The sequence below is a fragment of the Moorena sp. SIO3H5 genome (assembly GCF_010692395.1).
Classification (GTDB): Bacteria; Cyanobacteriota; Cyanobacteriia; order Cyanobacteriales; family Coleofasciculaceae; genus Moorena.
In genome coordinates this window covers 1-41,760 of the sequence record NZ_JAAHHS010000023.1, presented here as the reverse complement: position 1 = coordinate 41,760, position 41,760 = coordinate 1, and the positions used below count along the sequence as shown (strand labels likewise).

The following is a 41,760-nucleotide window of genomic DNA, read 5'->3' as shown; positions in this document are numbered from 1 at the left end:
TCAACAATCCAGACTTCATATTTTCCATCTGGATATTTTAAATTACAAAGATTTTCCACCAAATTGCCGATGACAGCTTCCTCATTTTTTGCCGCCACCAACACGGATACATAGGGATAATCACCCTGGATCTGGGAAATTTTTTCCCTGGGTTTAGCAAAAACTATCACCAAGGCATGAATACCCATAATTGTAGTCAGCCCCAATACAAACAAGGAGCCCCAAGAAAGTAAATTCAAGGCAATAGTACCGCTCCAAACCATTGTGAGAACTAGAGCGGCCTTGCGTCTACGACCTTGAAACCGGGATGGTAGAGATAAAGTAGTTGTCTCCACCTCCGTCTCCAGATCCTCTGTTAAATCAACGTCTGACAACAGAGAATTGAGTGGGTCAAGCTCGTTGTAAGAATCGTTTTCGGGCCAGAAATTCGCTGGCATAGGTAACTTGATTCAACCACCAATATTTGTCCACACCCATAAAGAAGCTGGGAATCAAATAACACCAAACTGTGCAACCTTCACATACATCTAGCTTACCTTGGGATTGGCGGTATTCTTCCACCTTTTCTGATTCTTGGTATAGCTCATAGAGCTTGCCATTAATCGGCACCCCGGTTTGAGCAAAATGATAACAAGGTAACAGCTGATAGCTGATTATTTAGTACTTACTATAGATGCCAGGGCATGATTTTTTTTATCTGTTTCACAACTCCTAATTGTATTAAACCAAGGAAATTTAACTTGCTTCAATATATTAAATCTAATTCAAAGTGTTTGTCAACTTATAAACCTCATGTAAAACCTCATGTAAAACCTCATGTCAAACCTCATCTAAAACCTCATAAAACTCATGTAAAACCTCATAAAACTCATGTCAAACCTCATGTAAAACCTCATCTAAAACCTCATAAACCTCATGTAAAACCTCATAAACCTCATGTAAAACCTCATAAAACTCATGTAAAACCTCATAAACCTCATGTAAAACCTCATGTAAAACCTCATGTAAAATTCCTAGATTTTTGTTCAAACTCAATGTCGTATAGGTAGTAGAGCCAAACATGCAGGATATGACAGCCCTATATCAGTAAATGTTACAAAAGTATGTTATAACTTATACTGAAAACTAACCTATTTACTATATGAGCCCAAATCCGGTTGTCAAAACCCCTTTCTAAAAATCGACCAAATCTTTTTACGGCGGTTTCCCTTTTAGCTGTAACTTTTGAGACAAATTTCGAGGGGTTTACCCTGGCTGAGAATGGGTATGCTTGCCTGATCGCTTCGATGTAACTGCTCAAGTCTGTTTTTCCATGTACCGGAAGTGCCCCAGAATGCGTTCGCGTAGCGGCTCGTACCGAGCATCGCTTCCGGAGCGTAGCGTGACCATTCCCGTAGCGTGGCCTAAAGGCCCAGGTCAATCGCGTCCCAACAGAATTCCGTAACTTATATACTACTTATTGAAACATCGCTATTGTCATCGGATGGATCGGGAGCAGGTCAAATTTGGCGAACACATGAACTACTTGACAAAACAACAAAAATGCGAGATATGAGCAAGTATTAGTTGCAAAACAGATCAACTATTTACCATGATTAGCAAGCAATTACCCATGAGAGGGCTATAGAAAAAGTAAAAATACTCGGCTATTGTGAGATGCTCCCCCTATTACAGCAGAAGTCAGAAGTCAGAAGTCAGAAGTCAGAAGTCAAACTCTTGCGCTTACTTAGGTTTGAGACTTTTGTCATGTCCTAACTGCCCTGGCGACTGCTATACCTATTACCCATTACCCATTCCCCATTCCCCATTCCCCATTCCCCATTCCCCATTCCCCATTCCCCATTCCCCATTCCCCATTCCCCATTCTCTAAATTTAGTACTAATGTTGCTGCATAAGTGACATGCTCCCTCTTTCACCTTTGTCCAGTTCGTCAAACTCACGTTAAAATAATAAGAATTAAGGTAGCGAAATAGTATGATTTTGATTATTAACTAGTTAATCTAATTGGAGTTTTTCTTATGGCAATTGATCGGGCACCTGGCGTTTATGTAATCTCTCAAGATGAGGTTGGAATTGTCTATAAAAAGTTTGGTAGTCCTTTACCATCTAATCGTCAAATCGCTCTTAATGGAGAAATGGGTTGGCAGGTTGATACTCTTGGTCCTGGAAGACATTTCCACTCTCCTTTGAGCTATAAAGTTGTTAAACAAATGGCTATACATATTGATAAAGATGAAATTGGATTAGTAACCGCCAACGATGGTGCTTCTCTTGCCACAGGTAAAATTTTTGGGAAAGTTATCGAAGAATGTGATGACTTTCAAGATGGTCGTGCTTTTATCAAAAATGGTGGTCAACGGGGTAGGCAGTTAGGCATTTTAAGAAATGGTATTTATCGGATTAATACTCAACTTTTTTCTGTTGAAATCAGGAAAATTATTCATATTAATGACTATGAAATTGGCTTAGTAGAAGCGAAAGATGGCAAGCCACTTCCGATTGGAAAAACCTTTGGTGATGCTGTTGAATGCAACAATTTTGAAGACGCTCAAGCATTTATTGATAATGGGGGATATAGGGGACAACAGTTAAAGATTATTACTACTGGCAAATACGCAATTAATACAGAACTTTTCAAAATTAAGAGAGTTGAACTTATCAAAATTGGAGTTAATGAAGTAGGGTTAGTGGAAGCAAGGGATGGTCAGCCACTTCCACTTGGTCAGAACTTTGGTAAAGTTGTTGAATGTGACACTTTTCAGGACGCTGAAGCATTTATCAAAAACGGCGGTCAACAAGGGAACCAATTAGGAATTATTCCTCCTGGAACTCACTACATTAATACAGAGTTGTTTAAAGTTAATAATGTCCCAGTAATTAATATTCGCTCAGGGGAGATAGGGCTAGTTATTGCTCAAGATGGTGCTGAACTACCACCAGGACAAATACTAGGTAAAGCTGTAGATTGCGATAATTTTCAGAATGCTGAAGCCTTTGTCAACAACGGTGGTCAACAAGGTAAACAGCGCACAATTCTTACTGAAGGTTCCTATAGAATAAACACTGAAATATTTACAGTAGTTACTACTGACAATGCCAAGCAATATGGACTGAAACCAGAACAATTAAAAGTTTACAGAGTTGAATCAGGTAAAATTGGTATTGTTACTACTTTTGATGGTAAGCCCTTACCAAGAGGGGAGATTGCAGGACCAGTTATTGAGGGACATAATAAGTTTCAGGAGCCACAGGAGTTTATTGACAAAAGTGGCTATCGAGGTTTACAAGAAGAATTTATCGAAGAAGGTTTTTGGAGTTTAAATCCTTGGTTTGTGGAAGTTGAACAAGTTCCTTTAACTAATATTAAAACTGGAACAGTTGGAGTTTTAATCTCCAATGTTGGTAAGAATAGCCACGCCAATCAAGAGCAAAATACTTATGGTTCTCAGTTTAATATCGTTCCAATTGGGTATAAAGGGATTCAAAACATACCAATAGAAGCGGGAACACATCCTATCAATACAAGAGTTAAAAATATAGTAATAGTTCCTGCCCATGAAATAACTTTGGACTGGACGAATAGAGATAAACCAGCAACCAACTATGATTCTAATTTGAACACATTAAAGCTTCGCTCAAAAGATGGCTTTATTTTGAATCTTGAAGTCACCCAGGTTATTAATATTGCTCCCAACAATTCTCCTAAAATGATCTCTCGTGTGGGTTCACCAAATGCTCATAGTTTTCAGCAAGTTGAGGAAGAAGGAGGAGTTCTTAGCCCCTTGTCTAAGGGTGCGGTTAAATATAGCTCTATTAAAAACCTTGTGAATAGGGTCTTAGCATCGATGGTTGGTAATTACTTCCGTAATTCCGCTCAAGACTATAATGCTTTAGACTTCTTACAACAACGGGAGCAAATTCAGGAAAGAGCTACAGAATATATCAAAAGTGCTCTGAATACTTATGGTGTTGAAGGGGTTGGTACTTTTATAAACGAAATTGGCTTACCAGCTGAACTTCAACACCTAATACAGACTCCAACAATTAACGATAATTTAAATTCACTAGAAAAATTTTTGCTATGGTGTGCTGGTGCAGATCATCACATTTTGGCACAAAAAGAATGTTTGACAGAACGATATAAATATACAGCAATTGGTACCACGGTTCTGCTAACATCAACAACGGCTATTTTTTCCGGTGGTTATGCTCTTTTTACAGTATTTGGTTCTGTAGCAGCTTCTTGTCTAGGAGGAACGTTTTGGAGTTTTATAGTTTTTAACTTAGATCGTTTTTTAATTTTAAGCTCTAAGAGAAAAGAAACGGACTTAAATTTAAATTTGCCATTTATTGCAGCAACAAGTCTTCGATTGTTAATAGCATTATTGTTAAGCTTTGTGGTTGCTAAACCCCTTGAGTTGAGGCTCTTTGAAAAAGAAATTAACCAGAAAATAGAACAAGATAAAAATGAACTATCCAAAGAAGAACTTACCGAACCAATAAAAGACCTAGAGCAAGAAATTCAAGCCTTAAATATAGAAAAAAATAAGTACAAAAATGAATGGCAAAATGCAGAATATGCGGCTAATGCAGAAGCAGAAGGTACACAGGGAACAGGCCAACTTGGAAAAGGAATTGTTTATCAAGACAAACGAAACTATGCAGATGAGATCAAACAAAAATTTATTGAATTAGATAATAAAGTTAAGGAGAAAGAGGATAAAATAGATAAGCTTAAAGAACGTAATCTTATTTTGCAGTCACCAGAGAGTAACTTAGAACAACTGAATCAAGAAAAAATTGACAAAAAATCCTATGGCTTCTTAGCTCGTCTTGTTGCTTTAGAAGAGTTATCTAAAGACGATCCGAATATTCGTAATATTAATTGGCTAATAACTGCCTTATTCGTCACTATTGAAATCTCACCTATATTAGTTAAACTTTTGTCTGGTAAAGGTCCTTATGATTATTTACTTGAGCAGAAAGAAAGTCAGGAAGTTTATAATGAATATTTTCGCATTAAAAAAGAACAAAGACTTCAATTATCTGAAGGAGCATCAAAAAAATACATGAAAACAATTAAGGAGTTTGAAGAGTAAATTATAAAACCAAAATACAGCGGTTTGCAATTCACTGACAATATGTTGTTCAAGGATACTGAAAAAGTAGGCGTTGCTTAATAATGGAATGATTTTAAGAGTTTTTAGGTGCCCTTTCCCATGGGCGAGTAAATCCCCCTTGGGTCGCACCTGTAAAATGGGCATCTTGCCCTGGAACTGGCATCTTGCGTGGAACTGGCATCTTGCGTGGAACTGGCATCTTGCCAGTTTCATGCTTATTTTCGCGCGGGCATCTTGCGTGGAACTGGCATCTTGCCAGTTTCCTCCTTATTTCCGCGCGGGCAGGATGCCCACTCTACTCCTATTGATTAAACAAGTATTTTTACTCAGTAAAGTCTATTTTTTTGCGTTCCCGTAGCGGCTCCTACCGAGCATCGCGTAGCGTGACCATTCGCCTAGCGTGGCCTTTAGGCCAAGGTCAATCGCTTCCCAAAAAAATTACGTAATCTTAGTATACTACTTTCTGAAGCATCGCTATTGCCTATTGCCTATTGCCTATTGCCTATTGCCTATTGCCTATTGCCTTAAAACTATAAACAATGTCCCTCAAACCTTGCTGAAAATTGCCCTATAGTGCCCTATTCACAACTCCTACAAAAATTGATATAGTTACCCTTGTCAGCAACGTTTAATCAACAGGAGGATTAGAGCAATTCATGAAGTACGGTAAGTACTTTTTACACCTGGCAGCCTTTCTACTAGCACTAACTATTCTAGTGTTGCCTCTGCCAGCCCAAGCCCAAAGCGCTGCCACCATTAACGCTACCTATGAAAACAAGGATCTAAGCGGTCAGGATAAATCCGGTGAAGACTTTAGTGAGAATGTTTTTAGCAATGTCAATTTACAGTCAGCCAACTTGAGCAAGGCTAAGTTTATAGGTGCCAACATTACCAAAGTTGATTTCACGAATGCTAACCTACATGGAGCAGATTTTACCTTTGCATTCATTAATGGATCTACTTTCAAGGAAGCAGACTTAACCGATGCAGTGTTTGAAGAGGCAATGATATTGAAATCTAAATTTAAGGGTGCAGATATTACTGGCGCTGACTTCACCTTTGTAATTTTGGATTATAACCAAGACCAGGAGCTATGCAAAAAAGCTTCTGGTACTAATACTATAACTGGTGTTGATACTCGCGATTCTTTAGGATGTTAATGAAATTAATCTAAGTATTCAGCTGTCAGCCGTCAGCTGTCAGCCGTCAGCCGTCAGTGGTCAGCCGTTGGCCTTTGCCTGTTACCGTAGTTTGCGTGGCACAGGCTTCTAGCCTGTGATAAGTGCGCGCATAAGCTAATAGCTGAACGCGCACGCGTGCGCGTAGCGCTTAAGCTGAATACTTAAATTAATTCTCATCTAAATAAAAACGGTAAAACAAATAATCATCCCGGAAAGGATGATCATCTGCGACATGATGAATAATACCTCTATTAATTAGTATCTGTCCAACAGTTACTGCGTCTTCCCGAGTAGAATTACACCGTTTTACCAACCAATCTACGGCTTCTGAGCCAACAAAACAGCATCCATAGCTATTGAGACGATAGCGACGGTCTTTAATATCCAATCCTCCTGGTTGACGCATTTCCTCGACCAAGGTTTCAATGTCTAGTGTTACCATATCCTCTTGCAAAGGAGCCGTAGGGTAAGAATCTAGATCTACTTCATCCATCGGCTCTAGGAAACCTGAAACTAAAGCATCTTGGGTGGGCCGCTCAGACTGATATCCATTAGGAATATAGAGTTGGTTTTCTGGCGGTTTTGGCTGACGCTCCCCCAGCCAAGCCGTGAGCAATTTCTCTAACTGAGGCGATCGCACATGGAGGTCCCGTTGAGGAAATGGTATATGGATATCATGGCGACGCAGACTTTTCTCAATCCGGTAGTTCAAGTCACTTTTGATTTTAGGCTGCCGCTTGGGGTCTCCAGTCCAGACCAACAGCTCAAAGTTGAGGGAACTCTCACCAAATTCCTGAAACCAAACTTGGGGATAGGGCCTCAGTAACACTTCCGGGTGACTCTTGGCAGCTGCCAACAGTGCCTTCTTGACCTGCTCCACATCAGATCCGTAAGCCACTCCTACAGGAATCTTGAGCCGGGAAATCGGGTTACCGTGACTCCAGTTAATCACCTCAGTTTCTAAAAACCGGGCATTGGGCACAATTATTGTCACTTTATCCAAGGTGCAAATTTCTGTACTGCGGGAACCAATGCGCTGCACAGTTCCCACCAAATCGTTGACTTTAATAAAATCCCCCAGTTGAATCGGTCGCTCTAGGGTGATAATTAAGCCACTGATAAAGTTGTTAGCAATATTTTGCACACCGAAGCCAATTCCTACCCCTAAGACACTGGCAAAAATGGTTAGGGAACTCAAATCCAACCCAGAACTTTGCAGTATGATAATCATGCCCAAAAATGTCAGGACATACTGGGTCAGGATAGCAATAACCTCTTGCACCCCTGAATCAGCGCCACTTTTGCCCAAGACGTAACGCCTCAATAGCCTGGTGAGGGCACTAACCACAAACCATAGCACAACGGTTAATACCACCAACAGCAGCACTTGGATAGCAGAATACTTGCTTTCTCCTGCACCAATGACAGGAGACTTGAGGAAGTTTAACAGGTCATAACGCCAACTGCGAACTTGGGGAAATAGGTCACTAATGGTTAAGATCGCTGTAGTCCACAGGATAAGCTGTAAACCTAACAGGGCTGCCCCCAGAAATAATTTGGCTGGGTCATGCCAAGGGAAAAAAGGCGAAGCCGGATTCCCTAGCCAAGAGGTCAGTTTCCGCAAGGCAAATTGCCTGAAGAAGCGTAACAGCAAGTACAACAGCATTAACAACACCTGCACTATGGCTGTAAACCTTACTGCCTGACGACTATAATCTGGCATCCGCTGTCGTTTGCCCTGCCGGATTGCCCTTTCAATCAGCTTCTCCCATTTCTGGGCTTGCTCAAGAGGATCAGTATCAGGAATTTGATCGGCCTTGGTAATGGTGACCAGAATGCGCTCGGTAAACTTGGTACGAAGAATCCCCTCGTTTTGCCCGACATATTCAATGTCCACATACTTAGGTTTTTGTGGGGATTTCACCTCCCTTGCTAAGCGCTGATTGATCAGATTGGCTCGCTCAGTAGCGCTAAAGTTGCCAGCGTTGCCCACTTGAAATAATTCAATACCATCCACTACCACAGGAGCTTTCTTAGTGCCATTTGCCAAAGATTCCTGTGCTAAGGTAGAGCATGGTAATAGGGTGAGCAGTAGGGTAAGTACACCTAGCAAAACCAATCCCAAGGAACGCTGAAACCTAACCCTTGGGAAAGGGTTAATGGAAAATCGAACATTCAGAAGAGATTCCATAGGTTACGTTCCATTTAGGTTCTATTTTCGATAACATTAGAATCTCATGGTTAAGATTGAGCTAACTAGCTGTTGACGACTAACCGTTCTAGATGTGTAGAGGAATCGTTGTCCTCGTCTTGCATCTCCGGTTTTAACCCTTCCAGCAGACCGCTGACCACGACCCACGTGCCGACTCCCATTATTAAAAGTACCACTAAGCCAATCAACCAAACCATAGGTTTATTCTTGGGCAGAGAGTTGGAGACACTTTTCTCACCTAATAGACTCGTCTGGTCAAAGTTCTGTGCAGTGGCGTTCAGGTCATTTTCCCGTTTCAAGGTCGCTGTAATCTTGTAAGGACCAATCCGCAGGGTGTCCTTGCTTGAAAAAGGTTGAATACCAGAGCGAATCTGTCGCCCGTTAATAAATGTGCCGTTGGCGCTGCGGTCAGTAATATAGAGTTGGGTATTAGCCACTGTGATCAGGGCGTGATAGCGGGAAATTTCTTTGTCAAGAAGTACCAGATGAGACACAGATTGACCTGCTAACTGTTCTGGCAAATGGTCCTTTTCTCGACCAACAGCAATGGGCGGTCTCAGAACAGGTTTCTTTAACTCGCCGGTTTCTGGGTCTTCCCAGGTCAATTGAACATAAATAGGTTCAGCCAAGATTTCACTCCTGCTAACTAGAACATCGTGGATCAGTGCTGAGTAGGTCAGTGCTGAGTTTTGCTTAGCACATGAAAAATTTATTGTCAACCATGGCCAGCGGTGCTCAGGGGCTGACAACAAGAGTGAAAATTAGATAGGGTGTCGGGTGTGGGGTTTTGGGTAGGTCATGGGTAGGAGCCAGTTCCCCCTGAGGGGGTGACAACAAGGCGCTTATGCCATGGAGACCATGCTGTCAGCCTCTCGTTAAACTGAGATAAATTAATCTTGAAGCACTGATTTTAACTATGCCTGATTTTTTGCCCATTGCTTACTTTCAGAACAAGTTTGTCCCTTTTGCTGACGCCAAAATTTCCATTGCTACCCATGCCTTACACTACGGCACTGGAGCTTTTGGCGGATTACGCTCTCTCCCTGACCCGAAAAACCCACAGCAATGTTTACTGTTTCGGTTAGACCGCCATTGCCAACGGCTAAGTAATAGTGCCCGGTTATTAAACTACAATTTACCTGCTGATAAAATCAAGACTATTATCATTGATTTTATAAAACAAAATAAACCAACTACACCGTTTTATATCCGCCCTTTTGTCTACACGTCAGATTTAGGAATTTCCCCGAGACTCCATAAGATTGACAAAGACTTTTTTGTGTATGGATTAGAATTAGGTGATTTTTTATCTCCTAAGGGAGTTAACTGTCGGATTAGTTCATGGCATCGACAACAAGACCAAAGTTTACCCTTGAGAGGTAAAATTAGTGGGGCTTATATTACCTCTTCCTTGGCAAAAACAGAAGCAGTAGAGTCTGGCTTTGATGAAGCAATTTTGATGAATTCTGAGGGGAAAGTATCGGAAGCTTCTGGGATGAATATCTTTATAGTCAGAAATGGGCAGCTAATTACCCCTGGATTCGATCAGGATATCCTAGAAGGAATTACTCGGGATAGTATTCTGACCCTTGCTAAAGACATGGGCTTGCCAACTATACAACGACCAGTGGATAAATCAGAACTATTTATTGCGGATGAAGTATTTCTGAGTGGGACAGCGGCAAAGATCACCCCAGTTAAACGAATTGAAAACTATCATTTATCTCAAAACAGACCAATAACCGAAAAGCTAAAGGAAATGCTAGCAGCAATTACCGAAAATCGGGAACCGAAATACAAAGACTGGGTGTCTACGGTTAAAATTGATAGTTAAATTAAACTCCGGCTTATAGAACCCTGTAAACCTGTAGCGACTTCTGGGATAGCGAGTATAATCAAAGCTAAACCATGAACAATGAACTGCTAAATTCCGCAAAGCCCTTAGGCGGTCGCTACAAAATTATCAGCAAGCTGGGAGCAGGTGGCTTTGGTGAAACGTTTCTGGCACAGGACTTGCACTTGCCAGGAACTCCCCAATGTGTGATTAAACAGCTCAAACCTCAGGTGACGGATCCTGAGTGTTTGGAAATTTCCAAAGGCCTATTTGAGCGAGAAGCCCAAGTCCTCTACCAGCTGGGTACCCACGATCAGATCCCCCAGTTGCTGGCGCATTTTGAGGAAAATCACGAGTTTTATCTGGCCCAAGAATTTATTGATGGACAACCCCTCAACCAAGAAATCAGTCAGCCTTGGGAATCAAATCGAGTGATTGCTCTGTTGCAAGACATCCTACAAGTCCTAGTATTTGTCCATGAGCAACGTGTGATCCATCGTGATATCAAACCCCCAAACCTGATTCGCCGCCGCAAGGATAATAGAATAGTCATGATTGACTTTGGGGCAGTTAAGCAAGCTAGCACCCAGATTATCGATCCCGAAACGGGGCAAACCAAAACCATTGCGATTGGCAGTTATGGCTACACCCCCAAAGAACAGTTCGGTGGCAATCCCCGTTTTAGCAGCGATATCTATGCGGTGGGGATGGTAGGTATCCAGGCATTAACCGGAATTCATCCCAAGTTACTAAAAGAAAACTCCGAAACAGGGGAAATCAACTGGCGCAATCGCATCCAACTTAACACCCAAGTTAACTCAGAATTAGCGGATATCCTCGACTGTATGGTGCGCTATGATTTCCGTGACCGCTACCCGACGGCAGTAGAAGCGTTGGCAGCAGTTCAGAGGCTAACTGCTGCACCAACAATAGCTATGTCTGCTACAGTTCCGGAAGAGACTGTTTCTTTTTCAGCAACATCAGCACAAACCCAGGCCAGATCAGAGATCATCCGAAGATGGTTAATGAAGCCTTGGTTGATGATTACTGTCTTAGCAGGGATGGGTATCGGTATTTCTGTGATCGCTACTAAGACTTTTCTAGTTCCCAAACCTGTCACTCAAACTGACAACATTACTGATAACATTAGCGATACCGTTGCCGAAAGTTCGACCACCAGCTCTGAGTCAAAACCTGCAACCCCAGCCGTAGTTAGCAACACCCCTGAAAGTACTACTACCAGCTCAGTCCAAAAAACTATTCCCGAATCGGATACCGAATCAGCTGCGAAATCGCCATCCGACCCGGAAACACAACCAACTGCAATAGAATTAAACAGCCAAGGGGATAGCTTGCGGCAAGCAGAAAAATACCAGCAAGCACTGATGACTTACGAAAAAGCGATCGCAAGCAACTCAAATTTAGCAGAAGCTCATTGGGGTCGTTGTTATAGCCTCTATAATAGACACCATTACTGGCATTTATATAGATTTAATTTACCTATTGTATTATCGTAACAAAATTCTTTGGGCTTATGGTGAAATTAACACACCACTAGCAGAATTGAAAGCTGATCTAGTTTCAGTTAACACTAGTATTGCTGAGATCAGTATGTTATCTCAAAATACAGTAAAGTTACGAGAAATACTAAGCAATAACCTCACTCTATTGTCTCGTTATGCTACTAATTTAGGTATTCTCGATTCCCAAGCCCAAACCATTAAAACCAATATCGAACATTACCAACAACGATTGACTAAACTAAAACAGGTTGATCAACGGGGTGATTGGCACATTCTCGAAGAATTTAGGGATTTAGCAGCTAGCCAATATCTGCAACAAGTGGAGATGGAGCATGGCAGATTAAAGTCTGGTTTAACCTTACTAGAAAATATGATTCGGACAGTAGATGGCATGACCCAAACTTACCAAACCCAGAGTAATCGTAGCTTACACCAAAGCATTGCTCTGGCTGGCGTGGGAGTAGCAACCAGTAGCATTACTGCGACTGTCCTAGTTAAACAACAACCCCCTGAAAATAATACTATCTTTATGATGACACCAGCTTTTGCCTGGAGTATTCTCACTGGTGCGATCGCTACTCTGGTAATGTGGATAATTTTACGCTTATTTCGTCGTTGAGGGAACAGGGAACAGGGAACAGGGAACAGGGAACAGGGAACAGGGAACAGGGAGAGAGGGAAGTGTGGGGAGATGGGGAGATGGGGAGATGGGGAGATGGGGAGATGGGGAGAGCAATTGAAGGCTTTTTAAGCAGTGGATAGATCTAAACTTTCAATGCTGATTAGCTTAATAATTTTATAGGTAAATTATAAATATTAAAAATGCTATGTAACTTGTTGATTTAGAACTGATTAAAATTTAAAGGCATTGTAATTTACATGCTTAATCAAGCAATAAACGTTGAAAAAATAAGTAAGATAAATTGCTAAAACCTTCAAAAAAATAACCTAAATCATTCCCGATTCTCGATTCCCGATTCCCGATTCCCGATTCCCTACTCCCGATTCCCTGTTCCCTTCCCTATATGTACTTAAAAAAATCCCAAACTGTTTTATTATTGCTGCTGTGGATTACGATTGGGACTTTGCTGCGCTTTGCTGGTTTAGGGGTTTTACCTCCTTGGACTGATGAATGTGCGACAACAGTATTTAGCTTGGGTAACAGTTTTTACTCGTTACCTCTGAATCAGTTTATGGGAGTAGACACCCTATTAAGCCCACTACAACCGTCTCCTGATGCTGGCATTAGTAATGTTATTCATTATTTATTAACGGAAAGTACCCATCCCCCAGTTTATTTTGCTCTGACCCATCTGTGGCTAAAACTATTCCCATTAGAGGATGGTATAGTTTCGATTTGGGCAGTGCGATCGCTTTCTGCTTTATTGGGAGTAATCTCGATTCCTGCTATCTTTTGCCTAGGTCGGCTGGCCTTTCGCTCACTATTGGTAGGTCACATAGCAGCAGCAATGATGGCTGTTTCCCCTTTCGGGATTTTCCTAGCTCAACAGGCTCGTCATTATACTCTGGCTATTGTGCTAGTGATAGCATCTCTCGGTTGCTTGGTGAAAGCGGTAGAGTTAATCGACTGTGGTGAACGGTTGCCCAGTTGGCTAGGGTTAGGGTGGGTGGGAGTGAATAGTCTGGGCATTGCTACCCATTATTTCTTTATCCTGACTTTAGGTGCGGAAGCGATCGCATTATTGGGACAAGCTTGGCGAGAAACTCAGCAAGACCGACTAGCTTTGATCAAACCTTACTGGTGGGGAATTTATGGAGTAGCTATGGGTTCCTTAGCGGGATGTTTAGTGTGGATACCGGCCTTACAAACGATTCATGATAGTCCCCCTACCCAATGGATTTATAGCCAAAATGCGATCGCACGATGGATTGAACCCATAGGACGATTTTTACTATGGCTGTTCAGTATGGTGTTACTGCTACCTTCTTCTTTCTATGACCTATCCCTAGGAATTATTATTGTTTCCGGTATAGTTACCTTAATCCTAGTGGTTTGGATAGTATCCCATCTCCGCTATGGACTGAAATTACAGCAACTCGATCACCATAACCGTTCCGTTATCACAATCCTAAGGGAGTATGTCTTAGCAGCAATTGGGTTATGTTTAGTCTTGACCTGGGGTTTCGGTATAGATTTAAGCACAGCCCCCCGTTTTCACTTCGTCTACTTTCCAGGAGTGATCCTGTTGGTGGCAGCAAGCTTAGGTGGTTGTTGGAATCAGATTAGACTTGTTGCACAAGCAGGGAACAGGGAACAGGGAACAGGGAACAGGGAGCAGGGAGCAGGGAGCAGGAACCCACCCCTAACCCCTCCCAGGAGGGGAACACAGGAAAGTAGAAGAAAATCCTATGTACTTGATCGGGATGAAAACAGCTATAAGTCTTACTTTGGCAAAAGGATAGTGGTAGCGGTATGGTTGATTGGGCTGTTGGGTGGATTAGTGACAGTCTCGAATCTTGGTTATCTTCAAAACGAGCGCCCGGATCTACTAGTGTCTATTCTTAAGGAAGCAAGTGAAGCACCGCTTGCGATCGCAACGACCTACAAACACCATGGACAGACCGGGCGCATGATGGGATTAGCTTGGGGATTGAAAGGTCTGACTGTTGCTAATGGTTCTAATGATAATTCCAGGGATTTTCCCCAATTTTTCTTAGTAGGTCGTGACCGGAATAGTTCCAGTTACGAGGATGCTGTCCAACAATTACAACAACAATTAAATGAATTGCCACGACCACTAGATTTATGGTTAGTTAATTTCCGTACCAAAGTTGACCTAGAGTCTCAGCAATGTTTTCGAGAAAAGCGCTCTAAGTGGGCTGGTCAGTATAGTTATAAGCTTTATCGATGTGTTGGGGAAAGCTGAATATAGGGGTTTCAGTTAGGTGAGCTAGATTTTTAGGGAGCAGGGAGCAGGGAGCAGGGAGCAGTGAAGAGGGAAGTCATAAGACGGAAAACAATCCTGTGCACCTGATAGTTATGCAAACCGCCGTAAACACTATACTGTAAAAATCAATAAGTTTATAAATGTCATATATTAATAATTTTAAAGACTTAATAATTTGGCAAAAAGGCATGGATATAGCCGAAAAGTGTTATTTATTAACTAAATTTTTCCCTAAAGACGAATTATATGGTATGGTTCAACAAATTAGGAGAGCTGCGGTATCTATTCCGGCTAACATAGCAGAAGGATATGGGAGAAGGTCAACCGCTGAGTACATCAGATTTCTTAATATTGCCCAAGGCTCAATTAACGAATTAGAAACACATCTTATTTTATCTTCTAGAGTAGGCTTATCTAAGCAAACAGATATAGAAGTAATTGTTTCTTTACTTAAAGAAGAAAGTCGAATGATTATTGCTCTTATTAAAAAGCTAGAACAATGACTTCTGTTTCTCCTTCCCTGCTCCCTGCTCCCTGCTCCCTGCTCCCTAAAACCAAAAAAATTGTACTTTACTAGCTTAAAAACCGCTATACCATGGATAAAGATACTAAATTTGCTTTACTAGTGATTGCTATTCCCCTATGTGGATTAATTTATTGTGGCTCAGCAATAGCAGTGATGGTTTACAGCTCCTATGTCAGAGAACATCCCCTGACATTTGGTACTCTTTTCCTACTAATTCCATTTGCTACCGGAGCATTCATTTGGTTGAGAGCTTCCGCTAAAGCTTATCGAGTAAACGAAACAGGGAGAATTAAGAATTAAGAATTAAGAATTAAGAATTGAGAATTGAGAATTATACTGTCTGGATTCTACCGTCTGGATTCTACCGTCTGGATTCTACATTCTTAGTACTCAATTCAACATCCTAACCTTCAACCTTGGCCAAAAGGCCACGCTACGCGAACAACATCCTAAACTTCAACCTTAATAACCTTGGCCTTTGGCCACGCTACGCGAACAACCTTAAACTTCCCAAAAAAAATAGCCGCAGAAATAATTTCCACGGCTAGAGGTTTTAATGATGACTACAATTTTTCAACCAAACCTAAACACAATCCCATGTCATGAGACCTAATGTTTCGGTCAGGGGGGTTACCCCCCCTAAATTAGTTTAATCGATAATCAGGTATTTGGTCATTATGGTGATGAATTCTCCTGGGATGCCAGTGGGCTGAAGGGGGCTCCACTCGGAGATTTCCGCGTAACGCAGCGCATATAGGGTTTGCATTGTCTTTATTATGGCTTTACGTGATCCTGTCAGAATGTGCTTAACTGGGTATTTTTTTGGAGAAGGTTCCTGAGGAGTATTAGCGGGAGTAATCTCTTCAGGATTGTTGTTTTCGTTTGGGATAAACTCTTCAGTCATCGTTAAAACCTTTGTTTGAAGTTTATAATATAATCATAACGATTATATTTATTATTGTCAAGGGGTTTTAGAATTTATTTTCTGAGGGGGTATTGAAAGAAAATGTACAGAATTAAGAATTAAAAATTGAGAATTAAGAATTAAGAATTGGGAACAGTTGCGTAGGGTGTGTTAGGGGCGGAATTGCCCTAATTTTTTGCTCAAGCGCCAGCCTTGGTATAGTCCGCCACGTAACGCACCATAAGGTCAAACAGCCAAAGTAAAATTCACAAAAAAAATGTTAGCGTTCCCGTTTTTTTTAGGGAACAGGGAACAGGGAACAGGGAACAGGGAAAAGAGGGGAATTTTGGAATGGGTTCGCTTAGTCTGACCTACGTTCAATCGCGTAGCGTCTTTTTCAAATAATCGCGTTTTTTTTACGAGTAAATGGAAGAGGCAAGAGTAGTGAGGAGTTTTTGGTGTGACTATATTAGGGTTAATGATCTCGTGGAAAATGCTATCCTGAGCATATCTGTTGATCAAAACACTCTTTGAGATTCTTTGAAAACAATTTAATCGGTTATTTTATTTGAAAACAATTTAATTGCTTCTTATTTTTTATTAAAATTTAATCCGTTTTTAGAACTGTTTGTTAGACTTAGTATTGTATACCTTGGTTAGTAGACAGCAGCTTGATTCTATTGGCTTATGGCACTAGCAATACTTTCAGCAGCAGAGATCGCTACTCTGGCTTTCAAGAAGTTTCTGGAATCTGGAGCTGGGGAGTTAGCCAAACATTTCACCACAGCGGCAATCGCCAAGATGGAAGAACTCCGTAAAATGATCTGGGACAAGTTACGGGATAATTATAAAGCTGAAAATGCTCTGACGGCAGTTGAAAAAGGCTCTTCGAGTGATTTAGAACGAGTGGCTGATTACTTGAAAGTGATCATGAATGAACAACCAGAGTTTGCTAAAGAAATTCAGGCAATCGCTCAAGAAATTCATACTGGTAAGATACACGACAACAGCAGCAAGACTATGAATGTTAATGACAACGGTAAAGGTTTACAAAACAATATTGACAATATTGAGGGTGGTACTAATTATTTTGGTCAAGAGATACATATTCATCAAGGGTCTGATTAGCTGGAGTCGTCCGACCGGGAACGGACAAAGTTAAATCCCCCCAGTAACATTATTAATCGTGGCACTCCCTACTTTGTTGGTAGGGAAGATCAACTTGAGCAGCTCCGTCGGGAATTTCAAGAGACGGATCGATTAGTGATTTGTGCCATTGCTGGAATGGGTGGTGTGGGCAAAACTGAGTTAGCTCTACAATATGCACTTAGATATCAGGATAAGTATCCTGGTGGGTTGTGCTGGTTTCCAGTGCGCGGTGTAGATCTCGGGACTCAGATTGTCAGTTTTGCCCGTACTAAATTAGGATTAACCATTCCCGATAAACTAAAGTTAAACGAACAACAGGTAGAACACTGCTGGAGAAATTGGCCAGAAGGAACAGTATTGATTGTGCTCGATGATGTTCCTTCTTTCGGGAAGGACTATAAAGATAAAATTGAACCCTATTTGCCTCCAGCCCAATCCCGCTTCAAAGTACTGGTTACCAGTCGTCAGCGTCCAGGAGCTTCGTACCAACGAATTGACTTGGATGTACTTTCGCCAAAAGCAGCACCTGGTGCAGCATTGGAATTATTGCGATCGCTTGTTGGAAAAGAGCGCATTGATAACGAACTAAACGAAGCAGAAGCCCTATGTGAATGGTTGGGTTATTTACCTTTGGGCTTGGAGTTAGTAGGACGATATTTAGATCTACATCCGAGTTTAACCATTGCTAAAGTTCAGAAACGTTTAGAGAAAAAGAAATTAGCAGCAAAGGCATTACTTTCTCAAGAAGAACAAGGGCAAGTGACAGCCCAGTTGGGAGTCGCAGCAGCCTTTGACTTATCCTGGGAAGATTTGAAAGATTTTCCAGAAGCCCAGCAGTTGGGATGTCGTCTGAGTCTGTTTGCTCAAGCTCCTTTTGAGTGGTCACTGGTAGAGTCTTGTGTTATCGAAACGGACGATGAGGAGGAATGGGAAGAAGAACAAGAAGAATTAGAAGAATTACGCGATCGCTTTCTGGTCAATCGTAATCTCTTGAAACTGACCGAAAAACAAACCTATCAAGTCCATCAACTAATTCGAGAATTTTTCCAGACCAAACTCGATCAATTACCAGAGGCCGATAGCTACAAGCAAAGCTTTTGTCAGGCAATGGTGGCTGTAGCCCAGGAAATTCCTGAGACACCAACTCAAGATCAGATTGCAGTAGTTAATCTCAGCATCCCTCATTTAGCCGAAGCTGCCACAGTCCTAACTAACTGGCTCAGGGATGAAGATTTACCATCCCTCTTAACTGTCTTAGGAAAATTCTATGACGATCAAGGTATCTATGACCAGGCTGAACCTTGGTATGAGAAATGTTTAGAGATAACTAGAAGCCGCCTGGGTGAGGAACATACCGATGTAGCCCGAAGTTTCAATAACCTGGGTTTACTCTACTGGTTAATGGGGCGCTATGACCAGGCCAAACCCCTCTCTCAAAAGGCATTGGAGATCAGAAAGGAGCTGCTGGGTCAGAACCATCCCGATGTGGCCACCAGTCTTAACAATCTGGGTTTACTCTACAATTCAATGGGGCACTATGATGAGGCCGAACCCCTCTTACAACAGGCTTTGGAGATCAGAAAGCAGCTGGTGGGTCAGAACCATCCCGATGTGGCTACCAGTCTCAACAATCTGGGTTTACTCTACCAGTCAATGGGGCGCTATGATGAGGCCGAACCCCTCTTTCAACAGGCTTTGGAGATCAGAAAGCAGCGGCTGGGTCAATACCATCCCCGTGTGGCCACCAGTCTCAACAACCTGGGTGCACTCTACAAGTCAATGGGGCGCTATGACCAGACCGAATCCCTTTATCAACAGGCTTTGGAGATCAGAAAGCAGCGGCTGGGTCAACACCATCCCCATGTGGCCACCAGTCTCAACAACCTGGGTGCACTCTACTGGTCAATGGGGCGCTATCACCAGGCCGAACCCCTTTATCAACAGGCTTTGGAGCTGTTGAAGCAGCGGCTGGGTCAAGACCATCCCGATGTGGCCATCAGTCTCAACAACCTGGCAAATCTCTACTGGTCAATGGGACGCTACTATCAGGCAGAACCCCTCTATCAACAAGCTTTGGAGATGACAAAGCAGCTGCTGGGTCACAACCATCCCGATGTGGCCAGCAGTCTCCACAACCTGGCTCGACTCTACTATACTCAGGGACTTTACCATCAGGCAGAACCGCTCTATGTCCAGGCTTTGGAGATTGCAGAAAAGAAGTTAGGGTCAGATCATCCTCACACTGTAAAGTTTCGTAATAGTCTCCAAATTTTGCACGATATCCTTAATAATACCTAAGTTTTGAGGTATATTCGGAATAAATTGGGTGAGTTTGCGCGATTTTTTGATCACTGATCACCAGCGATTCAGTAATAACTGCTGATCAGTGATCAAAACGAATTGTAATTGACAGGATGCGATTGGCCGTAGGCCACGCTACGCGATCGCATTCTCAACCCAACAACGAAACAATAGCGCTATAATGGAAAATTACCCTATCTTATTCCCACACCCCACACCCCACACCCTACACCCCACACCTCCCACACTCTATTTCACGTAACTCAACAATATTATTCCGTCAATACTCAACATTTTTCAGTAAAGTGTAAGTATATGGACCCCAAAAGCAATTAGTGAAATTACTAAAACCATGAGTTTATCCCTAAAGCAGCTGACCGTTTATCTGACATTGCTGGGCTTGGGCGGAGGTGCAGGGGTTTTGGGTAGTCGCTATCTCATGGCAGAGCAAGAGGTAATCAGACGCCCACAAATCGTTCCAGCAGTATTACAACCATTCACGCCACAACGATCAAGTGTTACACCCCAGAGAAACCTCAATTTCATAGCTAAAGCGGTAGAAAAAGTAGGTCCGGCAGTGGTGAGAATCGATGCAGCCCGTCAGGTATCACGGGATATCCCACAACCGTTCCACAATCCCTTCTTTAGGCGCTTTTTTGGGGATGACCTGCCTATGCCAAAACAGCGCATCGAGCAAGGCACGGGCTCAGGATTTATCCTCAGCTCCGATGGACGCTTGATTACCAATGCCCACGTTGTAGAAGGCACAGAGGAAGTTAAAGTCACTCTAAAAGACGGTCGCAGCTTTGAGGGTCAAGTCGTGGGCAGTGACCCAGTTACCGATGTAGCCGTAGTCAAAATTGAAGCAACGGACTTGCCCACAGTCAACTTGGGTAAAGCAGAGAATTTGACCCCAGGAGAATGGGCGATCGCTATTGGTAATCCCCTCGGTTTAGATAATACTGTAACGGTCGGTATCATAAGTGCCTTAGGGCGCTCCAGTTCCCAAGTCGGGGTTCCTGAAAAACGGGTCAGCTTTATCCAAACGGATGCCGCCATTAACCCTGGTAATTCCGGTGGTCCGTTGTTGAATGCCACTGGTGAAGTCGTTGGGATTAACACCGCTATTCGAGCCAATGCCCAAGGCTTAGGGTTTGCTATCCCCGTGGAAACTGCGGAACGGATAGCTAATCAACTATTTTCTAAAGGTAAAGTTGAGCATCCTTACCTAGGCATTCAGATGGTGACCTTGACCCCAGAGTTGAGAGAAAAAATTAATCAAGACCAAGACTTTGACCTGAAAGTCAACCAAGATGATGGGGTTTTAATCGTCCGGGTGGTGCCAGGCTCCCCCGCCCAGAGAGCTGGTTTCAAAACAGGAGATATCATTAAAACCGTTGGTTCGAAACCAGTTAAAAATGCCACTGAGGTTCAGCAGGGTGTGGAAGCCTCAGAGGTGGGTGCCCAGTTAGAGGTGGAAGTGCTTCGTAACGGTAAGACCAAATTAATCAGCGTGCGACCAGGGGCGTTTCCCATGGATAATTAGCATTCCTCTGCTTGTAAAAAATCAATAAACTGTCGTGCTGTTCTACCAGAGAAACCATTGGCTCGGATCGCCCACTGTAAGGCACGAGGTCTGATTTCACTAGGCTCAAGGGGGATTTGGGCTAGGGTAGCTAGATGTTGGACAATATTCAAGTAGGTTTTCTGGTCAGCTTTCTCAAAGGTTAGGGTTAAGCCAAAGCGATCGCTAAACGAAAGTTTCTCGTGAACCGTATCCCAACCATGGATCTCTTCATTGCTAGGACGGGGACGGTCATCAAAGAATTCTCGAATCAAGTGTCGTCGATTAGAGGTGGCGTAAACCACAACATTGTCAGGTCGTGCTGTTAAATTCCCTTCCAAGATTACCTTTAAAGCTTTGTAGGAATCATTATCCTCTTCAAAGGATAAATCATCGATAAAGATAATAAATTTTTGAGGCTGGTCTCGCAATTGCTCCGTAATCACCGGTAAATCGATCATCTCTGATTTCGGGACTTCAATAATTCGCAATCCCTGCTCACCGTATTCATTTAACAACGCCTTGACCAAAGAAGACTTACCTGAACCGCGACTACCGTAAAGTAATATATTCAGGGCTCGGTAGCCTTTCAGCAGAAACTCTGTATTCTTGAGCAATTGCGTCCGCGCCAATTCATAGCCCACCAGCTCACTGAGTCTAATCGGATCGGGATTGGCAATACCAAACAACTGACCCGATTGCCAACGAAATCCTTGATAGTCAGCAAAAAGTCCAGTCCCAAACTCTTGATAGTATGCCGCGATCGCTTCCAAGCCATCAGCCCAATTGTCTAAATTGTTTAGTTTAGCTTGTAGATCAGCGTGCCATTGAGTACGTTTATCAATCTGGTCAGACCCAGACCTTGATTGACTTGACTCACAATTCCAAGGCACCAGTTCAACCGGTAAAACAGATGCTCTTTTGACCCACTTACAAAGTTGTTTACTGCTGCACTTATAGATATTTTGTAAAGCTTGTAAGTCATGACGAGCCGCGTCTACTAATGCTGGCGGTAATGTTTCTAATTCAGAACCTTGCACTTGCCTGGTAAAAGAATTATCAGCCCTAAGGATTTGCCTAAACAGATAATCGTGCCAACTTTGGTTTTGGCTAGCTAACCCTTGAAACCAGTCACCATAAGCCTTTAAACAACTGATGTTATCCACATCCCTGTTAAGTATAGCTTCTAATAGTTTCAAAAAAGCTAAACCTACCTCTTCACTCAAGACTGACTGATAAACTAGCAACGATGCAGCTTGGTAGCGGAGGTTTTGAATTGAATCAATGGTTTGTTTATCCACAATAGCGTTTTCAGTTGATTAGGGAATCGGGAATCGGGAATCGGGAATTGGGAATCGGGAGTAGGTAATCGGGAATATAGTATTTTGGTTTAGAGGGAACAGGGAACAGGGAATTTAGGAGAGGCAAGAGGCAAGAGGTAAAATTTTGTTTTAGTTTGATGTTTTGATGTTTAAAAAATGTCACCGATAAACTAATTAAAAAATTTACTTTTTTTGCTAAAAGTATTGATATCCTCTATTATTCATCCACTCTAATAACTGACGACTATTGCCTCTTGCCCTTTGCCTTTTGCCTAGACTTTAGCTACTAATTTAGAGTATAGCAATCCGTGTCGTAATTGTGATAATTTTTTTCCTATTCCCTATTCCCTATTCCCTATTCCCGATTCCCGATTCCCTATTCCCGATTCCCTACTCCCGATTCCCTACTCCCTAAAATCCAATAAGCAAAAGGTTGATGAGTAATCAAATTCTCATCAACCTTAATTAGACTTTAGAAAAAGATAGACTAAGCTTTAGGATTATCTGCCTTAGCTATTAGCCATGTACGTATTCAGCTACCAGCTATCAGCTATCAGCTATCAGCTTATGCGCTACGCGCACGCTACGCGAACAGCTTTTAGCTATCAGCTTTTAGCTCATGGGCTACGCCCACGCTACGGGAACAGCTAAAGACTAACGGCTGACCGCTGACCGCTGACCGCTGAATGCTTAGCCAAATCCCTACTTGGTTTCAGAAAATTCAGCGTCAATGACATCATCACCACTACCAGAGCTACCAGAAGGAGCAGCATCAGGACCTGGTGCGCCAGCATCGGTGGCCTCAGCAGCCCCCTCAGCTTGCTGATAGAGGTTAGCACTAACACTGTAGAGAGCTTGTTGTAACTCAGTGGTCAGAGTCTTGATTTTCTCATCATCCTCTTGCCCAATTGCCTCTCGCAGGTCTTTGATCAACCCTTCGATCTTCTCCTTATCAGCTGCTGGCAATTTATCATCGAGTTCTTTAATCTGTTTCTCGGCCTGGTAGGTAAGAGAATCAGCTTGGTTCTTACGGTCAATCTTCTCACGACGATCTTGGTCAGCCTCTGCATTAGCTTCAGCATCCTTCACCATCCGGTCTATTTCCTGATCAGATAGGGTGGATGCACCAGTAATGTTGATGGACTGTTCCTTACCAGTGCCCTTGTCCTTAGCGGTAACATTCAGGATACCGTTGGCATCAATGTCAAAAGTTACCTCAATCTGAGGTACGCCACGGGGTGCAGGGGGAATACCATCCAATCTGAAGGTTCCCAAGCTCTTGTTGTCAGAGGACATTTCCCGCTCACCCTGAAGAACATGGATTTCTACGTTGGTCTGACCATCCACAGCAGTAGAGAAGGTTTCTGACTTCTTGGTGGGGACAGTGGTGTTGCGGGGAATCAGTTTCGTCATCACGCCACCGAGAGTTTCCACACCCAAGGACAAGGGAGTGACATCCAACAATAGGATATCCTTGACTTCACCAGCTAATACACCACCTTGGATAGCAGCACCTACCGCTACCACTTCATCGGGGTTAACAGTTTGGTTAGGATCCTTGCCAAGTACCTTCTTGACCACCTGTTGCACTGCAGGGATCCGAGTAGAACCACCAACCAAAACCACCTCATCAATGGCACTCTTGTCGAGTTTGGCATCCTTGATGGCATTCTCTACCGGAATGCGACAACGGTCGATTAAGTCAGAGCAAATATCTTCAAACTGACCCCTAGTCAAGGTCATATCCAGGTGCTTAGGTCCTTCTTGGGTAGCCGTGATGAAAGGCAAGTTAATGTCAGCTTGCATAACGCTAGACAACTCAATCTTGGCTTTCTCGGCGGCTTCAGTCAGACGTTGTAGAGCTTGCTTGTCCTTGCGTAGGTCAATCCCTTCTGAGCTTTGGAACTCTTTGGCTAGGTGATCAACAATTTTCTTATCGAAGTCATCACCACCGAGGTGAGTGTCACCGGAGGTAGCTAACACTTCAAACACCCCGTCACCTACTTCTAGAATAGAGACGTCAAAGGTACCACCACCCAAGTCAAACACTAGGATAGTTTCGTTGCTCTTCTTGTCTAAACCATAAGCCAGAGACGCTGCAGTCGGTTCGTTGATAATCCGCAGCACTTCAACACCAGCAATCTTACCCGCTGCCTTAGTAGCTTGACGCTGGGAGTCATTGAAGTAAGCTGGCACAGTAATTACCGCTTGGGTAACGGTTTCCCCAAGATACTTGCTAGCATCATCAACCAGCTTGCGTAGCACCTGAGCTGATATCTCTTCTGGCGCAAATTGCTTTCCTTGAGCTGGGCTATCTAGCTTGACATTATCACCAACCTTGAGAGTTTTGTAAGATACTTCGGTAGCCTCGTTGGTGACTTCACTGTATCTACGTCCAATGAAGCGTTTGACTGAATAGAAAGTGTTTTCGGGGTTCATCACCGCCTGACGCTTAGCGATTTGACCCACTAAGCGATCGCCATTTTTGGCATAAGCTACGACTGAAGGGGTTGTCCGAAAACCTTCTGCATTAGCAATAACCGTGGGTTTACCACCTTCCATTACTGCTACACAGGAGTTTGTTGTACCTAAGTCAATTCCAACAACTTTTGCCATAAGAGTGTTCCGGGTGCCTATAACTACAAATACTGGTAGGGTAGGAGAGGATTAGAGAATGATCCGTGCCTTTTGGTTCAAGGAATAACCGTTGCCAGTTTTTATACCATCGGTTGGATTACCATTATTTATACTGAACTTTATTTGCCAGTCTAATGAAGGGTGGTTTCCCGAACCTAAGATGGGACGGTTCTCAATTGAATAACCGATTATCTACTGATTTTTTCGGTCAGGGGGCAGCAGGAAAGAAAACAGTTAGGGGTAATCAGCGCCATTCTCGATTAGGTGTGAGAGTCGGAATATAGGGAAGATCACCGAAGTTGGGGAAGAATCCACCCAGAGTTCTGATTTCCGTGACGTTTGAATTAGGACTGCTATGGTCAAAACCCATGTATGTTTTTTTCCTGACCCCTTTTTGTTGCCTTGCCTGTGTCTAATTTACGAAAATTAACAGCTGTTGGGATTGGTGTGAACCGTAACAAATCAGTTGTGTTTGCCGTCTTGAGAGTAGTTGAGGAAACTGAAACGGGAGTCGGGAATAGGGAAAAGAAACTTGACTTTACCTGATAAGTATGATCAGCAGTATGATCAGCTAAGTATAATCAGCGCTATTATATATTTAAAGAATCATAAAGAATCATAAAGAATCATAAAGAATCAATTGCTGATTACTAAGGGTGATCACGACGGAAACAACACCATTACCAATGCCAGTTCTATCTCCACAATTACAGCAACGCTTAGCATCACCCCTTAAAATTGGCTCAGTTGAGGTCAACAGCAGGGTTTTACAGTCACCCCTGTCTGGAGTAACCGACTTGGTGTTTCGTCGCCTAGTGCGTCGCTACGCCACTGAGTCCATGATGTATACCGAAATGGTTCATGCTAGCCAGTTAAAGTATCTCCGAGAATTGCCCAAGGTTATGGAGGTAGACCCATTAGAAAAACCGATCAGTATCCAATTATTTGACTGTCGCCCGGAATTTCTGGCTCAAGCGGCACAAAGGGCAGTGGCAGAAGGGGCAGATACTGTGGATATTAATATGGGTTGCCCTGTTAATAAAATTACTAAAAATGGTGGCGGGTCTGCTTTACTGCGAGATCCAGAAACGGCAGAAGCAATTGTACGATCAGTAGTCAAGGCAGTTGAGGTACCTGTAACGGTCAAAACCCGTATTGGCTGGACTGATCAGGAGATCAATGCCGTAGAATTTGCCCAACGTATGGAAGATGCAGGGGCTCAGATGTTGACCCTCCATGGCCGTACTCGTGACCAAGGGTATAATGGCTCCGCTCGCTGGGAATGGATTAAGCGGGTAAAAGATGTGCTGTCTATCCCAGTGATTGCTAATGGGGATATTTTGTCCGTCGATGCAGCAGTGCGCTGCTTGGAAGAAACCGGTGCTGATGGGGTAATGTGTTCTCGGGGAACCCTGGGCTATCCCTTTCTAGTCGGAGAAATAGACTATTTCCTGAAAACCGGACAACTGTTACCCCCAACCACACCAGTACAACTGCTTGAATGTGCTAAGGAGCATTTACAAGGTCTATGGCACTATAAGGGGGAGCGGGGTATTTATCAATCCCGGAAACACATGAGTTGGTACGCTAAAGGGTTTCCTGGAGCAGGGGAATTGCGTAAGAAACTCAGTACAATAGAGACGGTTGACCAAGGAGTTGAGTTGATTGAAAATGCGATCGCTAAACTCCATCACTAAGCGTTCAGCAGTCAGCCGTCAGCCGTCAGCAGTCAGCCGTCAGCTGATAGCTGATAGCTGATAGCTGATAGCTGATAGCTGATAGCTGATAGCTGATAGCTGATAGCTGAATCCTTACCTTCATCGAGATCAACCGCAATTGTTAATGAAATAGTCTTTTTTTCCAGTATTTGAGGGTATAATCACCCAGGCAGATTCTTTCGGGTATTGACCCTGCTTGGTAATATCTTATGACGTCTTGTTATCAGCAATCTTGCTAGATAGTATAATTGTATGATAGTATAGTTAGAATTTTTTGTTCAAATTTAGGAGGATTAATTTAGTATGACCCAAGTGGTTGTCGGTGAAAATGAAGGCATTGAGTCAGCCCTGCGTAGATTTAAGCGACAAGTATCTAAAGCTGGAATTTTTGCTGATATGAAGCGTCTACGTCATTTTGAGACTCCCATTGAAAAGAAAAAGCGCAAAGCGATCGCTCGCAGACGCAAGCGTCGTTACCGCTAAACCTTCAATCCACTGTCAACACTCCCCGGTCATGAGACGCGGGGTTTTTTGGTTGACTTACTCCCTATCACCTGAACGGTTTAAGCAACCACAGTAAGGGAATCGGGAATCGGGAATCGGGAATCGGGAATCGGGAATCGATAACATAGATTTGGTATGGGATACGTTCACCTAAAGCAATTCCAACAACTGGGATTCAGTTAATTGGGTAATTCCTAATGCTTTAGCCTTTTCTAACTTCGAACCAGCATCTTCCCCAACCACCAAATAATCAGTTTTGGCACTAACGGAACTAGTAACCTTACCACCAGCGTTTTGAATCAATTCTTTCCCTTGACTACGCTTCAGGGTAGGCAAAGTGCCAGTAATCACAAAGGTTTTTCCAGTTAAGGGTTGGTTTTTATCTAGCGTTATAGTTTTAGATAAGGCTTCTAACTGTAAACCTGCTTCTCGCAATCGAGCAATCAAGGTTTGGTTGCTGGAAATCTGAAACCAACCCCAGACAGACTGAGCAATTTCTGGTCCAATGCCGTAGATTCCCTCAATATCGGTGACAGTTGCTTGAGCCAACTTCTCAATGGTAGGAAAAGTCTGGGCAAGGGTTTGAGCATTGACACTACCGACATGACGAATCCCTAACCCATACAGGACTCGTGACCAAGGTTGACTTTTGGATTTTGCGATCGCATTTAGCAACTTCTGGGCTAACTTATGGCCCATACGCTCCAATGACACCAACTGCTCTAGGGTTAAATCATAAAGGTCAGCAACAGATGTCACCAAGCCTTGGTCTACCAATTGTTCTACAATCTTTTCCCCCAAACCATTAATATCAAGAGCATTACGACTTGCCCAGTGGGTGAGAGTGCCCTTAACAATGGCAGGACAAGATGAATTAATACAGCGAGTCACTGCTTCACCCTTAGGACGCACCAAGGGTTGATTACAAACAGGGCAATGGGTAGGCATCTCGAAGGGTTTAGCATGATCAGGACGTAACTCTGGTAAGACACGTACCACCTCCGGGATAATCTCCCCCGCTTTCCGTACAATCACCGTATCCCCAACTCGCAAATCTAATTGGGCAACATAATCACCATTGTGTAGGGCAGCCCGTTGTACTGTTGTGCCTGCCAATTGCACTGGTTGTAGAATAGCCAAGGGTGTCACTGCTCCGGTGCGTCCCACATTAACGGTAATTGCTTCCACACGACTGGGAGCTTCTTCAGCCGGATATTTCAGAGCAATCGCCCAACGAGGAAACTTCTGGGTAAACCCCAATTGTTGTTGTATCCGGAAAGCATTAATTTTCACCACTACCCCATCGGTCAGGTAGGGTAAATCTTTCCGTTTGGCATCCCAATGATTGTAATAATCCTGAACATCCTGTAAGGAAGTACAACGTTGGGCATAGGGATTCACTGGAAAACCAAGCTTTTTCAGCAACTCTAGAGCATCCCATTGGGAATTGGGCATTGGGATGGTGTACTCTTCACTACTATCCTGATTCCGAATATGTAAGGTATAAGCAAAGAAAGCCAATTTTCGTTTAGCAACAATTCGGGGCTCTAATTGGCGCAAGGTACCAGCAGCGGCATTACGAGGATTAGCAAATAATGGCTCACCTGCTTGTGCTCGTTCCTGATTAATTCTCTCAAATACATCCAGAGGTAAGAATGCCTCACCACGGACTTCTACTAAAGCTGGGGGTTGGTCTAGATGTTGGTCTCGATTAACTTCCTCTAGATTGAGTCGCAAAGGAATGGAGCGAATAGTACGGACATTCTGAGTAATATCCTCCCCTGTGGACCCATCACCTCTGGTCACTCCTCGCACTAAAATTCCATTTTCATAGGTCAGTGCTAATGCTGAACCATCAATTTTGAGTTCACAAACGTCTTCAGTATTGACTTCTGAGTCTTGGGAAATATCACGAGAAATATGACGCTGCCATCGTTCTTGCCATTGCTTAAATTCCTCAAGGTTAAAGGCATTATCCAGACTATAGAGTGGGATCTTGTGGGGCACGGAAACAAAACCAGTAGCTGGTTTTTCTCCTACCCGCTGGGTTGGACTATCAGAGGTTATTAACTCAGGATACTCTGTTTCCAGCTCTTGCAGTTCCCGGTAGAGTTGATCGTAGATGGCATCTGCCATGATGGGATTGTCCAGAACATAGTAGGCATAACTAGCTTTTTGCAACAGTCGCCGCAGTTCCTGAACTCGCTGGTTGACGTCTAAGGTTACTGGTGCCACAGGGGTGATTATCCTTGATGGAGATTAACTCTAGTTTATCGGTCACATTAACCAGATTAACTATAGCCCTGCTTGAGGTGGAATAGAAAACTTTGGCAAAGTCTACTCACAAGTTCAGTATTTCCACTAATTCCGTTTGCGGTCACCAATGTCATCTTGGTATTAACTAAGGTACTTTTCCAAGAGACAACAACAATGGGTCTGTTTGACAAAATTTCAATTAGTCGTCAACACAGCCAAACAACACTCGGACCAGCTGAAGCCTTTGCTGCGATCGCATTAATTGCTGGTGCTGCTGACGGATACGCGACTAATTCTGAAGTACAAGCCATTATTACGGCCTTATCTCGAATGCAGCTGTTCAGGAGCTACTCAGCTGATGTAATGGCAAGAATGTTTGAACGACTTTTGATGCTCCTGCAGCGGCAAGGTTCTGATCCTCTTCTTAGTGCAGCCCTCAAATCACTCCCCCATGAACTACAAGGAACAGCCTTTGCGATCGCCACTGATATTATCTTAGCAGATGGAGAAATTACCGATGATGAAGAAGAGTTTTTAAACGAGCTTTATCATGCTTTAGAGATATCAGAAGATACTGCTGTTAAAATTATAGACGTAATGTTAATTAAAAATCAAGGGTAATAGGATTATTAATTAATATTAACTAACTTAATTAATAATTTTGACAAAACTAGCTAAATCTATTCAGTAGAGGGTTCACTTTCAGCAGTGAGCCCTCTACTGTTAATTGTGATATTATCTAACTTGTGATCACCTGGAACTTGATAGAATTACTAACAGATTCAGGTTCTAGTATCACAAGGGTATTTCGCAGGACGCAAATAACTGATTGTATTCGCTCCCCTCAGGACACTGGCAAATGCTTGAATTGCCACACCCATTGATGTCTAGGGTGCAAATACTATTTGGTTGCGGTGGGGATGTACACTTGCTATCAACAGGTTTTCCAGGGCCGTCTGCCATAGAAATCTCATCGATCATGCACGCGCCGACAGATGCATTAACGGATATTATTGTCAATTTTTGTTAGGGAATAGTAAAAAGATATTAGAGGTCAGTTTTTAAAAAAAATATAAATTACATCTATAACAAGTGAGACTAGTTTTTTATATTCTTATTACTAAAATAATTGTCGATTTTATAACTTGATTTACCGATACTATATTAGGATTATACGCGATTGAATCGAAGACTAATTTTATTTTGATTAGAATAGCAATTAGCAAGTAAGTGTTATAAGTCAGTTTTAATTAAAACTATCATAATCATGATAATTCCTAATGGTAATCCATACTTCGTAATATTTTGGCTATATTATTTAATTACTTACTAATTATAATTTTTATTAAAATAAATATTTTTACCGAATTTTACAGAAGCGAATTATACCAAATGCGGCTGGTAAATATACCATTACCGATAAATAAGCTATGGATGATACCAGCCATGAATAATTAATTATCAGCCAGGGAAATAAAGATGTGATAAAAGCAGAGTGGGTATTCAGCAAAGATTTTGCAAAATTTTTGTTCAAGATGTTTATTGATGGAAAATCTTGGGCAACAATAAGGACATGGCTCAATTTGAACCAATAAAACGCTATCTATACCTTGTTTACTGGTGAGTGTTGACTACCCCCGGCTTCTTCATTTCAGGGTTAGATATAGAGAATTAGAAAGGGATAAATTCTGTCAAAACCGAATATTTGCGGATAATTCGGCTCCGCTGCTCTGCTACTCTGCCCCCCTAAGTCTAAATCGAAAATGAAACAGCTCTGCCGATCTTCGGGGGTAATGGGGGGAGCAACTGTTGACACTCAACGGTTAAGACTCAACAGTGAAACAAATTATACAGGTTACATCTTCATTGTCTTGATCCAAAACGCGAGTGGGGGTTTCCCCCAAGACCGTAATGGTGCGTTTTCCGTAGGGGAATTAAATTCGCCACGGGTCGCACCTGAGGCATCGCTGGTTAACACTCAGCAGTCAAGCAAACTATACAGGTTACATCGTCATTAACGTCTTACTAACACGAAAAACCAATGATTCGTTACCGACAAAAGAAAATTAACATTTTGTTTGGCAGTCTCTTAATGGTTGGGGCATGGTGGTTACCTGTCCAAGCTAAACAGACCACTAATAATTTAGCCTTAGAGAAAGCCGTTACTACTGACGATCCAACTATTCCGATTGAGGAGCTAGAGCTAATGCTCAAGCCTTTGACTAAGGATGAGCTGGATGGTGAAGCTGAGGCGTGGATGTTCTTGCTTAAAACTAAAGTTAAAGAACTTAGCGATGCTGAAATTGCTGTCAAGCGCAAAAATCGAGAGCTTGAGCAAACTAAAGAAGCTGTTGATGCCCTAGAAGATGCCAAAGAGGCTCTTGAGGAAGCGACAGATACTAAGCAAAAAACAGAGACTGACGGCTCGGCTAAGGATCGCCTTAAAGCTTTAGAAGCTGCACAAGAAGCACAAGAAGCTCTCGAAAAAGCTCAGGAGTCAGTAGAAGAAGCAGTCAAAGAAGAGGAAAAGACCAAGCAAGATCAAACTTTGCAAGGGGCGATTGATAAAGCAGTTGAAGGTACTGAACAGGAGAAAGATAAAGCCAAAACCTCAAACCAGGATGTTGCTAAGGTTCAAGATAAGATCGGGACAATTAGCAACAAAATCGTTACTGATGAACAAGAGCAGAAAAAGACTGGACAGGGAATTGACAAAGCCAAGCATGACCTAGAAGAAGCGGTCGAGGCCAAAACCGAAGTTAAAAAGCAAGTGCTAGTCAACATGACTACACTGCGAGAGGAACGCACTGCTTTAAGCGATCGCTTTGAGGTGGTACTCGAAGAGCTGGAAACTAAAGGCGGTGATGTTGAGTTGTACAACAAATACATCGATGCTATCAGTGGGATTAAGGTTGACGTCACTGACACTGAAGGAACCTGGATTACCATCGTAGGCTGGCTCCAGTCTAAAGAAGGAGGTCTGCGCTGGGCCAATAACATTGGCAAATTTTTAGGAATCGTCGTTGGCTTTAGCATCCTCTCCCTGATTATAGGGAAAGTCCTCGAGAAATCTTTGTGGATGTTCCCGAATATGTCAGCTATGCTGCGTCAGTTCGTAGTTAGGATAACCCGCCAAGGATTATTTTTGGTGGGTATTCTTTTAGGTATCACTGCCCTAGAGGTCAGTATTGGTCCACTGATGGCCATGATTGGAGCTGCTGGTTTTGTGGTAGCCTTTGCGTTCCAAAATACCCTTGGTAACTTTGCTAATGGGTTAATGATCTTGCTCTATAAACCCTTCGACGTGGGGGATATGATTGAAGTCGCTGGGGTAAAAGGTACGGTGAAGGATGTCAACTTAGTTTGCACCACCATCAATACTTTGGAAAATAAAATCATTATCGTACCGAACAACTCAATCTGGGGTAATGTTATTGCCAACGAAACCAGTAGCTCCGTCCGCGCTATGTTCATCACCGTAAGGATCAGCTACAGCAATAGTATTACTCAAGCGATCCAAGTTCTTAAGGATATTGCCAACACTCATCCTTTAGTATTGAAAGACCCTGGCCCTTGGATCGACACTGGAGAATTGGCTGAATATGCTGTTAACATTTGGTTTATGGCCTATACTAAGAAGGAAGATTATTGGACAGCCTATTGTGACATCAGCCGAATTATAAAAGAAAGATTTGAACAAGAGGGGATCGTGATCCCACTGCCTCAGCAGGAAATATACATCAGTGAAGCTATGGCTAAGCAAGACCTTCCCCGAGCAGGAAGTCATGGCCAAATAGCAAATCCAAAGCCCCATAGCTCTTTCCCCAATGGTAAGACAGCTTGAATCTGTAGACTTATCTGTAGAATGCCTACTTTCCTATAGCAGCGGTCCAAAATCTATCTAATTAACACAACCAAATCCGGGTGCAATACTCCGGTTGAATTACCTTAATTAATTGATTTAATTCATTGCCAAGAGCCTTGAAGAGACCTAGCATCCTAGGTCTCTAAATTTTTGTAGCCGTAATTGCCTCGTCAGAGCAAGGAGGAAATTCCACCAGAGGTAGTATAACCGTCAACCCTCAAGAATCAACCGTCAACAATCCTGATGGTAAGAGCAAATAAATCTCAAGCTCGGGATCATTATATAGTAGTTGGAAATTCCTTAGAGTAGACCCAGCCAAGTCAACAAACCTTGACCAGTGAGCAACTCCAGTAACACGATACAAACTAAGGCAAGCATAGCAAACCTGCCGTTGATTTGCTCAGCATAGGGAGTCCAACCAAAAGCTGGTAATGGTTGGTTAAAAGACTCCTCAGATGATTCACTCTTATTGGGTGTTTCAGAACTCATGACTGATCAGATCCTTCAGACTCCAAATTTTTTACCGATTCAATTAGCGATCGCACTTGTGATGTTCCTGCTGATGGAGAAAAGCTCAAGGGAAACTTACCTCGAACTAGCATTCGTAATCCCAGTGGTCCTAGGCTCACCAAACCTTGGATATCTCGAAATGAGTTACCAACCACCTGCAAGCCAAACTTACGCTCATCAATCCAACCTCCCTCTTTGACTAAATCAATTAGGACTTTGCGGTGGCGGATTGGACGGCTATCATAGGTCTCAATACCTTCAAGAATATGCTGTTTAATCTTACCAATTTGATCCATAGGAGCCACATCCATCGGGCAAACCGCATTACACATCATACAGCGGGTACAACCCCAGACTCCTTTTATTGCTTCGTTATATTTCTCCAAACGATTTTCTGTGGTATTATCACGGGAATCTACCACCAGACGCTGTGCTTTAGCCAAGGCATGAGGACCAACAAAATCTTGATTAACTTCTTTGGCATTACACTCAGAATAACAAGCACCACACATGATACAATTACCAGCCTGAGCCAAAAGCGATCGCTCTTTAGGACTCTGTAAAAATTCCCGTTCGGGAATCTTCCTAGCAGCAGTGCTGACGTAGGGATCAACAGCTTCTAAGTTATCCCAGAAGCTGCTCATCTCAACGACTAAATCCTTGATTATTGGCATATTCCCCAGAGGTGCTATAGTAATCTCCGGAATTTTAGACTCATCTGGGAGCTGTTGCTTCCCCAATTCATTGCCCACATTTTCCTTACATGCCAAAGCCGAGCGACCATTAATTCGTATGCCACAGCTACCACAAATCGTGTTGCGACAATTTTTGCGAAAAGCTAAAGTACCATCAAGTTCCCACTTAATACGATTCAAGCATTCCAGAATCGTGTTTCCTTTCTCGACATCTAGCCTATAAGTCTGGAGTAGTGGAGCAGTGTTTTGAGTCTGTCGAATGATTTTAAAATCAACTTGCATAAAACTAAGCTCTTGAGTATTCCAACATATACAAGGATAATCGGTAAGGTTAAAGGATGATATGACCAACACGAGTAGGGTTGAGGTAACTAGTTACTCTTGATAATTAGGCCATACTTGTTTCACTACTCCCTAGGGAAGCAAGACCCTTCGCTAGTTGACTTCTGGTGTAAGAGTGCAATCCTATTGGTATGTTTCCTGGATTATTTTCATAGTTATCATATTACTGCCCCTATAGGGTTAGGCAGGGATTGTCTGATCTGTTAGTATTGAAATACGTAAAGATTTAAACAAATGATCCAAAATATCTTGTCAACTGAGATAGATTTAACGATATATTTTTAATAGAGCCAAAGTTTGGCTATTAATGATCTTGACCACTCTGAAGTTTAAAGGATATCTCGTGAGATTATGCCAGAGATTTCAACTACTCCCCTAACTGGTAAAGCATTACTTCAAAAAGTAAAAGAGCTATCACACTTGCCTCGCCGAGAGACAGCCAAGCGTTGCGGCTATTACACTATAACTAAAACAGACCAGACCCGCGTCAATTTAACAGATTTTTATGATGCGGTTTTAGGAGCCAAGGGTGTTCCCCTGGATCCAGAAGGCACAAAAGATGGTCGGGGGCGTGAACCGACTTATCGTGTGAGTGTCCATAAGAATGGTCAAATTGTTATTGGTTCAACCTACACTCAGTCCATGGGATTAGAGCCTGGTGATGAGTTTGAAATTAAACTAGGCTACAAGCATATCCATCTTAAGCAGGTGGATGGCGATTCTGAAGCTGAATAGGTATCTACTCACAAAGCAAAGAAAGCAGCAACTTGGTGTGTGTTCACGCTTCGCTCTATTGGTGCGCATTCACGCTTCGCTTAAAAAAAAGCGTGGGGTCGCACTGCTTTGAAGTAATCCTTCTTACAGAAAATCCTGCGAGTTTGAAACCCCCGTCTCTAAGGGAGCGGGGATGAAAAACGACAGTGTGGGGCGAGCGACGCCTCCCCATGAAGATTCTTTGGGGACGTGAGCTTTGAACAATTTATTGGCGACGTGATGGGTAAAGCCCCCGTGATTGATCCGGGGGATATAAGCTTGCTTGACGAATAAATTCGTCAACGGATATTTTTTTATTCTGTTGTTGGTAATCCCTAAACTAGCGCTGTCCTATATAATAGGAAGTCAGACAACCAACTTGCCTGAATATAAGTAGACAACGTAAAAACCTGTTAAAAGAATGATACGTGCACCTCGGTTTCGTCTAACGATCTGGGAGTCTATGAAACGAATAAGGTAGATATTGTATTAAAGTTGATTGTCTGCCATTCTAAAAAAGGTACCGTGGGGTTTGAAGTTACCGTAAGTAGAGTGGAGCCTTTACAGGGGACTGGCTATGAGAAAAAGGGTCAAAACTTATTAACTAAGGCTCCACTCTACTAAGGTTTCGTTTCCGGCACACCAGAACCTAGAGCTTAAATCCAAACCCTGGGGCAGATTTGGCCCCTAATTTGCTTTGTGAAAACCATTATAGGTGCGCTCTTACCATTAAGAATTAAATTCGCGTGATTGTCGCACCGGTAGAAACAAAAATCTTCTTTCTACTACCTGAGGAGTCGGTAAACCAGGCTATTATTAACCAGCCCGATTTACTATCTCGTTAGGTAACTTGCTATGGGAAAAAAGCAGCCGCTTATGGTAGTGTAGTTGAGACCTTATAGTAATTTGATAGTAATTTGATAGCAATTTGCAAATCTCGCCAATGGCTATTCTTGATCAGGCAACTAATGGGTCGTTTGTGTCATTAATCACTTCAACTACTATTTTGAAGCTAGGAACTTTTTTCCTAGCTTGGGTAGTTTTCTGGCTGCCCTTAGCTCTCCCTATAGCTATACTTTTAAAGTGGCGTCCAAATCAGCCTTTAGCACCAGGCCAAAAGTTACCACTACTCGCAGCACTTTACCTAATTGCTCCCCTAATTTTATGGGGAGCTTCTCAACTAGAGGGGGTGCCTTTCTCCGATTACGGATTGGAGTGGAAATTAAGCGTTTTAGGGTCTTTAGGATTGGGACTAGGAGTAGGTATTTTCAGCTTAATCATAGTATTTACTGGGCAATTATTACTAGGCTGGGTGCGCTGGAATTCTGAAAATTGGCAGCGTTTGGTACCGATATTACTCCCAGTGATGTTATTAGGTCTGTGGATTGGGGTTACAGAAGAGTTAGTCTTTCGTGGCTTCTTAGTGAATCAACTAAAGCAGGAGTATTCTATCGGGGTAGGAGCAGCCATCTCTAGTGGGATTTTTGCCCTGTTACACCTAGTTTGGGAACAAAAAGATACTATCCCTCAGTTACCAGGATTATGGCTAATGGGAATGGTATTAGTCCTAGCCCGTTGGGTGGATGGAGGCAGTCTGGGTTTAGCATGGGGACTACATGCTGGTTGGATTTGGGGTTTAACTTGCTTGGACTCAGCTGAATTAATTGCTTACACAGGCAGTGGACCAATTTGGATAACGGGTTTGGGAGGAAAACCGTTAGCTGGGATAGTTGGTCTTCTTTGTTTATTGGGAGTTGGGGCTTTATTATTACTGATGTTGTCGAATTAGCTAGTCTTAAAAGCTAATTACCAAAAAAAAATACCGCCAGCTCAAGTTAAACCAGCGATTATGCTTAGGTGCGCTCTTGCCATTAATAATTAAATTCTTAATGGTAAGAGCGCACCTGTGGATTTACTTCGTTTTTAATTTAGCGTCTTTCTATTGGTGAACCTTCCAGTGGGCGAGGTAACCTCGCCGGGGTGTTAACCAAAGAAATTGGTCTACTTTACATCGAAGAACCAACTCCCACATAGGCACCATAGAAGAAAAGACCAACCACTACGAGGACACCAGTACCAGCGATAGTGGCAACTATCCATAAAGGAATTCTTCCCCCTCCAGACACAGCTTATACCTCCAATTTTAAATCAAGTTTTTTTTAGATGCAGTTAACGATAGAAGGCTTAATAACTAGTCTTAATAACTAGTGATTTTGTTGAAAAGCCTCCCTAGTGGTAAGGGTTTTGTCCAACTCCGTTTCAGGAGCAAATTAGTAAATTCCCGATTAACCGGAAATTACCAGGGAATTAACTAAGAGTCTTTTCCCGTCTACATCCTAGCCTTCTCTAAGATGGAGATTTAGACGAATCTGTTAAATCAGTTAATTGAAGAAATAACTAGAAAACAGAATACCAAGCACAAAAATCAGTAATAGACCTAAGTAAAGAGACGTCCGATTGAGTTCAACCGGCTGTCTATTGGGATTGGAATTCCGATCCATAATTGCTTCTCCTATCGTTGAATAAATTGCATGGCTGCGATCGCGCCTAAGAAAAATACTGAAGGAACGGCTAGGGTATGAACCGCTAACCATCTAACCGTGAAAATCGGATAAGAAACTGGTTGATTGGGATTACTGCTAGTCATGATTGTCTGCCTTTATCTAAAAAACCTTATGGAGCAAATTCTTCAACTTGCTGTTTAGCATTGTAGCGGTCGGAAACGATTGGTAGTTCCATCCGCTCTTGAGTAAAGTATTCATTAGGACGGGGTGTGCCAAACGCATCGTAAGCCAGACCAGTGCTCACAAAAAGCCAACCAGCGATAAATAGGGCTGGGATAGTAACACTGTGAATCACCCAGTAACGAACGCTGGTAATAATGTCACCAAACGGACGTTCTCCAGTTGTACCTGCCATCGTAGATTCCTCCTACCAACAACCGTTTAAAATTCCATAACTATAATAGTTCTAAGTGCCGTTTTTTTCTACATCTTCGATGTAGAAATATAAAACGAAACTGACTGGCATCGATCATAGGGATTTCCAAGCCCTAAGCTTCCTGGCTAGGCAGCTCATACTTGAGTAAAACTCCTTTCTGACCAATGACAAACCCCTGTTCTGGTGTTACAAAGACTATTTTGTAAAAATTCGAGGGAACATCCCTAAGATCCCGGTCTTTTTGCCAAGTTTTTCCACCATCAAAGCTACAAAGCAAATTACCACTGCCACCTGCTACCCAAATTTCATTGGGTGTACGATAAGCTAAGTCAAGTAATCCCAAGCTGTTGGAAAAATCTGGATAAATTGGTTCTTCCCACTCTTCTTGGTTTTCGGCAGTGCTAAATTGTACCTGACCACCCCGGGCCAAAATCCACAGACGACCATCGGGGGTAAACCCCATATTCTGGAGACGCTTGGAACTGTAACGATTATGCTGTAACCAAGCATTCTGACCTGGATCCCAAGTGGAGTAAAAGTTCCCTCTAGCAGAGACAGCTACGTAACTACCATCTTCAGAGCGGGAAATATTACGGGTGACTCCGACCGCTTGTGCTACCTGTGCCTTCCAGGTTTTACCTGCATCCTTAGTCTGATAAATTGCGCCAACATCAGTGGTCATCTCTGCGCTCGTGGGTCCGAGAGCCAGGATTCTGTTGGGTGAACCTGGTAACTTTTCACTTAATAGAATGCGAGACCAAGATTCACCCCCATCAGTAGTATGAAGCATGATCGAGGGTTGACCAACAATCCACCCCTCATCACCAGCAAAGCTTACAGAGGAGAAGCGATAATTTTCATCTCCGAGATCCAAGCCTTTCTGTTCCCATGTATTTCCACCATCCTTAGTCTCAAAAATTGTGGCATAGCTACCCACAATCCATCCATGACTAAGATCCCCGGTAAAGCCAAGGTCTTGCATGGTCGCTTCTGTAGGTAAGGAAATAACCGCCCAAGGATTATAGCTTATGGATGAAGGAAATTTGCAGCTGACACAAATTAATGCCACCGCCAGTAATATTAAAATTTGTTTCAGCGTTTTCATCAAATATCTCATTATTTCCAGAACTTCTTGAGTATGGCAGCGTTCTCCGTAGGTTTTCATACCCCACCAAGGGCGATGGCTTCTAGATCTAAGCTTTGGTGATGCCAGCAGTTGCTCACGTTCACGCATACAAGCCAACTGCCCTGATTTCAGTTCAAACCGTAAAGGCTCAGAAAAAACAAAAATCCTAATCCTAAAGCGGCAAAAATTAAAAGGTTTTTTTGTGCTGGTGTCATGCGGTTAACACCGAAGCCATAGGTAAGATTCTCCTGAAATCCAGACGGAGCATTAACAGCACCAATATTAATAAACTGAATTTTCGGAGCGCCGCACACTGGACAGCGCCAGTCATCTGGCAAATCCTCATATAATGTCCCAGCTGGAACCTTGCGATTACTATCTCCCTTGGTCGGATCGTAAACATAGCCACAAGCACGGCATTCATAGCTGCTGGGTGCCTGTTCAGCTAGGGTTTGCTCTGGGGCTCGTTCAGTCATTCCTCTGTAAGCTTAAGCAGCAAATCTTAATAACTATGTTAAAAAATATTATCACACACTAAGTGTCAGATTTTCTTAACTTTCGATTTAAGCTCAGGAGTTTCTCCGAGATGCCTGACCCGATTTTTGATCAACCCTTGAAAGAGTCGGGTCTTCTAGGGAGAGGGAGTACAATCAACTACGAGCAACCTTCAATTCTATGGTAGTCATTGGCTTTTGAGAAGCAAGCACTGACCCCTGACGACCGTTCAAAGGGGCAGAGCACCTATAATAAAGTTTGTAAAGAAGTACTAACGCCAGTTTTTACCTGGCACTGACCAATTGTGTTTGTTCTTAGCGGTTACGAGTATCTCTTAGGCTTCATACTAGCTTGCAGCTTAGTGCCCCTACTAGCCCTGTCGGCTTCCAAGCTTTTGCGACCTAGCCATCGGGAGCCAGAGCGGCGCACCACCTATGAATCTGGTATGGAACCAGTGGGGGGTGCTTGGATTCAGTTCAACATTCGTTACTATATGTTCGCCCTGGTGTTCGTGATTTTCGATGTTGAAACTGTATTCCTGTATCCCTGGGCTGTCGCCTTCAATCGGCTGGGATTACTGGCATTTGTGGAAGCCCTAATTTTTATTGCAATTCTTGTGATTGCTCTGGTTTACGCTTGGCGCAAAGGAGCCANTATTAATTAGAGCTATTGAGCGTTTTGATCCCAGTCAAGGATACGCTTTTAGTTCTTTCGCTGTGCCCTATATCCGGGGTGAGATGTTGCACTTTTTACGCGATCGCAGTACTTTACTTAAGATACCCCGTCGCTGGCAAGAACTTTACAATGAAGGACAAAAAGTTCGTAAGCAATTAGCTGAATCATTTGGTCGTCCGCCTAAGGATATGGAAATTGCTGAAGAACTGAATGTATCTCTGCAAGAATGGCAAGAGACTAAGTTAGCTGTACAAAACCGGATGCCATTAAGTTTAGATGCCACTGTGGTTCACTATGTTGACTGCCAAATTACCTTGGGTGAGGCTTTAACTTGTCCCCGGACTGCGGCTCAACAGCAACAAGAAGAAGAACGACAACAACTGCAAGGTGCCATTAGTTTGTTGGAAGAAAAGCCCCGCATGGCGGTGGAAATGGTATTTCTCAAGGAGCTATCCCGTAAGGATGCGGCCAAAACCATTGGTACTAGTCCCATGACTGTTACCAGGTATTTGCAAAAGGGAGTTCAAGATTTAATGTGTATGTTACAGCCCCAAGCTGTTGCCAGTGGTTCTTAGTCAGCATTAACTATGATGCTGATTAGACATCTGTAATCAATACAAATAATAAAGAGTTTATATTAAGATTTTAAATCTGCGATCGCTCCTTTGGTCATTGCAGCAATGGCTTTATCCGTAGCA

The 41,760-nt window shown here is 42.8% G+C and carries 41 protein-coding genes and 2 pseudogenes; 23 read left to right on the top strand and 20 right to left on the bottom strand.

Annotated elements, in window-relative coordinates:
- From F6K52_RS04180 to F6K52_RS04170, 3 genes and pseudogenes are all read right to left on the bottom strand, one after another.
- Positions 1-437: pseudogene (locus tag F6K52_RS04180) on the bottom strand (glycosyltransferase family 2 protein); the annotation flags it as partial.
- Positions 438-873: 436 nt separating this feature from the next.
- Positions 874-1,029, bottom strand: coding sequence for a hypothetical protein (locus tag F6K52_RS04175; protein WP_293074454.1), 156 nt, complete (start codon positions 1,027-1,029; stop codon positions 874-876).
- A gap of 750 nt (positions 1,030-1,779) precedes the next feature.
- The gene (locus F6K52_RS04170; RefSeq protein WP_293074451.1) at positions 1,780-1,941 is read right to left on the bottom strand and encodes a hypothetical protein; all 162 of its coding nucleotides are present in this window, start codon (positions 1,939-1,941) and stop codon (positions 1,780-1,782) included.
- A gap of 78 nt (positions 1,942-2,019) precedes the next feature.
- On the opposite strand from F6K52_RS04170, the gene F6K52_RS04165 reads away from it, so the two are divergent.
- Positions 2,020-5,100, top strand: coding sequence for a DUF4407 domain-containing protein (locus F6K52_RS04165; RefSeq protein ID WP_293074447.1), 3,081 nt, complete (start codon positions 2,020-2,022; stop codon positions 5,098-5,100).
- A 94-nt stretch (positions 5,101-5,194) separates the two neighbouring features.
- Here F6K52_RS04165 and F6K52_RS04160 read toward each other — a convergent pair whose 3' ends face one another.
- Positions 5,195-5,320 (bottom strand): hypothetical protein, encoded by a 126-nt coding sequence (locus tag F6K52_RS04160; protein ID WP_293074444.1) that lies wholly within the window; start codon positions 5,318-5,320, stop codon positions 5,195-5,197.
- Between the two features lie 457 nt (positions 5,321-5,777).
- On the opposite strand from F6K52_RS04160, the gene F6K52_RS04155 reads away from it, so the two are divergent.
- Positions 5,778-6,281 (top strand): pentapeptide repeat-containing protein, encoded by a 504-nt coding sequence (locus tag F6K52_RS04155; RefSeq protein WP_293074441.1) that lies wholly within the window; start codon positions 5,778-5,780, stop codon positions 6,279-6,281.
- A gap of 187 nt (positions 6,282-6,468) precedes the next feature.
- On the opposite strand, the gene F6K52_RS04150 is transcribed toward F6K52_RS04155, so the two are convergent.
- Together F6K52_RS04150 and F6K52_RS04145 are read right to left on the bottom strand one after the other, a co-directional pair.
- Positions 6,469-8,493, bottom strand: coding sequence for a mechanosensitive ion channel domain-containing protein (locus F6K52_RS04150; protein WP_293074438.1), 2,025 nt, complete (start codon positions 8,491-8,493; stop codon positions 6,469-6,471).
- Between the two features lie 65 nt (positions 8,494-8,558).
- Positions 8,559-9,143, bottom strand: a complete 585-nt coding sequence (locus tag F6K52_RS04145) for an FHA domain-containing protein (protein ID WP_293074435.1) — start codon at positions 9,141-9,143, stop codon at positions 8,559-8,561.
- 287 nt (positions 9,144-9,430) lie between these two features.
- On the opposite strand from F6K52_RS04145, the gene F6K52_RS04140 reads away from it, so the two are divergent.
- The 7 genes from F6K52_RS04140 (at position 9,431) to F6K52_RS04110 (ending at position 15,606) form a co-directional block, all read left to right on the top strand.
- The gene (locus F6K52_RS04140) at positions 9,431-10,348 is read left to right on the top strand and encodes a branched-chain amino acid transaminase (RefSeq protein ID WP_293074433.1); all 918 of its coding nucleotides are present in this window, start codon (positions 9,431-9,433) and stop codon (positions 10,346-10,348) included.
- Positions 10,349-10,422: 74 nt separating this feature from the next.
- The gene (locus F6K52_RS04135; RefSeq protein ID WP_293074431.1) at positions 10,423-11,865 is read left to right on the top strand and encodes a protein kinase; all 1,443 of its coding nucleotides are present in this window, start codon (positions 10,423-10,425) and stop codon (positions 11,863-11,865) included.
- Positions 11,852-12,490, top strand: a complete 639-nt coding sequence (locus F6K52_RS04130; protein WP_293074428.1) for a hypothetical protein — start codon at positions 11,852-11,854, stop codon at positions 12,488-12,490. The genes F6K52_RS04135 and F6K52_RS04130 overlap by 14 nt, the downstream gene beginning before the upstream one ends.
- The gene (locus F6K52_RS04125) at positions 12,487-12,633 is read left to right on the top strand and encodes a hypothetical protein (RefSeq protein WP_293074426.1); all 147 of its coding nucleotides are present in this window, start codon (positions 12,487-12,489) and stop codon (positions 12,631-12,633) included. Before F6K52_RS04130 ends, F6K52_RS04125 begins: the two co-directional genes overlap by 4 nt.
- Before the next feature lie 263 nt (positions 12,634-12,896).
- The gene (locus F6K52_RS04120) at positions 12,897-14,759 is read left to right on the top strand and encodes a glycosyltransferase family 39 protein (protein ID WP_293074423.1); all 1,863 of its coding nucleotides are present in this window, start codon (positions 12,897-12,899) and stop codon (positions 14,757-14,759) included.
- 161 nt (positions 14,760-14,920) lie between these two features.
- Positions 14,921-15,283 (top strand): four helix bundle protein, encoded by a 363-nt coding sequence (locus F6K52_RS04115; protein WP_293074420.1) that lies wholly within the window; start codon positions 14,921-14,923, stop codon positions 15,281-15,283.
- A 92-nt stretch (positions 15,284-15,375) separates the two neighbouring features.
- A complete protein-coding gene (locus F6K52_RS04110; RefSeq protein ID WP_293074417.1) occupies positions 15,376-15,606 on the top strand; it encodes a hypothetical protein in 231 nt (76 codons plus the stop codon).
- Positions 15,607-15,955: 349 nt separating this feature from the next.
- On the opposite strand, the gene F6K52_RS04105 is transcribed toward F6K52_RS04110, so the two are convergent.
- Both F6K52_RS04105 and F6K52_RS04100 read right to left on the bottom strand, forming a co-directional pair.
- Positions 15,956-16,210: a hypothetical protein gene (locus F6K52_RS04105; protein ID WP_293074414.1), complete on the bottom strand. Its 255-nt coding sequence runs from the start codon at positions 16,208-16,210 to the stop codon at positions 15,956-15,958.
- 246 nt (positions 16,211-16,456) lie between these two features.
- Positions 16,457-16,732, bottom strand: a complete 276-nt coding sequence (locus tag F6K52_RS04100) for a hypothetical protein (RefSeq protein ID WP_293074411.1) — start codon at positions 16,730-16,732, stop codon at positions 16,457-16,459.
- Between the two features lie 165 nt (positions 16,733-16,897).
- Between F6K52_RS04100 and F6K52_RS04095 the strand changes: the two genes are divergently transcribed.
- The 3 genes from F6K52_RS04095 to F6K52_RS04085 all read left to right on the top strand — a co-directional run bounded on the left by F6K52_RS04095 (position 16,898) and on the right by F6K52_RS04085 (position 21,206).
- Positions 16,898-17,338: a hypothetical protein gene (locus tag F6K52_RS04095; protein ID WP_293074408.1), complete on the top strand. Its 441-nt coding sequence runs from the start codon at positions 16,898-16,900 to the stop codon at positions 17,336-17,338.
- Complete coding sequence (locus F6K52_RS04090) at positions 17,339-19,657, top strand: tetratricopeptide repeat protein (RefSeq protein ID WP_364415969.1); 2,319 nt, start codon at positions 17,339-17,341, stop codon at positions 19,655-19,657.
- A gap of 355 nt (positions 19,658-20,012) precedes the next feature.
- On the top strand, positions 20,013-21,206 hold the full coding sequence (locus F6K52_RS04085) for an HhoA/HhoB/HtrA family serine endopeptidase (protein WP_293074405.1): 1,194 nt from the start codon (positions 20,013-20,015) through the stop codon (positions 21,204-21,206).
- On the opposite strand, the gene F6K52_RS04080 is transcribed toward F6K52_RS04085, so the two are convergent.
- The 3 genes from F6K52_RS04080 to dnaK all read right to left on the bottom strand — a co-directional run bounded on the left by F6K52_RS04080 (position 21,203) and on the right by dnaK (position 25,162).
- The gene (locus F6K52_RS04080; protein WP_293074402.1) at positions 21,203-22,525 is read right to left on the bottom strand and encodes an ATP-binding protein; all 1,323 of its coding nucleotides are present in this window, start codon (positions 22,523-22,525) and stop codon (positions 21,203-21,205) included. The genes F6K52_RS04085 and F6K52_RS04080 overlap by 4 nt on opposite strands.
- A gap of 10 nt (positions 22,526-22,535) precedes the next feature.
- Positions 22,536-22,709: a hypothetical protein gene (locus F6K52_RS04075; RefSeq protein WP_293074399.1), complete on the bottom strand. Its 174-nt coding sequence runs from the start codon at positions 22,707-22,709 to the stop codon at positions 22,536-22,538.
- A gap of 539 nt (positions 22,710-23,248) precedes the next feature.
- Positions 23,249-25,162 (bottom strand): molecular chaperone DnaK, encoded by a 1,914-nt coding sequence (gene dnaK / locus F6K52_RS04070; protein ID WP_293074396.1) that lies wholly within the window; start codon positions 25,160-25,162, stop codon positions 23,249-23,251.
- Between the two features lie 429 nt (positions 25,163-25,591).
- Here dnaK and F6K52_RS04065 point away from each other — a divergent pair, with 429 nt between their 5' ends.
- The 3 genes from F6K52_RS04065 (at position 25,592) to rpsU (ending at position 27,384) form a co-directional block, all read left to right on the top strand.
- Positions 25,592-25,729, top strand: a complete 138-nt coding sequence (locus F6K52_RS04065) for a hypothetical protein (protein WP_293074393.1) — start codon at positions 25,592-25,594, stop codon at positions 25,727-25,729.
- 140 nt (positions 25,730-25,869) lie between these two features.
- Entirely contained in the window at positions 25,870-26,880 is a 1,011-nt protein-coding gene (gene dusB / locus F6K52_RS04060; protein ID WP_293074390.1) for a tRNA dihydrouridine synthase DusB, read from the top strand.
- A 324-nt stretch (positions 26,881-27,204) separates the two neighbouring features.
- On the top strand, positions 27,205-27,384 hold the full coding sequence (gene rpsU, locus F6K52_RS04055) for a 30S ribosomal protein S21 (RefSeq protein WP_008186741.1): 180 nt from the start codon (positions 27,205-27,207) through the stop codon (positions 27,382-27,384).
- A 171-nt stretch (positions 27,385-27,555) separates the two neighbouring features.
- Here rpsU and ligA read toward each other — a convergent pair whose 3' ends face one another.
- Complete coding sequence (ligA, locus tag F6K52_RS04050; RefSeq protein ID WP_293074387.1) at positions 27,556-29,640, bottom strand: NAD-dependent DNA ligase LigA; 2,085 nt, start codon at positions 29,638-29,640, stop codon at positions 27,556-27,558.
- A gap of 195 nt (positions 29,641-29,835) precedes the next feature.
- Here ligA and F6K52_RS04045 point away from each other — a divergent pair, with 195 nt between their 5' ends.
- The 3 genes from F6K52_RS04045 to F6K52_RS04035 all read left to right on the top strand — a co-directional run bounded on the left by F6K52_RS04045 (position 29,836) and on the right by F6K52_RS04035 (position 33,505).
- Positions 29,836-30,282, top strand: coding sequence for a tellurite resistance TerB family protein (locus F6K52_RS04045; protein WP_293074384.1), 447 nt, complete (start codon positions 29,836-29,838; stop codon positions 30,280-30,282).
- 1,142 nt (positions 30,283-31,424) lie between these two features.
- A complete protein-coding gene (locus tag F6K52_RS04040) occupies positions 31,425-31,679 on the top strand; it encodes a hypothetical protein (protein WP_293074381.1) in 255 nt (84 codons plus the stop codon).
- A 23-nt stretch (positions 31,680-31,702) separates the two neighbouring features.
- On the top strand, positions 31,703-33,505 hold the full coding sequence (locus F6K52_RS04035) for a mechanosensitive ion channel domain-containing protein (RefSeq protein WP_293074378.1): 1,803 nt from the start codon (positions 31,703-31,705) through the stop codon (positions 33,503-33,505).
- A 321-nt stretch (positions 33,506-33,826) separates the two neighbouring features.
- On the opposite strand, the gene F6K52_RS04030 is transcribed toward F6K52_RS04035, so the two are convergent.
- Together F6K52_RS04030 and F6K52_RS04025 are read right to left on the bottom strand one after the other, a co-directional pair.
- Positions 33,827-34,015, bottom strand: coding sequence for a chlorophyll a/b-binding protein (locus tag F6K52_RS04030; protein WP_293074374.1), 189 nt, complete (start codon positions 34,013-34,015; stop codon positions 33,827-33,829).
- Positions 34,012-35,013 carry a succinate dehydrogenase/fumarate reductase iron-sulfur subunit gene (locus tag F6K52_RS04025; protein WP_293074371.1) on the bottom strand — a complete coding sequence of 334 codons (1,002 nt, stop codon included), beginning with the start codon at positions 35,011-35,013 and terminating at the stop codon, positions 34,012-34,014. Before F6K52_RS04025 ends, F6K52_RS04030 begins: the two co-directional genes overlap by 4 nt.
- A 411-nt stretch (positions 35,014-35,424) precedes the next feature.
- Between F6K52_RS04025 and F6K52_RS04020 the strand changes: the two genes are divergently transcribed.
- The gene (locus F6K52_RS04020; RefSeq protein WP_075897544.1) at positions 35,425-35,808 is read left to right on the top strand and encodes an AbrB family transcriptional regulator; all 384 of its coding nucleotides are present in this window, start codon (positions 35,425-35,427) and stop codon (positions 35,806-35,808) included.
- Positions 35,809-36,769: 961 nt separating this feature from the next.
- Positions 36,770-37,615 carry a CPBP family intramembrane glutamic endopeptidase gene (locus F6K52_RS04015; protein ID WP_293074368.1) on the top strand — a complete coding sequence of 282 codons (846 nt, stop codon included), beginning with the start codon at positions 36,770-36,772 and terminating at the stop codon, positions 37,613-37,615.
- 217 nt (positions 37,616-37,832) lie between these two features.
- On the opposite strand, the gene F6K52_RS04010 is transcribed toward F6K52_RS04015, so the two are convergent.
- The 6 genes from F6K52_RS04010 to F6K52_RS03985 all read right to left on the bottom strand — a co-directional run bounded on the left by F6K52_RS04010 (position 37,833) and on the right by F6K52_RS03985 (position 40,368).
- Positions 37,833-37,952: a photosystem II reaction center protein J gene (locus F6K52_RS04010; protein WP_071986820.1), complete on the bottom strand. Its 120-nt coding sequence runs from the start codon at positions 37,950-37,952 to the stop codon at positions 37,833-37,835.
- Positions 37,953-38,207: 255 nt separating this feature from the next.
- Positions 38,208-38,327 carry a photosystem II reaction center protein L gene (locus F6K52_RS04005; protein ID WP_293074365.1) on the bottom strand — a complete coding sequence of 40 codons (120 nt, stop codon included), beginning with the start codon at positions 38,325-38,327 and terminating at the stop codon, positions 38,208-38,210.
- Between the two features lie 11 nt (positions 38,328-38,338).
- Positions 38,339-38,473, bottom strand: a complete 135-nt coding sequence (gene psbF / locus F6K52_RS04000; protein WP_075897540.1) for a cytochrome b559 subunit beta — start codon at positions 38,471-38,473, stop codon at positions 38,339-38,341.
- Between the two features lie 26 nt (positions 38,474-38,499).
- On the bottom strand, positions 38,500-38,745 hold the full coding sequence (gene psbE / locus F6K52_RS03995) for a cytochrome b559 subunit alpha (protein WP_070391736.1): 246 nt from the start codon (positions 38,743-38,745) through the stop codon (positions 38,500-38,502).
- Between the two features lie 133 nt (positions 38,746-38,878).
- Positions 38,879-39,883 (bottom strand): photosynthesis system II assembly factor Ycf48, encoded by a 1,005-nt coding sequence (locus tag F6K52_RS03990; RefSeq protein WP_293074456.1) that lies wholly within the window; start codon positions 39,881-39,883, stop codon positions 38,879-38,881.
- A 137-nt stretch (positions 39,884-40,020) separates the two neighbouring features.
- Positions 40,021-40,368 (bottom strand): rubredoxin, encoded by a 348-nt coding sequence (locus F6K52_RS03985; RefSeq protein ID WP_293074361.1) that lies wholly within the window; start codon positions 40,366-40,368, stop codon positions 40,021-40,023.
- A 323-nt stretch (positions 40,369-40,691) separates the two neighbouring features.
- On the opposite strand from F6K52_RS03985, the gene ndhC reads away from it, so the two are divergent.
- The 3 genes and pseudogenes from ndhC to F6K52_RS03975 all read left to right on the top strand — a co-directional run bounded on the left by ndhC (position 40,692) and on the right by F6K52_RS03975 (position 41,637).
- Positions 40,692-41,051, top strand: coding sequence for an NADH-quinone oxidoreductase subunit A (gene ndhC, locus F6K52_RS03980; RefSeq protein WP_293074356.1), 360 nt, complete (start codon positions 40,692-40,694; stop codon positions 41,049-41,051).
- A pseudogene (locus tag F6K52_RS36905) lies at positions 41,008-41,100 on the top strand (hypothetical protein); the annotation flags it as partial. The gene ndhC and the pseudogene F6K52_RS36905, both read left to right, overlap by 44 nt.
- Positions 41,101-41,103: 3 nt before the next feature.
- Positions 41,104-41,637, top strand: coding sequence for a sigma factor-like helix-turn-helix DNA-binding protein (locus F6K52_RS03975; RefSeq protein WP_364415965.1), 534 nt, complete (start codon positions 41,104-41,106; stop codon positions 41,635-41,637).
- Positions 41,638-41,760: the final 123 nt, after the last annotated feature.

Coding starts and splice junctions, on each gene's coding strand:
- F6K52_RS04095 (WP_293074408.1), top strand. CDS start 16,898: ATGGCACTAGCAATACTTTCAGCAGCAGAGATCGCTACTCTGGCTTTC.
- rpsU (WP_008186741.1), top strand. CDS start 27,205: ATGACCCAAGTGGTTGTCGGTGAAAATGAAGGCATTGAGTCAGCCCTG.
- F6K52_RS04140 (WP_293074433.1), top strand. CDS start 9,431: ATGCCTGATTTTTTGCCCATTGCTTACTTTCAGAACAAGTTTGTCCCT.
- F6K52_RS04040 (WP_293074381.1), top strand. CDS start 31,425: ATGAAACAGCTCTGCCGATCTTCGGGGGTAATGGGGGGAGCAACTGTT.
- F6K52_RS04150 (WP_293074438.1), bottom strand. CDS start 8,493: ATGGAATCTCTTCTGAATGTTCGATTTTCCATTAACCCTTTCCCAAGG.
- F6K52_RS04025 (WP_293074371.1), bottom strand. CDS start 35,013: ATGCAAGTTGATTTTAAAATCATTCGACAGACTCAAAACACTGCTCCA.
- F6K52_RS04105 (WP_293074414.1), bottom strand. CDS start 16,210: ATGACTGAAGAGTTTATCCCAAACGAAAACAACAATCCTGAAGAGATT.
- F6K52_RS04035 (WP_293074378.1), top strand. CDS start 31,703: ATGATTCGTTACCGACAAAAGAAAATTAACATTTTGTTTGGCAGTCTC.
- F6K52_RS04120 (WP_293074423.1), top strand. CDS start 12,897: ATGTACTTAAAAAAATCCCAAACTGTTTTATTATTGCTGCTGTGGATT.
- F6K52_RS04085 (WP_293074405.1), top strand. CDS start 20,013: ATGAGTTTATCCCTAAAGCAGCTGACCGTTTATCTGACATTGCTGGGC.
- psbE (WP_070391736.1), bottom strand. CDS start 38,745: ATGGCAGGTACAACTGGAGAACGTCCGTTTGGTGACATTATTACCAGC.
- F6K52_RS04135 (WP_293074431.1), top strand. CDS start 10,423: ATGAACAATGAACTGCTAAATTCCGCAAAGCCCTTAGGCGGTCGCTAC.
- F6K52_RS04115 (WP_293074420.1), top strand. CDS start 14,921: ATGTCATATATTAATAATTTTAAAGACTTAATAATTTGGCAAAAAGGC.
- F6K52_RS04045 (WP_293074384.1), top strand. CDS start 29,836: ATGGGTCTGTTTGACAAAATTTCAATTAGTCGTCAACACAGCCAAACA.
- F6K52_RS04015 (WP_293074368.1), top strand. CDS start 36,770: ATGGCTATTCTTGATCAGGCAACTAATGGGTCGTTTGTGTCATTAATC.
- dusB (WP_293074390.1), top strand. CDS start 25,870: ATGCCAGTTCTATCTCCACAATTACAGCAACGCTTAGCATCACCCCTT.
- F6K52_RS04110 (WP_293074417.1), top strand. CDS start 15,376: ATGGATAAAGATACTAAATTTGCTTTACTAGTGATTGCTATTCCCCTA.
- F6K52_RS04030 (WP_293074374.1), bottom strand. CDS start 34,015: ATGAGTTCTGAAACACCCAATAAGAGTGAATCATCTGAGGAGTCTTTT.
- psbF (WP_075897540.1), bottom strand. CDS start 38,473: ATGACTAGCAGTAATCCCAATCAACCAGTTTCTTATCCGATTTTCACG.
- F6K52_RS04020 (WP_075897544.1), top strand. CDS start 35,425: ATGCCAGAGATTTCAACTACTCCCCTAACTGGTAAAGCATTACTTCAA.
- F6K52_RS03985 (WP_293074361.1), bottom strand. CDS start 40,368: ATGACTGAACGAGCCCCAGAGCAAACCCTAGCTGAACAGGCACCCAGC.
- dnaK (WP_293074396.1), bottom strand. CDS start 25,162: ATGGCAAAAGTTGTTGGAATTGACTTAGGTACAACAAACTCCTGTGTA.
- F6K52_RS03990 (WP_293074456.1), bottom strand. CDS start 39,883: ATGAGATATTTGATGAAAACGCTGAAACAAATTTTAATATTACTGGCG.
- F6K52_RS04165 (WP_293074447.1), top strand. CDS start 2,020: ATGGCAATTGATCGGGCACCTGGCGTTTATGTAATCTCTCAAGATGAG.
- F6K52_RS04160 (WP_293074444.1), bottom strand. CDS start 5,320: ATGCCAGTTCCACGCAAGATGCCAGTTCCACGCAAGATGCCAGTTCCA.
- F6K52_RS04005 (WP_293074365.1), bottom strand. CDS start 38,327: ATGGATCGGAATTCCAATCCCAATAGACAGCCGGTTGAACTCAATCGG.
- F6K52_RS04155 (WP_293074441.1), top strand. CDS start 5,778: ATGAAGTACGGTAAGTACTTTTTACACCTGGCAGCCTTTCTACTAGCA.